General features: G+C 65.3%; 54 protein-coding genes (2 of these 54 cut by a window edge). 24 read left to right on the top strand and 30 right to left on the bottom strand.

Annotated elements, in window-relative coordinates:
• The 3 genes in view from ACQR0U_RS04345 to ACQR0U_RS04335 are tightly spaced (at most 3 nt apart) and all read left to right on the top strand, a layout consistent with a single transcriptional unit that may run on beyond the window.
• Positions 1 to 802, top strand: the 3' portion of a protein-coding gene (locus ACQR0U_RS04345; protein ID WP_315713765.1) for a branched-chain amino acid ABC transporter permease. 239 nt of this gene lie to the left of the window's left edge; 802 of the gene's 1041 nt are visible here — the last part of the coding sequence; its start codon lies beyond the left edge, outside the window; the stop codon is at positions 800 to 802.
• Positions 803 to 805: 3 nt separating this feature from the next.
• The gene (locus ACQR0U_RS04340) at positions 806 to 2575 is read left to right on the top strand and encodes a branched-chain amino acid ABC transporter ATP-binding protein/permease (RefSeq protein WP_315713764.1); all 1770 of its coding nucleotides are present in this window, start codon (positions 806 to 808) and stop codon (positions 2573 to 2575) included.
• The gene (locus tag ACQR0U_RS04335) at positions 2572 to 3297 is read left to right on the top strand and encodes an ABC transporter ATP-binding protein (RefSeq protein WP_315713763.1); all 726 of its coding nucleotides are present in this window, start codon (positions 2572 to 2574) and stop codon (positions 3295 to 3297) included. Before ACQR0U_RS04340 ends, ACQR0U_RS04335 begins: the two co-directional genes overlap by 4 nt.
• Before the next feature lie 29 nt (positions 3298 to 3326).
• On the opposite strand, the gene ACQR0U_RS04330 is transcribed toward ACQR0U_RS04335, so the two are convergent.
• The 6 genes from ACQR0U_RS04330 to ACQR0U_RS04305 all read right to left on the bottom strand — a co-directional run bounded on the left by ACQR0U_RS04330 (position 3327) and on the right by ACQR0U_RS04305 (position 9764).
• Entirely contained in the window at positions 3327 to 4133 is an 807-nt protein-coding gene (locus ACQR0U_RS04330; RefSeq protein WP_434842655.1) for a shikimate dehydrogenase family protein, read from the bottom strand.
• Positions 4134 to 4228: 95 nt separating this feature from the next.
• Complete coding sequence (locus ACQR0U_RS04325; protein ID WP_315713761.1) at positions 4229 to 5374, bottom strand: ABC transporter substrate-binding protein; 1146 nt, start codon at positions 5372 to 5374, stop codon at positions 4229 to 4231.
• A 214-nt stretch (positions 5375 to 5588) separates the two neighbouring features.
• On the bottom strand, positions 5589 to 6008 hold the full coding sequence (locus ACQR0U_RS04320; protein ID WP_315713760.1) for an acyl-CoA thioesterase: 420 nt from the start codon (positions 6006 to 6008) through the stop codon (positions 5589 to 5591).
• A gap of 258 nt (positions 6009 to 6266) precedes the next feature.
• Positions 6267 to 7031, bottom strand: coding sequence for an SDR family NAD(P)-dependent oxidoreductase (locus ACQR0U_RS04315; protein ID WP_315825944.1), 765 nt, complete (start codon positions 7029 to 7031; stop codon positions 6267 to 6269).
• Between the two features lie 26 nt (positions 7032 to 7057).
• The gene (locus ACQR0U_RS04310; protein ID WP_434842654.1) at positions 7058 to 8959 is read right to left on the bottom strand and encodes a feruloyl-CoA synthase; all 1902 of its coding nucleotides are present in this window, start codon (positions 8957 to 8959) and stop codon (positions 7058 to 7060) included.
• A 1-nt stretch (position 8960) separates the two neighbouring features.
• Positions 8961 to 9764: a crotonase/enoyl-CoA hydratase family protein gene (locus ACQR0U_RS04305; RefSeq protein ID WP_315714363.1), complete on the bottom strand. Its 804-nt coding sequence runs from the start codon at positions 9762 to 9764 to the stop codon at positions 8961 to 8963.
• A gap of 774 nt (positions 9765 to 10538) precedes the next feature.
• On the opposite strand from ACQR0U_RS04305, the gene ACQR0U_RS04300 reads away from it, so the two are divergent.
• Positions 10539 to 10877, top strand: a complete 339-nt coding sequence (locus ACQR0U_RS04300) for a hypothetical protein (protein WP_315713757.1) — start codon at positions 10539 to 10541, stop codon at positions 10875 to 10877.
• Between the two features lie 212 nt (positions 10878 to 11089).
• Here ACQR0U_RS04300 and ACQR0U_RS04295 read toward each other — a convergent pair whose 3' ends face one another.
• The 4 genes from ACQR0U_RS04295 to ACQR0U_RS04280 form a co-directional block, all read right to left on the bottom strand.
• Positions 11090 to 11569, bottom strand: a complete 480-nt coding sequence (locus ACQR0U_RS04295; RefSeq protein WP_434842653.1) for a DUF3237 domain-containing protein — start codon at positions 11567 to 11569, stop codon at positions 11090 to 11092.
• Positions 11569 to 12885, bottom strand: a complete 1317-nt coding sequence (locus tag ACQR0U_RS04290; protein ID WP_434842652.1) for a TRAP transporter large permease — start codon at positions 12883 to 12885, stop codon at positions 11569 to 11571. The genes ACQR0U_RS04295 and ACQR0U_RS04290 overlap by 1 nt, the downstream gene beginning before the upstream one ends.
• 6 nt (positions 12886 to 12891) lie before the next feature.
• Complete coding sequence (locus tag ACQR0U_RS04285; RefSeq protein WP_315713754.1) at positions 12892 to 13401, bottom strand: TRAP transporter small permease; 510 nt, start codon at positions 13399 to 13401, stop codon at positions 12892 to 12894.
• 231 nt (positions 13402 to 13632) lie between these two features.
• Positions 13633 to 14649 (bottom strand): TRAP transporter substrate-binding protein, encoded by a 1017-nt coding sequence (locus ACQR0U_RS04280; RefSeq protein ID WP_315713753.1) that lies wholly within the window; start codon positions 14647 to 14649, stop codon positions 13633 to 13635.
• A 411-nt stretch (positions 14650 to 15060) separates the two neighbouring features.
• On the opposite strand from ACQR0U_RS04280, the gene ACQR0U_RS04275 reads away from it, so the two are divergent.
• Positions 15061 to 15474 (top strand): PaaI family thioesterase, encoded by a 414-nt coding sequence (locus ACQR0U_RS04275; protein ID WP_315713752.1) that lies wholly within the window; start codon positions 15061 to 15063, stop codon positions 15472 to 15474.
• A 221-nt stretch (positions 15475 to 15695) separates the two neighbouring features.
• Here ACQR0U_RS04275 and ACQR0U_RS04270 read toward each other — a convergent pair whose 3' ends face one another.
• A complete protein-coding gene (locus ACQR0U_RS04270) occupies positions 15696 to 16580 on the bottom strand; it encodes a LysR family transcriptional regulator (protein ID WP_316183770.1) in 885 nt (294 codons plus the stop codon).
• A gap of 120 nt (positions 16581 to 16700) precedes the next feature.
• On the opposite strand from ACQR0U_RS04270, the gene ACQR0U_RS04265 reads away from it, so the two are divergent.
• Positions 16701 to 17333 (top strand): pyridoxamine 5'-phosphate oxidase family protein, encoded by a 633-nt coding sequence (locus ACQR0U_RS04265; protein ID WP_316174598.1) that lies wholly within the window; start codon positions 16701 to 16703, stop codon positions 17331 to 17333.
• Positions 17334 to 17453: 120 nt separating this feature from the next.
• On the opposite strand, the gene ACQR0U_RS04260 is transcribed toward ACQR0U_RS04265, so the two are convergent.
• Positions 17454 to 18182, bottom strand: a complete 729-nt coding sequence (locus ACQR0U_RS04260) for a glutathione S-transferase family protein (RefSeq protein ID WP_315713749.1) — start codon at positions 18180 to 18182, stop codon at positions 17454 to 17456.
• 218 nt (positions 18183 to 18400) lie between these two features.
• Here ACQR0U_RS04260 and ACQR0U_RS04255 point away from each other — a divergent pair, with 218 nt between their 5' ends.
• On the top strand, positions 18401 to 19099 hold the full coding sequence (locus ACQR0U_RS04255; protein ID WP_315713748.1) for a helix-turn-helix transcriptional regulator: 699 nt from the start codon (positions 18401 to 18403) through the stop codon (positions 19097 to 19099).
• A complete protein-coding gene (locus ACQR0U_RS04250; RefSeq protein WP_315713747.1) occupies positions 19092 to 19412 on the top strand; it encodes a YkgJ family cysteine cluster protein in 321 nt (106 codons plus the stop codon). The genes ACQR0U_RS04255 and ACQR0U_RS04250 overlap by 8 nt, the downstream gene beginning before the upstream one ends.
• Positions 19413 to 19435: 23 nt before the next feature.
• Here ACQR0U_RS04250 and ACQR0U_RS04245 read toward each other — a convergent pair whose 3' ends face one another.
• The 4 genes from ACQR0U_RS04245 to ACQR0U_RS04230 all read right to left on the bottom strand — a co-directional run bounded on the left by ACQR0U_RS04245 (position 19436) and on the right by ACQR0U_RS04230 (position 22197).
• On the bottom strand, positions 19436 to 19828 hold the full coding sequence (locus ACQR0U_RS04245) for a hypothetical protein (protein WP_315714362.1): 393 nt from the start codon (positions 19826 to 19828) through the stop codon (positions 19436 to 19438).
• Between the two features lie 141 nt (positions 19829 to 19969).
• Positions 19970 to 20320, bottom strand: coding sequence for a DUF3307 domain-containing protein (locus ACQR0U_RS04240; RefSeq protein ID WP_315714361.1), 351 nt, complete (start codon positions 20318 to 20320; stop codon positions 19970 to 19972).
• 306 nt (positions 20321 to 20626) lie between these two features.
• A complete protein-coding gene (locus tag ACQR0U_RS04235; protein ID WP_315713746.1) occupies positions 20627 to 21508 on the bottom strand; it encodes a DUF6537 domain-containing protein in 882 nt (293 codons plus the stop codon).
• Between the two features lie 20 nt (positions 21509 to 21528).
• Entirely contained in the window at positions 21529 to 22197 is a 669-nt protein-coding gene (locus ACQR0U_RS04230) for a Crp/Fnr family transcriptional regulator (RefSeq protein ID WP_315713745.1), read from the bottom strand.
• 294 nt (positions 22198 to 22491) lie between these two features.
• On the opposite strand from ACQR0U_RS04230, the gene ACQR0U_RS04225 reads away from it, so the two are divergent.
• From ACQR0U_RS04225 to ACQR0U_RS04210, 4 genes are all read left to right on the top strand, one after another.
• Positions 22492 to 23604 carry a cyclic nucleotide-gated ion channel gene (locus ACQR0U_RS04225; RefSeq protein WP_315825938.1) on the top strand — a complete coding sequence of 371 codons (1113 nt, stop codon included), beginning with the start codon at positions 22492 to 22494 and terminating at the stop codon, positions 23602 to 23604.
• Positions 23601 to 24395: an enoyl-CoA hydratase/isomerase family protein gene (locus tag ACQR0U_RS04220; RefSeq protein ID WP_316193496.1), complete on the top strand. Its 795-nt coding sequence runs from the start codon at positions 23601 to 23603 to the stop codon at positions 24393 to 24395. The genes ACQR0U_RS04225 and ACQR0U_RS04220 overlap by 4 nt, the downstream gene beginning before the upstream one ends.
• A 157-nt stretch (positions 24396 to 24552) precedes the next feature.
• The gene (locus tag ACQR0U_RS04215; RefSeq protein ID WP_315713742.1) at positions 24553 to 25287 is read left to right on the top strand and encodes a LuxR family transcriptional regulator; all 735 of its coding nucleotides are present in this window, start codon (positions 24553 to 24555) and stop codon (positions 25285 to 25287) included.
• Between the two features lie 82 nt (positions 25288 to 25369).
• Entirely contained in the window at positions 25370 to 26053 is a 684-nt protein-coding gene (locus ACQR0U_RS04210) for an acyl-homoserine-lactone synthase (protein WP_315713741.1), read from the top strand.
• 632 nt (positions 26054 to 26685) lie between these two features.
• On the opposite strand, the gene ACQR0U_RS04205 is transcribed toward ACQR0U_RS04210, so the two are convergent.
• From ACQR0U_RS04205 to ACQR0U_RS04170, 8 genes are all read right to left on the bottom strand, one after another.
• Complete coding sequence (locus ACQR0U_RS04205; RefSeq protein ID WP_316172756.1) at positions 26686 to 27333, bottom strand: nitroreductase; 648 nt, start codon at positions 27331 to 27333, stop codon at positions 26686 to 26688.
• Between the two features lie 179 nt (positions 27334 to 27512).
• Positions 27513 to 28760 carry an acyl-CoA dehydrogenase gene (locus tag ACQR0U_RS04200; protein WP_316167346.1) on the bottom strand — a complete coding sequence of 416 codons (1248 nt, stop codon included), beginning with the start codon at positions 28758 to 28760 and terminating at the stop codon, positions 27513 to 27515.
• 123 nt (positions 28761 to 28883) lie between these two features.
• Positions 28884 to 30128: an acyl-CoA dehydrogenase gene (locus tag ACQR0U_RS04195; RefSeq protein ID WP_316169558.1), complete on the bottom strand. Its 1245-nt coding sequence runs from the start codon at positions 30126 to 30128 to the stop codon at positions 28884 to 28886.
• Between the two features lie 156 nt (positions 30129 to 30284).
• On the bottom strand, positions 30285 to 31412 hold the full coding sequence (locus ACQR0U_RS04190; protein WP_315825934.1) for an acyl-CoA dehydrogenase family protein: 1128 nt from the start codon (positions 31410 to 31412) through the stop codon (positions 30285 to 30287).
• Between the two features lie 135 nt (positions 31413 to 31547).
• Positions 31548 to 33416 (bottom strand): AMP-binding protein, encoded by a 1869-nt coding sequence (locus tag ACQR0U_RS04185; protein WP_316169559.1) that lies wholly within the window; start codon positions 33414 to 33416, stop codon positions 31548 to 31550.
• 41 nt (positions 33417 to 33457) lie between these two features.
• The gene (locus tag ACQR0U_RS04180; RefSeq protein ID WP_316169560.1) at positions 33458 to 34264 is read right to left on the bottom strand and encodes an enoyl-CoA hydratase/isomerase family protein; all 807 of its coding nucleotides are present in this window, start codon (positions 34262 to 34264) and stop codon (positions 33458 to 33460) included.
• Positions 34265 to 34418: 154 nt separating this feature from the next.
• Positions 34419 to 35177 carry an SDR family NAD(P)-dependent oxidoreductase gene (locus ACQR0U_RS04175; RefSeq protein WP_315825931.1) on the bottom strand — a complete coding sequence of 253 codons (759 nt, stop codon included), beginning with the start codon at positions 35175 to 35177 and terminating at the stop codon, positions 34419 to 34421.
• A gap of 82 nt (positions 35178 to 35259) precedes the next feature.
• On the bottom strand, positions 35260 to 35919 hold the full coding sequence (locus ACQR0U_RS04170; protein ID WP_316167343.1) for a TetR family transcriptional regulator: 660 nt from the start codon (positions 35917 to 35919) through the stop codon (positions 35260 to 35262).
• A 138-nt stretch (positions 35920 to 36057) separates the two neighbouring features.
• Between ACQR0U_RS04170 and ACQR0U_RS04165 the strand changes: the two genes are divergently transcribed.
• From ACQR0U_RS04165 to ACQR0U_RS04150, 4 genes are all read left to right on the top strand, one after another.
• Positions 36058 to 37230, top strand: a complete 1173-nt coding sequence (locus ACQR0U_RS04165) for an acetyl-CoA C-acetyltransferase (protein WP_316167342.1) — start codon at positions 36058 to 36060, stop codon at positions 37228 to 37230.
• A 131-nt stretch (positions 37231 to 37361) separates the two neighbouring features.
• Entirely contained in the window at positions 37362 to 38900 is a 1539-nt protein-coding gene (locus ACQR0U_RS04160) for an acyl-CoA synthetase (protein WP_316167341.1), read from the top strand.
• Between the two features lie 252 nt (positions 38901 to 39152).
• Complete coding sequence (locus tag ACQR0U_RS04155) at positions 39153 to 40223, top strand: alpha/beta fold hydrolase (protein WP_315714359.1); 1071 nt, start codon at positions 39153 to 39155, stop codon at positions 40221 to 40223.
• Positions 40224 to 40318: 95 nt separating this feature from the next.
• Positions 40319 to 40705 carry a hypothetical protein gene (locus ACQR0U_RS04150; protein WP_315713731.1) on the top strand — a complete coding sequence of 129 codons (387 nt, stop codon included), beginning with the start codon at positions 40319 to 40321 and terminating at the stop codon, positions 40703 to 40705.
• Between the two features lie 73 nt (positions 40706 to 40778).
• On the opposite strand, the gene ACQR0U_RS04145 is transcribed toward ACQR0U_RS04150, so the two are convergent.
• Complete coding sequence (locus tag ACQR0U_RS04145; protein ID WP_315713730.1) at positions 40779 to 41501, bottom strand: hypothetical protein; 723 nt, start codon at positions 41499 to 41501, stop codon at positions 40779 to 40781.
• Between the two features lie 202 nt (positions 41502 to 41703).
• On the opposite strand from ACQR0U_RS04145, the gene mbfA reads away from it, so the two are divergent.
• From mbfA to ACQR0U_RS04130, 3 genes are all read left to right on the top strand, one after another.
• Complete coding sequence (mbfA, locus tag ACQR0U_RS04140) at positions 41704 to 42675, top strand: iron exporter MbfA (RefSeq protein ID WP_315713729.1); 972 nt, start codon at positions 41704 to 41706, stop codon at positions 42673 to 42675.
• A gap of 78 nt (positions 42676 to 42753) precedes the next feature.
• The gene (locus tag ACQR0U_RS04135) at positions 42754 to 43284 is read left to right on the top strand and encodes a cytochrome b (RefSeq protein WP_316167340.1); all 531 of its coding nucleotides are present in this window, start codon (positions 42754 to 42756) and stop codon (positions 43282 to 43284) included.
• 78 nt (positions 43285 to 43362) lie between these two features.
• Positions 43363 to 44832, top strand: coding sequence for an amidase (locus ACQR0U_RS04130; RefSeq protein ID WP_434842650.1), 1470 nt, complete (start codon positions 43363 to 43365; stop codon positions 44830 to 44832).
• A 188-nt stretch (positions 44833 to 45020) separates the two neighbouring features.
• On the opposite strand, the gene ACQR0U_RS04125 is transcribed toward ACQR0U_RS04130, so the two are convergent.
• Together ACQR0U_RS04125 and ACQR0U_RS04120 are read right to left on the bottom strand one after the other, a co-directional pair.
• Positions 45021 to 46109, bottom strand: a complete 1089-nt coding sequence (locus ACQR0U_RS04125; protein ID WP_434842649.1) for a Zn-dependent alcohol dehydrogenase — start codon at positions 46107 to 46109, stop codon at positions 45021 to 45023.
• 40 nt (positions 46110 to 46149) lie between these two features.
• Positions 46150 to 47934: an acyl-CoA dehydrogenase family protein gene (locus tag ACQR0U_RS04120; protein WP_315825925.1), complete on the bottom strand. Its 1785-nt coding sequence runs from the start codon at positions 47932 to 47934 to the stop codon at positions 46150 to 46152.
• A 110-nt stretch (positions 47935 to 48044) separates the two neighbouring features.
• Between ACQR0U_RS04120 and ACQR0U_RS04115 the strand changes: the two genes are divergently transcribed.
• Together ACQR0U_RS04115 and ACQR0U_RS04110 are read left to right on the top strand one after the other, a co-directional pair.
• A complete protein-coding gene (locus tag ACQR0U_RS04115) occupies positions 48045 to 49064 on the top strand; it encodes a glutathione S-transferase family protein (RefSeq protein ID WP_316194835.1) in 1020 nt (339 codons plus the stop codon).
• A gap of 95 nt (positions 49065 to 49159) precedes the next feature.
• Positions 49160 to 49861: an SDR family NAD(P)-dependent oxidoreductase gene (locus tag ACQR0U_RS04110; protein ID WP_315713724.1), complete on the top strand. Its 702-nt coding sequence runs from the start codon at positions 49160 to 49162 to the stop codon at positions 49859 to 49861.
• Positions 49862 to 50111: 250 nt separating this feature from the next.
• On the opposite strand, the gene ACQR0U_RS04105 is transcribed toward ACQR0U_RS04110, so the two are convergent.
• Both ACQR0U_RS04105 and ACQR0U_RS04100 read right to left on the bottom strand, forming a co-directional pair.
• A complete protein-coding gene (locus ACQR0U_RS04105; RefSeq protein ID WP_434842648.1) occupies positions 50112 to 50732 on the bottom strand; it encodes a GNAT family N-acetyltransferase in 621 nt (206 codons plus the stop codon).
• A gap of 77 nt (positions 50733 to 50809) precedes the next feature.
• Entirely contained in the window at positions 50810 to 51013 is a 204-nt protein-coding gene (locus ACQR0U_RS04100; RefSeq protein ID WP_315713722.1) for a DUF1127 domain-containing protein, read from the bottom strand.
• Between the two features lie 114 nt (positions 51014 to 51127).
• On the opposite strand from ACQR0U_RS04100, the gene ACQR0U_RS04095 reads away from it, so the two are divergent.
• The 3 genes from ACQR0U_RS04095 (at position 51128) to ACQR0U_RS04085 (ending at position 54071) form a co-directional block, all read left to right on the top strand.
• Complete coding sequence (locus ACQR0U_RS04095) at positions 51128 to 52048, top strand: transcriptional regulator GcvA (protein ID WP_315713721.1); 921 nt, start codon at positions 51128 to 51130, stop codon at positions 52046 to 52048.
• Positions 52049 to 52168: 120 nt separating this feature from the next.
• Entirely contained in the window at positions 52169 to 53479 is a 1311-nt protein-coding gene (locus tag ACQR0U_RS04090) for an MFS transporter (RefSeq protein WP_316167333.1), read from the top strand.
• Positions 53480 to 53588: 109 nt separating this feature from the next.
• Positions 53589 to 54071: a CinA family protein gene (locus ACQR0U_RS04085; protein WP_315713719.1), complete on the top strand. Its 483-nt coding sequence runs from the start codon at positions 53589 to 53591 to the stop codon at positions 54069 to 54071.
• 214 nt (positions 54072 to 54285) lie between these two features.
• Here ACQR0U_RS04085 and ACQR0U_RS04080 read toward each other — a convergent pair whose 3' ends face one another.
• Positions 54286 to 55420, bottom strand: the 3' portion of a protein-coding gene (locus ACQR0U_RS04080; protein ID WP_315713718.1) for an HlyD family type I secretion periplasmic adaptor subunit. 206 nt of this gene lie beyond the right edge of the window; only the last 1135 of its 1341 coding nucleotides appear in the window; the start codon falls outside the window, past its right edge — the gene reads right to left on this strand; the stop codon is at positions 54286 to 54288.

Genomic DNA, 55420 nt, shown 5'->3' with positions numbered 1-55420 from the left:
CGCCATGCGCAAGACGCTGCACGCGCCGAAGATCGCGCGCACCTTCGGCCTCAACGTCGCCCTCCCTGTCGTCATTCTGCTCGCCAGCATGTGGGCGGCGAACCAGCGCATGCCCGCCGGCGTCAGCCTGGTGCTGTCGCTGCTGATCGTGGCCAGCATCGGCCTGTCGCTCTACCGCATCGTGTTCCAGCCGCTCGCGCACACCTCGGTGCTGGTGCTGCTGATCGCCTCGGTCGGCGTTCACCTCGCACTGCAGGGCCTCGGCCTGCTGTTCTTCGGCGCCGAGGGTCAGCGTGGCCCGACCCTGCTCAATGCCACGGCGACGCTCGGCTCGCTGCGCTTCACCGGGCAGGGCATAGCGGTCTACGGCATCACCATCGCCTTCATCGTCGGCCTCTGGCTGTTCTTCGGCCTGACGCTCTACGGCAAGGCGCTGCGCGCCACCGCCGTCAACCGGCTCGGCGCCCGCCTCGTCGGCATCCGCACCACGCTGTCGGGCCAGATCGCGTTCCTGCTGGCCTCCACCATCGGCGCGCTCTCGGGTATCCTGATCGTCCCGATCACGACGCTCTATTACGACACCGGCTTCCTGATCGGCCTCAAAGGCTTCATCGCCGCGATCATCGGCGGCCTGATCAGCTATCCGCTGACTGCGGTCGCCGCGCTCGTCGTCGGCATCGTCGAGGCGTTCTCCTCGTTCTATGCCTCCAACTTCAAGGAGGTGATCGTCTTCACGCTGCTGATCCCGGTTCTGCTGCTGCGTTCGCTCGCCGCGCCCGCGGTCGAAGAAGAGAAGGATTGAGCCGTGCGCGAGCGTTGGCCTCTCATCGTCTTTGCCGTCATCGTCGCGGCGATCCCGTTCGTCCCGGGCATGCCGCCGTTCTGGATCGTGCTGCTCGACAATATCGGCCTGTCGGCGCTGGTCGCGATGGGGCTGGTGCTGCTGACCGGCGTCGGCGGTCTGACCTCGTTCGGCCAGGCCGCCTTTGTCGGCTTCGGCGCCTACACGACTGCGGTGCTGTCGGCCAATTACGGCGTATCGCCGTGGCTGACCCTGCCGCTGTCGCTGCTGGTGTCCGGCCTCGCCGCCGTTCTGCTCGGCCTCGTCACGGTCAGGCTGTCCGGCCACTATCTGCCGCTCGGCACGCTCGCCTGGGGCCTCGGCCTGTTCTATCTGTTCAGCAAGCTCGCCTTCCTCGGCCGCAACGACGGCATCTCCGGCATCCCGCCGCTGTCGATCGGCAGCCTCAAGATGCTCGATCCCGGCACGATCTATTTCGCGATCTGGGCCGCCGTTCTGATCTCCGCACTGTTGACGATGAACCTGCTGGACTCCCGCACCGGCCGCGCCATTCGCGCGCTGCGCCGCGGCCACATCGCCGCGGAAGCGTTCGGCGTCTATGCACCTCGCGCCAAGCTGCTGGTGTTCATCTATGCCGCCGTGCTCGCCGGCCTCTCGGGCTGGCTCTATGCGCACTTCACCCGCGCCGTGAACCCGACGCCGTTCGGCGCCCAGGCCGGCATCGAATATCTGTTCGTCGCCGTGGTCGGCGGCGCCGGCTATGTCTGGGGCGGCGTGCTCGGCGCGGCGATCGTCGTCGTGCTGAAAGAGGTGCTGCAAAGCTACCTCCCGCTGCTGCTGCATGGCGAGGGCCAGCTCGAGACCATCGTGTTCGGCATTCTCCTCGTCACGCTTCTCCAGCTCGCCCCGACCGGCCTGTGGCCGTGGCTGACGGCGCGGCTGCCTTTCAAGCCGGTTGCCAAGCAGCCGGACACGTCGGTCAAACTGCCCGCGCGGGAGCGATCTGCGACGACTCCAAACGTGCTGCTCCAGGTCGACAACGCGCGTAAGCAGTTCGGCGGCGTGGTCGCGGTCAACAACGTCTCGTTCGATGTCCAGTCCCGCGAGATCGTCGCGCTGATCGGCCCGAACGGCGCCGGCAAGAGCACGACCTTCAACCTGATCACCGGCGTGCTGCCGCCGACCTCCGGCAACATCTCGGTGCTCGGCAAGGCCGTCGGCAACGCCCCGCCGCAGGACGTCGTCAAGCTCGGCATTTCCCGTACCTTCCAGCACGTCAAGCTGGTGCCGGATATGACGGTGCTCGAGAACGTCGCGATCGGCGCGCATCTGCGCGGCCATTCCAACGCGCTCACGAGCATGTTCCGGCTCGATCGCGGCGACGAAGCCAAGCTGCTCGCGGAAGCCGCGCGGCAGATCGAGCGCGTCGGGCTCGGCGACCAGATGCACCAGCTTGCTGGCTCGTTGTCTCTTGGCCAGCAGCGCATCGTCGAGATCGCCCGCGCGCTGTGCGTGGATCCGATGCTGCTGCTGCTCGACGAGCCGGCCGCCGGCCTGCGCCACATGGAGAAGCAGCGCCTCGGCGCGCTGCTGCGCGACCTCCGCGCCGGCGGCATGTCGGTGCTGCTGGTCGAACACGACATGGGATTTGTCATGGACCTCGCCGACCGCATCGTGGTGCTCGATTTCGGCACCAAGATCGCCGAGGGCACACCTGCCGCGATCAAGACCAATCCGGAGGTCATCAAGGCGTATCTCGGAGCCACCGCATGAGCACGCTGCTGGAAGTCACCGACGCCCATGTCTCCTACGGCAAGGTCGAGGCGGTCCGCTCGGTCTCGCTCACCGTGGCCGAGAACGAGATCGTCACCATCATCGGCGCCAACGGCGCCGGCAAGACCACGCTGCTCAGTGCCATCATGGGCGTGTTTCCGCTGAAGGGTCGCGTCTCCTTCCTGGGCGAGGACATGGCCCGGCTGGAGATCGAGGACCGCGTCGCGCGCGGTCTCTGTCTGGTGCCGGAGCATCGCGAGCTGTTCGCCACCATGAACGTGGAGGATAATCTGCAGCTCGGCGCTTTCAGAATGTCGAAGGCCCACGCCGCACGCGGCTTCGAGCACGTCTACACGCTGTTTCCGAAGCTCAAGGAGCGGCGCAAGCAGCTCGCCGGCACGCTCTCCGGCGGCGAGCAGCAGATGCTGGCGATGGGGCGCGCGCTGATGGGCGCGCCAAAGATGCTGATGCTGGACGAGCCCAGCCTTGGCCTGGCGCCGATCATCGTCGCCGGCATCTTCGAAATCGTCGCCAAGCTGCGCCAGGAAGGCGTCTCGGTGCTGCTGGTCGAGCAGAACGCCAAGGCCGCGCTCAAGGTCGCCGACCGCGCCTATGTCATGGAGCTCGGCGAGTTCGTGCTTAACGGCAAGGCCAGCGAGATCGCCACCGACGAGCGCGTGGCGGCGAGCTATCTCGGCTTTGCCGAGGCGGCCGCGAGCTGAGCCCGATGTCGATGGGGTGAGGCGCTGCTTCAGGAGGGCGCCTCCTTCGACAGCAGGAAATCGACCATCACGCGCTCCAGCGCCCGGTACATGTCGGTGCCGGTCGCCGTCAGGCAGCCGCGCTGGCGCGCAGCGGCGATGAAGGGCGAGACCTCGGGCCGGGTGATGACACAGCCGCAATAGGCCGACGGGCTGACGGTCGTCATGTCGACCGGCAGAGGATCGCCGGGCTGCATGCCTGCCGGCGTGGCGTTGGCAACCATGTCGAAGCCTGTTGCGTTCATCGAGCCGACAACGGCGCGGCCTTTGCCCCGCTCGTTGAGGCGCGCGATCAGCACATCGCGGCGTCCGGCATCGCTGTCGTGAATGGCAAGCTCGCGCACGCCGGAATCGATCAGCGCCAAAGCGATTGCCGAGCCCGCACCGCCCGCGCCAATCTGTAGCGCGCGGCAGCCTGCAGCATCGAAGCTCGCCCCCTTCGCAGCGCCGATGAAGCCAAGGCCGTCGACCATGTCGCCATGCCAACGGCCGTCAGGACCACGCCGCATCAGATTCACGGCGCCGATGAAATGCGCGCGCTCCGTGGCCGTCGCACAGGCGCGGTAGCAGGCGAATTTGTGCGGGATGGTCGCGACGATGCCGTCGAGATTCTTCACCCGTGTCATCGTCGCCAGGAAGTCAGTCAGGTCGCGCGGCGCGACTTGGACCGCAACCAGGATCGCATCGCTGCCGCGCTCCGAGAACGCCTGGCTGACGCCGGCCGGCGCGCGCACCTGCGCGACGGGATCGCCGATGATGATGTGGAGCCGCGTGGCTCCGGTGGGGGCGGGAATCATGGTAGGCTCCCAAAACGACAAAGATCATCGTCCAAATGGCCGAAAGGCCGGCTCACCGAGCCGGCCTTCCTCACTCGAAGATATCGTCCGTCCAGTTACTTCGCCGGGACGTATTTGCCATCCTTCACCGTCAGGATGATGCGGGCGCGGTCGTCGAGGCCGGAGCGGTCCTTTTCGGTGAAGTTGTAGACGCCCTGCGAGGCCGCCAGATCCTTCTCGGTCAGCAGCGCCTGGCGGATGGCCTCGCGGAACTCCGGCGTGCCGGGCTTGGCAGTCTTCAGCGCCACCGGGATGATGCGCTTGAGGATCTCGAACGCGTCGAACGAATGGCCGGCGAACTGGCTGCGGCTGTTCGGGCCATACTTGCCCTCATACGCCTTGTTCAGCTCCATGCCCGGCTTCTTGGTCAGCGCGCTGTCGTCCTGCGTCTCCGGCGACATCACCGGACCGGACGCCATGATCACCCCCTCCGCCGCCTTGCCGGCGATACGGATGAAGTCCATGCTCGCGGCGCCATGGGTCTGATAGATCAGGCCGGTGTAGCCACGCTCGCGCAGCTCGGTCTGCGGCAACGCCGCGGCGGTGCCGGAGGCGCCGACCAGGATGGCGTCCGGATTGGCGGCGACCAGCTTCAGCACCTGGCCGGTGACCGAGGTGTCGGGACGCGCAAAGCGTTCCTCGTCGGCGATGGTGATGCCCATCGGCACAGCCTGATTCTTCAGATCGTTGAACCAGAGGTCGCCGTAGGAGTCGGAGTAGCCGATATAGCCGACGGTCTTGATGTTGTGCGCCTTCATGTGCTCGTACAGCACCTTGCCCATGATCGGCACCGGCTGCGGCATCACAACCGACCATTTCATCCGCTCCGGCGTGACCGGGAACGGCGCCAGGCCGAAATGCGGAATGCCGGCCTCGTTGGCGACGTTGGACACCGCGATGGTCGGCGGCGTCAGCGCCGAGCCCATGATGATATCGGCCTTCGATTCCGTCACGAAGCGACGGGCGTTGGTCGTGGCCGTGGTCGGATCGCCGCCGTCGTCGAGCACGATCACCTTGAGCGGCACGCCGCCGATCTCCTTCGGCACGAACTCGAGCGCATTGCGCTCGGGGATGCCGAGCGCCGCGCCCGGCCCCGTCGTCGTCGTGGTGATGCCGATGGTGATCTCGCTGGTCTGCGCCAGCGCCGGCGCTGATGCCAGCATCGCGATGACGCCAGCCGCCGCCAGATAGGCCTTCCTCATAAAATCCTCCCTCAATCTTTTCGGTTCAGCTCGTGATCCGCCGATCCTGTATGCAGTCCCGCCCCTGTCTGGGGCATCTTCCAACACGACCGGCCGATATGTGTCCAAACGTGATCATAGCATTGAACACGAGAAGATCACTCCTCACCAGTCGACCAAAGCACGACAGCTGAACATCCTTAAGACGGCCGCATGTCGCACCCATTTCCGCGCCTCATTCCCCGAGAAACTTGGCTCGCATCTCCTCCGGGAAAGGTGCCGATTTCAGCTTCTCCGGGTCGGCCGGATCGCGCCCGACCAGCACCCGGGTCTCGAACCCTTCGATGGCCAGCGCCTCACCCTTGAACACCTTGTGGGTGACGTCGAAGGACGAGCGCTTGATGCTCTCGATCCGGCTCTCGATCGTGATCCAGTCGCCATAGGTCGAGGGGATGTAGAACTTGGCGCGGGTGTCGACCATGGGGATGCCGACCAGGCCGTAGCGACGGACGATGTCCTGCTTGGAGAACCCGGCCGCCTCGAACATGACCGAGGTCGCATCGTCGAACATCGCGAAATAGCGCGGGTAGTAGACGATGTTGGCGGGATCGCAGTCGCCCCACTGGATCTGCACGTCGCGGCGGTGAACGAACATGTCTTGAAAGCCTCACACCATCGCCGATAGCGATCTGTAGAGTGGGCAACGGCGCGCAGCGCCGTGCCCACCATTTTCAGCGGCGGTGGGCACGCTACGCTTTGCCCACCCTCCGTTTCTCTACGTCGTCATTCCGGGGCGCGCGGAGCGCGAGCCCGGAATCCATCTCTCAGCAGTGCTAGACGCCGAATGCATTCCGGGCCCGACGCTGGCGCGTCGTCCCGGAATGACAACCACGTGGACGTCGGCGCGCGGCACTTACTTCGGCGCCATGCGCAGCGAGCCGTCGAGGCGGACGACTTCGCCGTTGAGGTAGGCGTTCTCGACCATGTGCAGCGCCAGCGCGGCGAACTCATCGGCGTGACCGAGGCGGCGAGGGAACGGGATCGCGGCGGCGAGCGAGTCCTGGGCCTCCTGCGGCAGGTTGGCGAGCAGCGGCGTCAGGAACAGGCCGGGCGCAATGGTCAGCACGCGGATGCCGAACTGCGCGAGCTCGCGCGCGATCGGCAGGGTCATGCCGACGATGCCGCCCTTGGAGGCGGAATAGGCCGACTGTCCGATCTGGCCGTCATAGGCGGCGACCGACGCGGTGTTGATGACGACGCCGCGCTCACCGGTCGCCTGCGGCTCCAGCTTGGTCATGCCGTTGGTGACCAGACGCAGCATGTTGAACGAGCCGATCAGGTTGACCTTGATGACCTTCTCGAAATCGGCCAGCGGCATCGGGCCGTCACGTCCGACGACGCGCTTGGCGACGCCGATGCCGGCGCAGTTCACCAGCACGCGCGGCTGCTGGCCGAGCGCCTCGACGGCCTTGGCAACGGCCGCTTCCGCGCCGGCGGCGTCCGAGACGTCGCAGACCACCGGCACGCCCTTGATCTCGGCCGCGACCTCCTCCGCCAGCTTGGCGTTGAGATCGAACACCGCGACCTTGGCGCCCTGCGCAGCGAGCTTGCGGGCGGTGGCGGCCCCGAGGCCGGAAGCGCCGCCGGTGACGATGGCGGCCTGGTCCTTCAACAACATTGTCGTTTCTCCCTTGGATGCGTCGATCAGCCGGCGATGATGATGTCGTCGTCCGGCGTCGCGGCGTAGATGCGTTCGATCAGATCCTTGCGGTTCTCCAGCACGGCGCGCTGGTTGATCGATCCCTTGTCGGTGACCTCGCCCTTGTCGATCGACAGCGGCACGCCGAGCAGGACGGCGCGCGTGATGCGCGTCGACGAGCCGGTCGCGGTCTGCAGGAATTTTGCGAAGCGCTGACGGAAGGCCTCGATGATCAGCGGATCGGCCGCCGTGGCGGCGAGGTCGTCGAACGGCAAGGTCGCGTTGATCAGGCGGCAACCATCGAGATCGAGCACGACGATTGCTGCGATCTCGTCGCGGTTGATGCCGGCGATGATCACGTCGCGCGCCAGCGGCGCGCACGCAGCCACGAAGCGGGCCCGCAACGGGCCGACGGAAACCCAGGTGCCGCTCGCCAGCTTGAAGTCCTCGGCAACACGGCCGTCAAAATCGAAGCCGGCATTGAAGTCGTCGGGATCGACGGGCTTCAGCGCGTCGCCCATCTTGTAGTAGCCTTCGTCATCAAAGGCCGCGGCCGAGACCTCCGGCAGGCGCCAATAGCCCGGCGTCACGTTCGGCCCCTTGGCGCGCACTTCCATCTTGCCGTTGTTGGGAACGAGCTTGGCCTCGTTGCCGGAGACGGGCAGGCCGACATGGCCGGAGCGGCTGGTGCGCGGATTGACCGACATGAAGAACGGTGCGGTCTCGGTGGAGCCGAGGCCCGTCAGCATCGGCACGCGAGTGCCCGTCTCGGCCACCGAGAGCTCGTCGAGCTCGTTCCAGACATGCGGCGCCAGTGCGGCGCCGGAGAAGAACATCGCGTGCAGCCGCTGGAAGAAGGACTTCCGCAGCGCCGGGTCCTCGCGGAAATAGGGCAGCAGCGACTCGTAGCCCTTGGGGACGTTGAAATAGACCGTCGGCGAGATCTCGCGCAGGTTTCGCACGGTCTCCTCGATGCCGCCGGGCACCGGCTTGCCCTGGTCGAGATACATCGAGCCGCCGTTGAACAGGGTCAGGCCGATGTTGTGGTTGCCGCCGAATGTGTGATTCCAGGGCAGCCAGTCGATGATCACGGGCGGCTCGTCCTTGAGGAAGGCGAGCGTCTCGCGGATCATCACCTGGTTGGCACAGATCATCCGCTGGGTGTTGATCACGGCCTTCGGATTGCCGGTCGAGCCCGAGGTCAGCAGGAATTTCGCGATCGTGTCCGGGCCGATCTTGTCATGGGCGGCGTCGAGGCCAGGAAACAGCGGCGATGCGATCAGATCGGCGAGCATCGTGATCTTGCGGCCCGGCACCGAGCCGAACGACGCCACGATCTCGGTGCCTTCGGGTACGTTGGCGATGAGCGCATCGGCGAACTTGTCGGCGTCGTCGACGAAGACGAGGCCCGGCGTCAGCAGCTTCATCAGGTAGGCGAGCTTGCCGTAGTCGCGCGACACCAGCGAATAGGCCGGCGACACCGGACAGAACGGCACGCCGGCATAGAGCGCGCCGAACGCGACCAGCGCATGGTCGATCGAATTGCCCGACAGGATCATGACCGGCCGGTCCGGCGACAGCCCGCGCGCGAGCAGCCCCGACGCGATGTGCCGGCTCGCCGCCAGCAGCGTGGCATAGGTCAGCTCGCGCCAGCCCTCCGGGCCAACGCGCTCGGCCATGAACACGCGCTCAGGCGTGGCTTTGGCGAAGTGATGCAGCCGGTCGGTGATCCGCGGCGGATAGTCGCCGAGCGGCTGCTTCGGACGGAGATAGATGGTGCCGTCGTCTCGGCGGTCGACCGTGACGGCCGGGTCATTGAACGAGATCGCGCGCAACGGATGAACACTGGCGCTGCGCGCCGTGTCGTCCGTTCCTCCCTGTGTGCTTGTTATTGTTTGTGCGGTCATGTCACGTCGGCTTCACTTTGGCGGTCTTGTGATCGAGGAAGGCGCGGATGCGATTCTTGGCCTCCTTGTCGCTCTGCGCGACGGTGGCCATCAGCGATTCCATCAGCAGGCCGGTCTGCGGATTGGCCTCGGCGATCATCGGCAGCGCCTGCAGCACCGCGAAATTCGTCAGCGGCGCGTTGTTCGCGATCTTCGCCGCCAGCTCCATCGCCTTGGTCATCGAGGCGCCGGCCTCGACGAGATATTGCGCGAAGCCGTAGGACGAGCCTTCGGTCGCCGAATAGACCCGGCCGGTCAGCATCATGTCCATCATGCGGGCGACGCCGATCAGGCGCGGCAGCCGCACCGAGCCGCCGCCGCCGACGAAGATGCCGCGCTGGCCCTCGGGCAGCGCGAAGTAAGCCGACGGCTCGGCAACACGGATATGCGCGGCGCAGGCGAGCTCGAGACCGCCGCCGATGACGGCCCCCTTCAATGCGGCGATCACCGGCACGCGGCAATACTGGATGCGGTCGAACACGCGATGCCACATCTGCGAGTGCACCAGGCCTTCGGTGGCGTCACGTTCGCGCAGCTCGGAGAGATCGAGGCCGGAGGAGAAATTGTCGCCGATCCCGTGGATCACGATGCAGCGGACGTCGTCAGGCAGGCTGGTGAAGCACTCGCCGATGGCGAGGATGATGCCGTCATTCAGCGCGTTGCGCTTGGCCGGGCGGTTGAGCCCGATCGTCAGGACGGCGCCCTGCTGTTCGATCTGCAGCAGAGACGAATCCCCCGCAGGCGTGGCGGTGTCGGCGTTTCCCATGGGCTCTATTGTGTCCTGTTCAGAATAGTTATGTTTTATAACGATCTTCGCGGGAGTCAACAAGCGGCGCCCGACATCATGTTGTGCAATGCAAAAGAACAAGCCGCCGAGGGGCTCGGTCGCGCAGCATCGTAAGGCCCGCCTGCGCGCAAAGGCAAATGACATGATCCGGCATTCCCGCGGCGGAATCACGCCCGGGGCTTGCTGATATTCTTCACCCTCCGGTGCGGAGGGCGCAGGGAAGGCCAGGCGCCGGCTGACGCCTGCGGCCCGCCTGCGAGAAAAATGCAGGCGGCAGGTACCACAGGTGCAGCCGAGAACGCCCGGCCTTCCCTGCGCGATGGTCTTCACGCTTATACGCAGTCTCCCTGGTGCACCGGCTTGTTGGCCACCATGATCCGCGCGGCGCGTTGGCGCCATCGCGAACGTAACACCGGCAACGGGGTGTCAGGACGCTGCGACTTCACGTCCGCGTCACATCGTTCGTCCGCGCGCCCGAAGACACGCTGCGACATGATCGCGGCCACCGCTCCCCGCCCCGCGTGTCGTGACGATCGCGCGCTACGCCCCTCGGCTTGGGACGGGATGGCGAGAGAAGATCACGTTTTCCGATAACACGCAAGATATTTATTTTTATCAGAATATGCTGGGAGGATGCCGGTTAGGCCGGAGCCCCGGGGCGACTTCCGAGATGAACGGCCAACAACATTGCATTCAGGGTGGCTTCAAAGCCCGCGATGTAGAACGTCCCTACACTTCCCAATGGAGGGGACCATGGTTTCGCTGAAGACATCTCTCGCAGGCGGCATCGCCGCGCTCGCCGTCACCGCCACCCTGCTCGCCGGCGCGGCGCCGGCTCAGGCTCACGACGGGCGCAACGCGGCGCTGTTCGGCGGCCTGGTGGCCGGAGCTCTCATCGGGGGCGCGCTGGCGGCAGCGTCGGAAGCGCAGGCGTATGAGCCTGCGCCGGTCTACCGGTCCCACTATCGCGACGCGGCGTATGGCGGCTACGGCTACGGCTACGAGCGCTACCGCTATGTGCCGGCTCGCCACTATCGCAATTGCGACCACGACGGCTACGGCCGGGCTTCGGGCTGGGACGACGAGGATTAGTCGCAGGTCTACCGAATACGAAGTCGTCGCGACGAACAGCCGCTTTCGACCAGTTACTCCGTCATGCCCGGGCTTGTCCCGGGCATCCACGTCGTTCGGAGCATGCAGAACCACGTGGATGGCCGGGACAAGCCCGGCCATGACGATGTGGAGACAGGCAAGCCCTAAATTCCCGACCGCTTTATGCGATCGCCCTTCAAGGAGAGCGCAGCCTACAGCACCACATGCACGTCGATGATGACGCGATCCACGTGGCGGGCCGCCGAGCCGACGAAGACGTGCTCCATCAGCCAGCGATATTTCTCGTGGCCGGTCTCGAAGCGCGGGTGGGTGCGGAAGTAGATCAGCTTGGGGTCGACCGGCTCGCCGCGCTTGAGCTTCTGCAGCAGGTCGACCGGCCCGAAGCGGATGCCGCGGTTCTCGACATAGATGGTGGCGCCGTCGTCGGTCTCGAAGCCGTATTTGGCTTCGAGGTCGATCAGCTCGTTCGGACGGATCACCTGGAAGTCGGCGCCGAAATTGCAGATCCGGCCGCTGACGCCCTCGCCGTTCAGGCCCGGGCCCTTCACCTCGCCGCCATGGATCGGGATGATGCGGCGGACGCCGATGCCGGTCTCGCCAGCCGAGGTGACGGCGCCGATCATCACGGTGAGGGTGAAGACGTAGCGGGTCTCGAGAACGGGGGACGTCATCAGCGGGCCATCTGTTGCGGAAGCCATGTGGCGAGCAGCGGGAACGCGATCAGGATCACCAGACGAATCAGGTCGGTCGCGACGAAGGGCAGCACGCCCTTGAAGATGGTCGAGAACGACACGTCCTTCACGACGCTCTTGATCACGAACACGTTCATGCCGACCGGCGGATGGATCAGGCCGAGCTCGACGGTCATCACGATGATGACGCCGAACCAGATCGGATCGAAGCCGAGATGGGAGATCACCGGGAAGATGATCGGCACGGTCAGGATGATCATCGCCATCGCGTCCATCAGGCAGCCTAGGACGAGGTACATCACCATGATCAGCGCCAGCACCCCGTAGGGCCCGAGGCCGAGACCGGTGAGGAACTCCGTCACCTTCTGCGGCGTCTGCGTCACCGTCAGGAAGTAGCCGAAGATCAAGGCGCCGATCAGCACCGTGAACACGGCTGCGGCGGTACGCGTGGCCTGCAGCAGCGAGGCCAGGATCTTGTCCTTGTCGAGCCGGCCGGTGAACACGCCGATCAGGAACGCGCCGGTGGCGCCGACGCCGCCGGCTTCCGTCGGCGTGAAGCGCGGCAGGAACGGAAGACCGTAGAGGCCGCCGATCACGAACAGGAACAGCAGCACCGGCGCCCAGATGCCCTTCAGGCCCGCGATGCGCTCGCGCCACGGCGGCGCCTCGCCCCTGGGCAGGAAATCCGGCCTGACACGGCCGATCACCGTGATGGTGATCATGTACATGGTCATCGCCAAGAGGCCGGGGATGATGCCGGCGATGAACAGCTTGCCGATGTCCTGCTCGGTGATGATGCCGTAGACGGCGAGCACGGTCGACGGCGGCAGCATCGCGCCCAAGGTGCCGCCGGCGGCGATGACGCCGGTGGCGAAGGACTGCGGATAGCCGAAGCGGCGCATCTCCGGATAGGCCACGGCCGAGAAGGTCGCGGCGGTCGCCACCGACGAGCCGCAGATCGCGGCGAAGCCGCCGCAGGCCGCCACCGTGGCGATGCCGAGCCCGCCGCGCAGATGGCCGACGAAGCCGTTGGCGGCGCGGAACAGCTCGCGGCTCATGCCCGAGTTGGACACGAACGTTCCCATGAGCAGGAACATCGGGATCACGCCGAACGTGTAGTCCGTGACCGTGCGCATCGAGGTCTGGCCAACCAGCTTCAGCGCCGCCGTACCGTTGACGAGATAGGCGAAGCCGGACACGCCGACGAGTCCCATCGCCATGCCCACCGGCACGCGCAGCAGCATCAGCGCAAACAGCGCAACGAAGCCGATGACGGCAACCGCATCCGTGCTCATGCGGCACTACTCCGTGGGCTTGACTTGAGGGTCATGAATCTCCTCGGGGTGGAAGATCAGGCGATAGGTCCGGATGGCGATCAGGAGCACCGCCGAAACGTCGCCGATCCAGGCGACGGCGAAGAACGGCCAGGTCGGCATGTGCAGATCGAAGGTGAGGACGTTGTCCTCATAGGTGCCGCGCACCTTGTCGAACAGGGTCCAGGTCTGCACCGTGACGACGAACAGCAGTACCAGCGTTGCGAAGATGTCGATCCAGCGCTGATAGCGCGGGCCAACATTGCCCCAGATGAGATCCACGGTGATGTGGGTGCCGCGGTATGACGTCGCAGCGATGCCCCAGAAGATCAGGATGCCGAGCAGCATGCGCCCGATGTCGAAGGAATCGGGGATCGAATAGTTCAGCGTGTTGCGGAGCAGCACCGACAGGAAGATGTCGAGCGCGACGATGCCGACGAAGAACGCGGCGATCCACTCGATCCCGTCGATGATCCGGTCCATGAAGGCGCGCTGCATGGCGTCCCCGTGTCAGAAAGCTTGGTGGTTATGCTGGATGCGAAGCGAGCTGCTGCGTAGCAGTCGGTGGGCCCCCTCGCCCCGCTTGCGGAGAGAGGGTTGGGGCGAAGAAGTACAAGTCTAACGGACGACACCACCCGTGCGTCTGCCCTCACCCCGGCCCTCTCCCCGTAAGAAACGGGGAGAGGGAGCGCACCGTCCGCCGCGCAAGAGCTTGGGTATGAAAAGAAGCTACTGTGCCAGCGCCTTGTACTTGGCGAGCGAGGCCTTCAGCTCGGTCATGGCGGCCTCGGCATCGACGCCGGTCTTCTTGACGCCATCGGCCCAGGTCTTGAACAGCGGCTCGGAGGCCTTTTTCCACAACGCGGTCTGCTCCGGCGTCAGCTTGTAGACCTCCTGGCCGGACTCGGCCTTGATCTTGTCGACGCCGGCATCCTCGAACTTGCCCCAGGGCTCGCCGACCTTGCCGGCGGCCTCCGTGTTGCAATTGTCGTCGATCGCCTTCTTCTGCATCGCCGACATCTGGTTGTACTTGTCCTTGTTCATGACGAACACGAAGGTCGTCACGTAGAACGGCGCATCCATGTGGTACTTCGTGACCTTGTCGACTCCGAACAGCACCAGCGAGCCCGCCGGAAAGGTGACGCCGTCGGCGACGCCGCGCTCGATGATGTCGCGCACTTCCGGCGCCGACGACTGCACGTTGGTGCCGCCGAGCAGGGTGACGAAATTGGCGATCGTCGCATCGGCAGGACGGATCTTCATGCCCTTGACGTCCTCGGGCACGACGACCTTCTTGGTGCGGGTGTGGAAAGCCGACGGCGTGTGGACGAAGGCGAGGCAATACTTGACGTCCTTCATCTCCTTCTCGGCATATTTGCGATACCACGCGTCCAAACCTTCCGAGCCGCCCTTGGCGTCGGAAATCAGGAACGGCAGCTCGCCGGCGCCGATGATCGGGAAACGGCCAGGCTGATAGCCGGGATTCACATAAGTGACATCGGCGATGCCGTCGCGCGCCATGTCATAATGGTCGAACGCCTTGCCGAGCTGCTGGGCCGGGAACACCTTGCCCTTGATGGTGCCGCCCGAGGCCTTTTCGACCGACGCGGCCCAATCCTCCAGCGCCTTCTGCAGCGGATGGCTCGCCGGCACCCAGTGCGAGATCTTCAATTCGAATGTCTTGTCCTGCGCGAGCGCGGGGGTCACACCGGCGGCCAGAGCCAACGCCAGAAGCGTCTTCCTCATCGGGATCGTCTCCTCCATCAGTGGGCCTTCGAGGGCCCTTTGCTTCATTGTTATAGCATATAAGCATCATTGCAAGCGCGGCGGCAGGTTGGCCACCAGTGCACGCGCCAAGCGGAGCCTAGCGCGCCCGCCAGCGCAAGTCTGGCAGACGAAAGTTGCAGGCCCATGGCCATTTCATTAACACGTTAAGGATCTCGCCTGCACCCGAAATTGCACGGCGGGAGCATCGCACCACGAAATTGCCGCAGGGCCGCACCGGACGCCCGGCGACATCGCGCGCGACCCATCCCGTGCATCCGACGCGCAACGTGTCAAACGCCCGCGCAAAAGACGTTTGAAACTTTGTAGGCGGTGCAAAATCCGCGCTGATGTCGTTGACTGCGGACATCGTCAGCAACGATCGAGACACGCATGAGCAGCGTCCCCGCCGGATTCGAACCGCATTTCCGCAAGAGCCCGTTCACCGATCCCTGGGAGCCGCTCTACGCCAAGAAAACCGACAAGGCCGTCATCCTCGGCCTGCGGCTCGCCACGCCGCACACCAATTCGCGCGGGCTGATCCATGGCGGGCTGATCGCATCGCTGGCCGACAATGCGATGGGCTATAGCTGCGCCCAGGCGCTTGGCTGGAAGGCGTCGCTGGTGACGATCAACCTCGCGGTGGACTACATCGGCAGCGCCGGGACCGGACAGTGGCTCAGCGTCGAGAGCGACGTCATCAAGAGCGGACGCACCGTCTGCTTCGTCCAGAGCCTGGTGCTGGCCGACGACGCCGTGATCGCGCGCGCGAACGCGACCTTCCGGGTGGTGCCGAAGAAGGGGTGATCGAAACCGCCGATCTTTCGCATCAAGACCAGTGTCGCACCAAGGTCGGCGCAATCGCATCCACTCGTCATTCCGGGGCAATCGGCAACGCGCATCTGCGCGTTGTCGATTGTCCCGGAATCTCGAGATGATGTAGAACAGAGGCAAGACAACATCGGGATTCCGGGTTCAAGGCCTTCGGCCTTGCCCCGGAATGACGGGGTGTGGCGTTGTAGTCGCTTTCAGTCGAAACGCCAGTCGCAGGTTGCGGTGATCAGGTCGATGAAGGCACGCACTTTGGCGGAGAGCAGGCGGGAGCTCGGAAACACGATGTGGATCGGGAGCGGCGGAGGCTCGTATTTCGCCAGCACCCGCTTGAGACGGCCGCCGCGCAGCATGTCCGCCGCCTGATAGGCCATCACCCGCGTCACGCCGCCGCCCGCCTCGGCATACTGGATCGCGGCGTCGGCATTGTTGGTGACGAGCCGCGGGCTGACCGCCATCCGCAGTTCCCTGCCGTCCTTGACGAAGCGCCATTCGTCGGACGGGCCGAACTGGATGGTCTGGTGCTTCGTCAGCGCCTCGGGCGTCCGCGGCTCACCATGAACCTTGAAGTAGGCGGGAGCTCCGACCACGATCCGGCGCATGCTGCCGACCTGGCGGGCCACGAGCGACGAATCGCCGAGATGGCCGATACGAACGGCACAATCGACGCCGTCCTCCACCAGATTGATCTGGCGGTCCTCGAGGCGCAGCTCGGCCGCGACCTCGGCATAGCGGCTCAGATACGCGGCCATGACCGGACCGACATGGAGCCGGCCGAAGCCGACGGGCGCCGAGACCACCAGCCGCCCCACCGGCTGCAGGCGCTCGCTCTCCGCGGCGCGCTCCGCCTCCGCCAGATCGGCCAGGATGCGGCTGGCGCGGTCGAGATAGCGTCGTCCGGAATCGGTCAGCGTCACCGAGCGCGTCGTCCGCTGCAGCAGGCGGACGCCAAGATGCGATTCGAGCGCGGCGACCAAACGGGTGACCGCCGATGGCGACAGCTTGAGCCGGCGCGCCGCCGGTGCGAAGCCGTTCAGCTCGGCGACGGTGACGAAAGCCTGCATGGCATCGATGCGGTCCATGGGATTATTGCAGCATCTGCAACGATCCAATGTCAACTGGCCAGATTATTTCCGAAGGGGATTGGGACCATATTGGCTCCACGGCGGCAGTCACTGCCGCAGCGACAAGGAGTCATTGCGATGACCCAGACAACCATCCAGGCACCCGGCGACGTCATGTTCTCACCCGCCGTCAAGGCGATCCAGGCGCGCAAGGGGTCGCGCGAGAGCTACGCGCATGTGGAGCAGAGCCGCGGCTTTCGCCACGAGGTCGACGCCGATCTCGCCGGCCGCCTCGCCGAGGCCACGAGCTTCTATCTCGCGACCGCCTCGGCCGACGGCCAGCCCTATATCCAGCACCGCGGCGGACCGAAGGGCTTTCTCAAGGTGCTCGACAGCCACACGCTGGCCTTCGCCGACTTCAGCGGCAACCGGCAATATATCACCCAGGGCAATCTGTCGGAGAACCCGCACGCCTACATCTTCATCATGGACTACGCGCATCGCCGCCGGGTGAAGATCTGGGGGACGGCGCGGGTGGTGGAGGATGATGCCGCGCTGACGGCCTCGCTGATGCCGAGAGGCTACAAGGCGCGGCCCGAGCACGTGATCCTGTTCACGATCAGCGCGTGGGACACCAACTGCCCGCAGCACATCCCGCAGAAGTTCGACGCGGCCGACGTCGCGGAAGCGCTGGCCGTTCGCGATGCTCGCATCGCGGAGCTCGAGACCGAACTGGCGCGGTTGAAGGGCGAGAGCAAGCCCTCCGCCTAGGTCCTGCGCGCTGCGGGCCGCGCCTTTGGCTTGTTAGTCATTCCGGGGCAGTCGTCAGTGCGCAGCGGTGCACTGGCGATTGAACCCGGAATGACGGTGAGTGGGACTCGACTGATCAGCTCAGGCGGCCTCGGCCGCCCTGCCCCATTCGAACTCCGGAAAATATTGCGCCATCATGCGCTCGGCATAGGCGACCAGATTGCCGAAGCTTTCGGTGCGGCGGCGCAGCTCGGACTCGAAGAACGGCGTGAGGATGCCGGCGACGACGGCGAACGCCGTCGCATCGGTGCCGCAAGGACGATCGCCCATCAGATAGGGCCGGTCGCCGAGCTGCACCGACAGCGCGCGCAGCGAGCGTGCGGCGAGATCGACGTCCTCGTCCGGCGCGTGGCGGCCGAGCCCGGAGATCAGATAGTTCTCGGCGACGCGAAACTGCGCGTCCTCGCGCAGCTTCTCGCGCTTGTCGGCCGGCACGCCGTCGAAGAAGTGCGCCGGCCCCTTGGCGAAGTTGACCGGATCGACCCAGCGCGCCCCGACCAGCGCGAAATACAGGTGATGCTCGATCATGCGCTCGAACCCCCAGGCCTGCGCCCGCGCGCGCACGTCGAGCCCATGATCGAAGTCGAAGCCATATTTGCGCTCGACATGGGCGCGGATGAAGGTCGAATCGGCGATCAGCTCGCCGCTGTCGTCGATGAAGGGCAGTTGCCCCTTCGGCGACGCCGGCGGCATCGCCCGCTGCTTCCGAAAAGCGAGGCCCGCCATCTTCAATTGCACCTCCGTCTTGGTGACGAAGGGGCTGATCTCCGGCAGGCCGAAGCCCGCGCCCAAACCGAACAATGTGATCATGACAGCACTCCCGACTTCCTGAGCAGACGCCGGACGCTACGAGCATGCTGCTGCCACCATGGTGTCAGCAGCGGCAGTAGCGTGGTGGCAAGGCCAAGGCCATAAAACATCATCATCGATATCACCCCTTCAATCTCGTTGTTGGCCCGGTATAAGGACAGGCTGCTGCCAGCATCCTGTCAGCATCGGCGGGGGTGCTCGCCCATGCAGGACACACCATGAGACGCGCCGACCGGCTATTCCAGATCATCCAGGTGCTGAGACGCACCCGCCGCCCGTTGACGGCGGATGCGATCGCGGCCGAGCTCGAGACCTCGAAGCGTACGATCTATCGCGACATCGCCACCCTGATCGGCCAGCGCGTGCCGATCCGCGGCGAGGCCGGCATGGGCTACATCCTGGAGAAAGGTTTCGACCTGCCGCCCTTGATGCTGACGCCGGACGAGATCGAGGCGGCGGTGCTTGGCGCGCAATGGGTCGCGGTCAACGCCGACCCGGTGCTGGCGCGCGCGGCGGAGGACCTGATGGCCAAGATCGCCGACACCGTGCCGGAGCGGCTGCGGCCATTCGTGCTGGAACCGGCGAGCCGCGCGCCGCGGCCGTGGATGCGCGAGCCGGACCGCATCGACATGTCGCGCACGCGCTCGCAGATCCACGAGGGACGCAAGATCAGGCTGCGCTATCGCGACGAGCAGGGCCGCGACAGCGAGCGCGTGATCTGGCCGATCGCGATCGGCTATCATGACGCGGTGCGCATCCTCGCCGCCTGGTGCGAGCTGCGCCGCGACTTCCGCAGCTTCAGGACCGACCGTGTCGTCGAGGCGGATTATCTCGACGATAAATATCCCGAAAGGCGCGAGGCGCTGCGCGCCAAATGGCGGCGCAGCCTGGTGTGGGAGGTTCCCAAGGATGTCTGAACCGATGTCTGGCGAAACTGACAGCAGCCCCTGTCAGAGCTGCGGCGCGTGCTGCGCCTATTCGTCGAACTGGCCGCGCTTCACGATCGAGGAGGATGCCGCGCTCGACCTGATCCCGGCCGAGCTGGTCAACGAGCGGCTGTCGGGCATGCGCTGCGACGGCAACCGCTGCTGTGCGCTCGATGGCGAGATCGCGCGCGCCGTGGCGTGCCGGATCTACGCGATCCGTCCCGAGGTGTGCCGCATTTGCATGCCGGGTGACGCCGAATGCGCGATGGCCCGGCGCAAGTTCGGGCTGCCCGTGCTCGCCTGAGCAAAGGCAAGGAAGACGGGGAGTCAGGCCGTGACCGGCTCGGGGCTGTCGTCGAGATCGTCCTCGAACGGCTTCATCACCGAGAGTGGCTTGGTCGACAGCGAGATCGGCTTGCGGCTCGAGGTCGCGCCGGCCGGACCCGCCCGACCGCCGCGGGACTGCGCATACAGCGCCGATCCGACCCGGCCGCCGAACTGCGACAGGACCTGCTCGCTGCAGGTGGATGCAATCGCAAGCGCCAGCGGGTGAAGATGCGTGCGCCGGTAACAGAACAGCGCCAGCATGGCCCTCACATCGGCGGAGACGCTCTCGACCAGCGCGGGCAGCCCGTTGGCGTCGGCACGGTAGAGCTCACCGAGAAGCTCGTCGCCGACCGGGCACGAATCGCTGTCGAACGCATCGCGGCTTTGAAGCATCGGTTTGATTGCCATGACGCGACGATGCAGCGCGAATCGCTAATGACCGGTTAACCAAACCGAACGGTCGTCCCACCCCCGGCTTGACACGGGACTGCCGCGGTCGGTGCGGCTTCGCCGCGACGCACCGTCGCCGGACGCTCAGCCGTTTGCGGCCATGAAGATCGAGAGCCCGAATCCGGTGAGGTGATGCAGCGCCTGGTCGACGCCGATCAGGGTCCAGAACCAGGGGTGCTCGGTATTCATGCCGAACCGCGACGAGCAGATGCCCTTGATGCGATCGATCGTGATGTGAATGGCGAAGTCGATCACGGCGACGAACCAGAATCTCGGCGCGACGATCAAGATCAGGACCATGGCGACGGCGAGATGGATCAGGCAGTGCACCAACAGCGGCAGCGCCCAGCCCTTCCGCTGGTCCTTGCCATAGGCCATCCAGGCGTTCTGCAGCACGAAGTCGCCAATGATGTGCTTGAAGGTCAGCAGCAGCATCCAGCCGACCAGCGCACCAACCGGAACCTGCGACGACAAAGAGGGAAAAGACAAAGCTGACGCTCTCGCTACGACTAACCCTTGGAACCAACCCTTGGACGCACGGGGAACTGGAGGCGTTCAGCGCAATCTGATGAGAATACCCGGCCAATTCGACGCGTATGCGACGCTTATGACATCTCCGGTAGCGAATTGCACGCGAAAGGGAACTTCAAATCGCACCTTGCTACCCTTCGCGGCAATCCCGCCGGGGGTAAGGTTACCCACGCCGCGGCGCATCCGGCGGCAACCGTCGCTGCGGCGGCGTCATTCCGCGGCGTTGGTTTTCGGCACTGAGAGCGCCCTCGCCCGGATCTGCGCGATGGTCCGCTTCAGCGCCCCCTGTCCCGGCTCTGCCAGCGCAACGGCGCGCGCCTCGGCGATGGCGGAGGCGAGATCCGAGATCGGCAGGACGCCATCGAAGGTGGGCTTGGCCAGGCCATCGATGATGGCATGCCAATCAGCGAGACCCTGCCGGTAGCCGTCGCCCTGCCCCTGGATCATGGTCGCCGTCGCGATCACGGCGGGCGCCGCCGCAGGCTGCTTGTCCAGCGCGCGCGCGATCATGTGCAGCCATCGCTCGGCCCAGGCGCGCTCCTCGCCATAGCGCACCGACTGCAGCCGCCAGCGCCGCAGGCCGGCCATCAGCTTGAGGCGGCGAATGGCCAACCGCGATCGGACCGAAAAGCGGACCTTGACCCGGCGCCGACCTAACCAGCCGATCTGCTCGAAGGCTGCCAGCAACGATTCCGCCACGGCTTGCGGCAGCGCACCGATCAGCTCGTCGAGGCGGAACCTCCTGACGTCGTCGCTCTCGCGTCCCTCCGGGCGCTTCCCCATGTCGAGGCTGATCAATCTGAGCTGGGCGATCCGGATCGGATCCTCGTAGGCCATGCGGGCGGCCAGCAGCTGCGCGATCTGAGACAGCATGCCGGCATCGACGTTCGATCTGCGCACGAACCGCTTGATGCGATCGACATAGAGCTGCGCGTAGCTCGCGCCCTGATACTCCATCAGCAGATGGATGCCATCGCTCACCGCCGGCACGGCGGCGTCAGGAAGGCCCTGAGGCAGAAAAGGCGGCTCGCCATCGTCGACGCCGATGACGTCGGCGAACAGATATCGCAGCGAGGACCGGACGCTTTCCACTGGGCTTCAGGCTCCCCGGATCACGCCGGCTTGGCGACGGGCGCCGGCGCGGTGGTCTGTTGCGCCAGCCGCCGCTCGAGCGTTTCGATGTTCTGGAACAGCCGGGCGCTGGCGAGGCGCAGGAAGTAGAAGGCGAAGGCGGGGTTCTGGACGTAGAGCTGCTCGACCTGGTCGTAGGAGACCGACAGGATCAGACCGCCCTCGACGCATTCCAGCGTCTGCGTGCGCGTATTGGACGGCGAGATCATGCCGAACTCGCCGACGATCGCACCGACCGGCAGCTCGATACCGGATTCGACCAGGCGGAAGCGACCGCTGACGATGTAGTACATGCTGTCGGCCTTCTCGTCCTTGTAGAACAGCACCTCGCCTGGACCGCATTTGCGCTCGGTCATGAACGGCTTCAGCCATTCCATGGAGAGGTCGCTGTTGACCGACTGCTTCACGTCGCGGACCAGCTGCAGCATCTGGTGGAGCCGGTAGCTGTTGAGCGGCAGCAGCACCCCGTGCAGGATCAGGACCGGGTAGTTGTGCATCGGCACCGCGGTCGCGATCAGGACGATATTGGTGAGGATGGCGAATACCCGCAGCGGAATCATCGTCCGCATCGACAGCGTGGCGACCACGAAGATCGAGGCGAAGAGGCTGCCGGCGGCGCCCGCATGTTCGACCAGGTGTGAGGTATCCATCGGGATCAACCAGACTCTTGGGACGCAGGAGGGCGGACGCTCGGTTCCGAGCCTCCTTTTGCCTAATTTAGCGTGTCCATGCCGACCTCTGATATACGGCGAACAGACGACGTTTGAACCGGTATTTGAGCCGGTACGGAAAAATTCCCCGCTCGACGTAGAACGGCTGGACCTGCCGGATGACGCTGCAAAACCGATCCACCCGCATCGTTGACGGGATTCCCCCGATCGGGGCACCTTGACGCCGCCGCGATCTCCTGCGGCTCTGAGATCAGCGACTGACGCCCGCCCGCAATGACCAAACCGCAGCACCCTGCCCTGGCGGCATTCGTCACCGCGCTGACCGGACGCAACATGACCAGAGCGGCCTATGTGGCCGTGGCGCTCGGCATGAGCGCCATGGTGTTGTTGACGATGGACCCCGCCTACGAGGCCGGGGGGCGCTGGATCATCGCCCTGCTGTGGGGATGCCTTGTCTTTTTCGTCGTCGAATGGGCCGCTCGGGTTCAGCAGGCGGTGCGGGCGCATCGCGCCGCCGCCTACCTGATGTCGGGCCGGGGACTGCTGGACACGCTCTCCGCCCTCGCCGTGCCGGTTGCGCTGGTCTCGGGCATGGAGTCACGCACCGCGTGGCTGCTGGCGGTCATCTGGGTGCTCAAGGTGATCCCCGGCGTGCCTGGCCTGCGCCAGCTCCGCCGGGTGCTCGTGGTCGAAGCACGCCCGCTGCTGTCGGTGCTGGTGCTGTTCCTGCTGGTGCTGTTTCTCGGATCGGTCGCCGAATACGCGCTCGAACACGACGAGCAGCCGGCCACCTTCGGCACCATCCCCTCCGCGCTATGGTGGGCCGTCGTGACCCTCACCACCACGGGCTATGGCGACGTGGTGCCGATCACGCCGCTCGGGCGGGTGGTCGCCGCCACGGTGATGATCTCCGGCCTCGGCGTGTTCGGCCTATGGACCGGCATCCTGGCGACCGGCTTCGCCGCGGAAACCCGGCGCGACAACTTTCTGAAGACCTGGGAATCGGTCAGCAGGGTACCGTTCTTCGCCAGCCTCGGGCCCGCCACGATCGCCGACGTCGCGCAGATGCTGCGCACCATCGACCTGCCGCCGCGCGCCACCGTGATCCGCAAGGGCGAGCCGGGGGACTGCATGTATTTCATCGCCGCCGGCGAGGTCGAGGTCGACCTTCCCGGCAAGAAGGTCCGGCTCGGCGAGGGCGCGTTCTTCGGCGAGATGGCGCTGCTCGGGAACAACCTGCGTTCGGCCGACATCAGCACGACCGGACTGTCGAAGCTGCTGGTCCTCGACCTCGTCGATTTCCGCGTGCTGATGGCACGCCACCCCGATCTGGCGCAGAGCATCGATGCCGAGGCCAGGCGCCGAACCATGGAGAACAGGACATGACGACAGGACGGACCACCCAGGCCGATGACGCGCCGAGCATGCCGCTCCTGACCATCGACGGCGCACGCGCCACCATTCGGCTCAATCGTCCGCAGCATCTCAACCGGCTCCAGCCGGAGGATCTCGGCGAGCTGCTGGCGCTGTTCGACCGGGTCGAGGCCAACGCCGCCTTGCGCGTGCTGGTCCTGACCGGCACCGGGCGGGCGTTCAGCGCCGGCTTCGACCTTGGCGCCATCGGCGCAACGCCGGCGGATACGGCCGAGGCTTCCAGCCCGGCATTCGAGGAGGTCGTCGACCGGCTGGAGGACCTCGCGCTGCCGACGATCTGCCGGCTCAACGGCGGGGTCTATGGCGGCTCGACCGATCTGGCGCTGGCCTGCGATTTCCGGATCGGGGTCGATACCAGCGAGATGTTCATGCCGGCAGCGCGGCTCGGGCTGCACTACTACCCGAATGGCATCAAGCGCTACGTGTCCCGCCTTGGTATCGACAATGCCAAGCGTCTGTTCCTGACGGCGGAGAAGATCGACGCGGCCGAGATGCTGCGCATCGGCTATCTCACCGGCGTGGCGACGGCCGATGCGCTCGACGCGGAGGTCGACCGGCTGGCGGCCATTCTGGCCGGCAACGCCCCGCAGGCCATGCGCGGCATGAAGCGCGCCATCAACGAGTTTGCACGCGGAGCCCTCGACGATGCGGCGGCTCGTCGCAGGCATCGGGACAGCATGAGCGGCGCCGAAATCCAGGAAGGCATGAAATCGTTTGCAGAGAAGAGAACGCCGAAATTCTGAGCGCAGCCGCGCCCCGAACTGATAAATTTTGCATGCAAACGTCTGTATCCAGCCGGTGTTCTGACACACGCTCAACGAACTATCGACCTGAATCTCCAATTTGCGGTTGACAGCCTTTTGTCCGTGGCTAGCTTGAACCACGGGCGGAGACTTTCACATGCAAGTGATGGACGCGTATTGGGGACGACGAGCTCTGGAGTACGTCGATGCGATCGAAGCGTCGAAGACCAGCGCGAGCGTGCTCTCCCAGTTCGAGAAGATGATCAGCAACCTGGGCTTTCACGCCTACATCATGGCCGGCGTGCCGACCTCGGGCCAATCGCTGCAGCAAACCATTCTCGCCAACGGCTGGCCGCGGGAATGGTTCGACATGTATGCGCGCGAGCAGTTTCACCGCTGCGATCCGATTCCGCGGCACTGCATCTCGACATTGAATCCATTTGCGTGGTCGGAGGCTCCCTATGACCGCGAGGACGAGCCCGGCGCGCACGAGGTGATGACGCGCGCGAAGGACTTCCGATTGAACGAAGGCTTCTGCGTTCCCATCCACTACGACGATGCCGTGGGCGCCGTCAGCATTGCAGGCGAAAATCCGAATCTCGCTCCCGATGCGCGGGGCGCGCTGCACCTGATCAGCATCTTCACGCACAGCAGGCTTCGCGCACTGGCGCGCTCCGCCGCGAGCAACCAGAGCCGACGCCTGTCGCGAATCGAGGCCGAGGTGCTGGGCTGGGCGGCGCGCGGCAAGACCGCGTGGGAGACGGCGCGCATCCTCGGTGTCTCCGAACGCAACGTCCGGTGGCATCTGGAAGAAGCACAGCGCAAGCTAGCAACCAAGAACAAGACGGCGACGGTTGCGACCGCTCTTGTCAACGGCGAGATCTCGATCTGATCTGTCGTTTCTCCCACTGGATCAATTCGAGCGCATCGGCAATCTGCAAACCCCAATTTGATTCAGACGACCGGGGGTTTCGATGCCTGAGATTCATGTCGTTCGAAAAGATAATCGCGCTCTGTACGAGAAATATTTCGATCCGTATTACCGGCTGCGCCACGAGATCTACGTCAAGCAACGCAAGTGGATGGCACTCGATCGTCCCGACGGGCGCGAGATCGATCAGTTCGACACCGAGGATTCGGTCTATCTGTTCTGCATCGACAACGGCCAGTTGATCGGCTCGATGCGCGCGGTGCCGACGCAGTTGCCGACGCTGATGAGCGACATCTTCCCGTATCTGAATCTGCGCGGCCCGATCCAGCGCCCCGACGTCTACGAACTGTCGCGCATCTTCGTGATCCCGGAGCGCCGCGGCGAGCATGCCGGCCCGCGGATCGACATGCTGCTGCTCACCGCAATCATGGAGTACGGCATCTCGATCGGGTTGACCGGCTTTTCGATCGTGCTCGAAACCTGGTGGCTGCCGCGGTTCGAGAAGTGCGGCTGGAAGGCGCGGCCGCTCGGCGTACCTCACATGATGGACGGGATGTCGGTGATGGCCGTGCTCGTCGACTGCGACGAAACGACATGGAAGTCACTCTGCGAGCAGATCGGCCTGACGCGGCCAACCCTCACGTGGCAGGGGCTCGAAGACGTCAGCCGCCAGGCCCTGCCGGATATCTTTCTTCATCTTCCACCAGCCGCTCAGCCAGCGCAATGATCTGTTCCCTGTGCCGCTTCAGCCTGAGCTTATGGAAAGCCTTCAAGAGGCGGTGACCAAGGAGCGTCGCCTCGTCCACCTCGAGGGCATAAAGGTTGGACGGCGTGTTCATGGAATCCATCGCTGACACTTCAGGTTTTGAGCCGTGACTGAACCTTCAATCGAGAAGATCATCGAGCGTCTGCAATTTTGCATCGTTGACGCTCGGGCGATGCAACTCAAAATGTTAGAGAGAATTTTGTCAATATCATTGCTTGAAGCCCACGAGCTGAAGGAAAAGTGCGCGCCCAATTCGACCAACAGCAGCCATTAGCGCTCCTGCACCGACTCTCGCAACACGTCCGGTCCTGCAGCGGCGCGTCTCGACTGGTGCATCGCAGACACAAACTGTTGATTTCAGGGCGGCTTTCGATGTGAAGGTCGGACAGGAGAGCACGAGCATCGTTGCCGAAACGCGCTCGCCGAACGTGGACGACACCTCGGCAAAATCATGGCGCCGCCGCCGGAGCTGCTCCCTGTTCAGCAAACTCGGTTTACAAAAATGGACTCGTGGGGCGTCTCGCCCCTCCGGAGTCCCGGATAACGGAACTCCGCCGGCAACAAATACGCGCGTGCGACCTACGGACGGGAAGTCATTCGTCGTGAAAGCGGACCGTTTCGGCGACCGTGGCGCGGCTGGTGCGGTAGGAGTTGGCCTTGTCACCGAGATCGGGACAACCGAACGAGATGCCGCAGACCACCTTGCGGTCGGCGCCAAGCCCGAAGTGCTGCCGCACCACGTCGGAGTGAAACGCGAGCGCCGCCTGCGGCACGGTGGCAATGCCGAGCGCCTGCGCCGCCAGCATGAAGCTCGTGACGTAGCCGCCGCAATCGATCGCGCCATAGGTGCCGAGCGCCTCGTCGCTGTGGATGACCGCCACATGCGGCGCGCCGAAGAAATTGTAGTTCTCCAGCGCCTGCCGGGCATAACCCGCCTTGTCGCCGCGCGGGATGTCGAGCGCGTTGTAGAGCTGGAAACCGCTCTCGCGCCGCCGTTCCAGATAAACGCCGGTGTATTCGCGCGGGAAAGGAAAGTCGCCCGACGCCGCCTTGCCGCTGGAGGCCGCCGCATACATCACCTTCCGGAAAGCCTCGGTCGCCGCACCAGAGGTGATCTCGACACGCCACGGCTGGCTGTTGCACCAGGACGCAGTTTTTTGCGCCGCCGTCAGGATGCGCTCGATGGTCGCGCGCGGCACGGGCTCGGGCCGGAACCTGCGGCAGGAGAAGCGCGCGGCCATCAGCTCTTCGAGAATGGTGATGGGATCCTGCTCTGACTTTGGCGCCGCAGATGACATGACAACCTTCCGTACAGTTCGACCGGCGACGCTCGCTTTGTGCTCGCCCTCCACCCCCCGTCTTTCCGGACCGGTCGCCACAGCGACCGCCCCCGGAAGACGGCCGTCGTGATGCCGTCGGATCAGCTGCGCCCCTTGGTCGGCACCTTGTTGAACGGCACGTCCTTGTCGACCCGGATGTCACCGGGCAGACCGAGCACGCGCTCGGCGATGATGTTGCGCAAGATCTCGTCGGTGCCGCCGGCGATGCGCATCGAGGGCGAGGTCAGCAGCATCTGCTGAAACTGGCCCTGCGTCACCGTCTCGTCCGCGCCGGTCAGCACGCCAGCGCCGCCTTCGAGATCCATCGCGTAGGTTGCGATATCCTGCAGCATGACGCCGGCGACCAGCTTGCCGATGGAATTCTCAGGTCCGGGCCGCTCGCCCTTGGACAGCGCCGAGATCGCGCGGTAGCTCGTGTATTTCAGCCCGCTGGCCTTGACCGCCCACGACGCCAGTTTCGAGCGCGTGGCGCGATCGTCGATGGCGAGTCCGCTCTCGGTCATCAGATTGGCGCAGAACTCGAACATCTCCGGGAAGCCGGTGGCGAGCCGCGCGCCGATCGACATGCGCTCGTTCATCAAGGTGGTCAGCGACACGTTCCAGCCGTCGCCGACCGCGCCAAGGCGCTGCGAGTCCGGGATCACGACGTCGGTGAAATAGACCTCGTTGAACTCCTGCATACCGTTGGCCTGCTTGATCGGGCGGACCTCGACGCCCGGGCTCTTCATGTCCAGGAAGAACATCGTCAGGCCCTTGTGCTTGGGCACATTGGGATCGGTGCGCGTGATCAGCAGGCCGTAATCCGAGTAGTGCGCCCCCGACGTCCAGATCTTCTGGCCGTTGATGAGCCAGTCGTCGCCGCGCTTCTCGGCGCGGGTGCGCAGGCCAGCGACATCGGAGCCGCCGGCGGGCTCGGAGAACAGCTGGCACCAGATCTCCTCGCCGGAAGCGAGCTTCGGCAGATAGCGCCGCTTGTGCTCTTCGCTGCCATAGGCCATCACGGTCGGGCCGCACATGCCCTCGCCGATCTGGAACGGCTGCGTCAGCTTGCCATAGACGCCCTCCTCCTGCTGCCAGATCACCCGCTCGATCGGCGTCGCGCCGCGGCCGCCATACTCCTTCGGCCAGTGCAGGCAGGCCCAGCCGGCATCGGATTTCTTCTTCTGCCAGGCCTTGCCGACCTCGACGATGTCGGCGTGCTTGAGCCGGATGCGGCCGAGCGAGGAGCTCGCGAGCTCCTCCTCCAGCTCCCTCGGCGCGTTGGCCGCGATCCAAGCGCGCGCGGTGTCGCGAAAAGCGGCTTCCTGCGGGGTGTCGTCAAAGTTCATGCCTGACCCTCACTTGATATGCGTAGGGCGGGGGTTGGCCGAAGGCGTAACCCGCCACTTGATCAGCGTTGTACGAGCTAGCGGCGGGTTACGCTGCGCTAACCCGCCCTACGACTGCACTTGTTAGCTTCGTCCCTTGGTCGGAACCTGGTTGAACGGAAGGTCCTTGTCGACGCGGATGTCGCCAGGAAGACCCAGCACGCGCTCCGCGATGATGTTGCGCATGATCTCGTCGGTGCCGCCTTCGACGCGGGTGCCGGGCGCGCGCAGCAGCATCGCCTGGAATTTTCCGGCGAGCTCGGCCTCGGGACCGCTGAGCACGCCGGCGGCGCCCTGCAGGTCGAGCGCGTAGGTCGCGACGTCCTGGATCATCGGTCCTGCGACCAGTTTACCGATCGAGTTCTCAGGTCCCGGCCGCTCGCCCTTCGACAGCGCCGAGATGGCGCGGATGCTGGTGTATTTCAGCCCGCTCGCCTTCACCGCCCAACTCGCGAGCTTCGAGCGCACATTGCGGTCCTCGATCGCGGGACGATCGTCCAGCATCAGGTTGGAGCAGAAGTCGAACAGCTCCGGGAAGCCGGTGGCGACGCCGGCGCCGATCGACATGCGTTCGTTCATCAAGGTGGTCAGCGCGACGTTCCAGCCGTCATTGACCGCGCCGAGACGCTGCGAGTCCGGGATCACGACGTCGGTGAAATAGACCTCGTTGAAATCCGAGTGCCCGCTCGCCTGCTTGATCGGCCGGACCTCGACACCCGGGCTCTTCATGTCCAGGAAGAACATGGTGAGACCCTTATGCTTGGGCACTGTTGGATCCGTGCGCGTCAGCAGGATGCCGTAGTCGGAGTAGTGCGCGCCCGAGGTCCAGATCTTCTGGCCGTTGATCACCCAGTCGTCGCCGCGCTTCTCGGCGCGGGTGCGCAGGCCGGCGACGTCGGAGCCGCCGGCCGGCTCGGAGAACAGCTGGCACCAGACCTTCTCGCCCGAGGCCAGCGGCGGCAGATACTGCCGCTTATGCGCCTCCGAGGCGTAGGCCATCATGGTCGGCCCGCACATGCCATGACCGATGATGAACATGCCGGACAGCTTGCCGTAGGGCCCCTCCTCCTGCTGCCAGATCACGCGCTCGATGGGTGAGGACCCGCGACCGCCATATTCCTTTGGCCAGTGCAAGCAGGCCCAGCCGGCCTCGGCCTTCTTCTTCTGCCAGGCCTTGGCGACGTCGAGAATGCTGGCGTTCTTCAGCGCGGTGCGGCCAAGCGAGGACGCGCGCAGTTCGTCCTCGTACTGCTTCGGCGCATTGGCGGCGATCCACGCGCGCGCCTCGGCGCGAAACGCGGCCTCCTGCGGAGTGTCATCGAAGTTCATGAGAATTCCTTTCAGATCGTCATTCCGGACGACCCGCAACGCGGGTCGATCCGGAATCCAGAGGTGAGTCATCTCGAGATTCCGGGTTCGCTCACTCCGCGCAAAATGGCATGGTCATTTTGTCGCGCGCGAGCGCCCCGGAATGACGGGCTTGGGTCACGCCGCATTGCGCTTGCGCATGCGGTCGATCAGTTGGTCTTCCCAGTAAGAGAGGCTGCCGAGGCCGAGCGCGAGCGCGTTGGCGCGTCGGTAGTACATGTGACAGTCGAACTCCCAGGTGAAGCCCATGCCGCCATGGACCTGGATGTTGTTCTTGGCGCAGTGTTGAAAGGCTTGCGTCGCGCTGATGCGCGCTGAGGCCGCGGCCTCCGGCAATTCCGGCGCATTAGTCGAGAGCGCCCAGGCGCCATAATAGGAGTTGGAGCGCGCCAAGGTCGCCGAGACGTACATGTCGGCCAGCATGTGCTTGACCGCCTGGAACGAGCCGATCGGACGGCCAAAGGCGATCCGGTCGAGCGCGTAGTCGCGGCCCATCTCCAGCGCGCGGTCGGAGCCGCCAACCTGCTCGAACGCCGTCAGCACCGCGGCGCGATCGAGCACCTGGGTGATGATGCTCCAACCCTCGCCGGCGGCGCCGAGCGGCTCCGCCTTGCAGTTCTTGAAGGTGAGCTCGGCCTGGCCGCGCGTCGGATCGAGATTGGTCAGCGCCTTGGCTTCGACGCCGCCCGCCTTGGGGTCGACCAGGAACAGCGAGATGTCGCCGTCGCGGCCGGTCGAGCCGGTACGCGCGGCAACGATGATGAGATCGGCGATGGCGCCGTCGGCGACCGGCTTCTTGGTGCCGTTGAGCACGCCGTTGGCGGCCTCACACTTGATCGCTTTGGGCGACGGATTGCCGGTGCCCTCGAACAACGCCAAGGTGCCGATCGCCTCGCCATTGGCGATCTTCGGCAGCCAGGCCTGCTTCTGCGCATCGCTGCCGGCCAGCATCAGGGCCTCCGCGGCAAGATACACGGTCGACGAGAACGGCACCGGCGCCAGCGCGCGGCCGACCTCTTCGGCGATCACGCAGAGCTCGAGATGACCGGCGCCCGCGCCGCCGTACTCCTCAGGAATGGCGACGCCGAGGAAGCCCATCTCGGCGAAGCCTTTCCACAGCGCTCGGTCATACGGCTCCTTGCCATCGAGCACGACACGCACCGCCTTGGGCGGACACTTCTCGGCGAGGAATTTCCGCGCCTGGTCCCGCAACTGCTTCTGGTCGTCGGAGAAATCGAAGTTCATGGCCTCACCTGCTTCCTGATCGTCATTCCGGGGCGATGCGCAGCATCGAACCCGGAATCTCGATCTGATTTATCTCTGGATTCCGGGTTCACTCGCTTCGCGAGTGCCCCGGAATGACGGTTTCAAAATGCGTCGTCACAGCACGATCACGTCGCTGTCGGGCTCGGCCGCGTAGAGCCGCTCGACCAGCGCGGCGCGGCGTTCGAGACCGGCGCGCTGGTTGATGTAGCCCTTGTCGGTCAGCTCATGACCGTCGATCGAGGGCGGCTCGACCATCAGCATGGCGCGGCCGATGCGCCGGCTGGTCGCGCCCTCGCACTCTTTATTATGGGCTTCGAGACCACGACGGACGCAGTCGATGACGGCCGGATGCTTCACCACGTCCTCGAACGTCGCGTTGGGATCGCCGACCAACTGGCGGCAGGCGTGCAGATTGGGCCAGGCCAGGAGACCGACATATTCGCGGTCCTGCCCGGTCACCAGTGCATCGTGGATCGCCGGCGTTGCGGCTGCGATCGCATCGGTGCGAAGCGAGCCGACATGGACGAAGGTGCCTGTCGTGAGCTTGAAATCCTCGACCACGCGGCCGGCGAAGATGATGCCCTGCGCCGGATCGGCGGGATCGACGAACACGCCGGCATCGCCGATGCAGTAGAAGCCTTCCTCGTCGAACGCCTTCTTCGTCAGCTCGGGCTGGCCGAAATAGCCGGGCATCACGTTGATGCCGCGCAGGCGCAGCTCGTATTTGTCGCCGGTCGGCACCATCTTCAGCTCGACGCCGGGGAACGGCAGGCCGATGAGCCCGACCCGCTCCGTGTTCCAATAGGTGCCGGTCGAGGTCGGCGCGGTCTCGGTCGAGCCCCATCCGGTGTAGAACACGATGCGCTCGCCGGTGGTCTTGACCGCCAGCGCCTGCATGCGCTCGTACAGATCGTCCGGCAGCCGCGCGCCGCCATAGGCCATGATGCCCAGATCCTTGAAGAAGGAGCGGCACAGCGCATCGTCCTTCTCCATCGCCGCCGCCAGCGCCGCATAGCCGGCGGGCACATTGGCGTAATAGGTCGGCGACACCTCGCGCAGGTTCCGGATGGTTTCGTCGAACATGCCGGGCATCGGCCGGCCGTCGTCGATGTAGAGCGTGCCGCCCTCGATCAAGAGCGGATTGAACAGCGCATTGCCGCCCATGGTGTGATTCCATGGCATCCAGTCGAGCACCGTCGAGATCGGCGCATCAGGCCCGCGCGGCCGCGTCTGCATCATCATCGCCGCATTGGCGCACATCATGCGCTGGGTGTTGATGACCGCCTTGGGCATGCCGGTCGAGCCGGAGGTGAACAGCAGCTTGCCGACCGTGTCCGGTGTGATCTGCGCAATCGACGCGTCGACCGCGCCGGTGACCGGCGTCGCGGCGAGATCAGCGAAGCTGATGCTCGCAATGCCCTCGCACGGACGCGCGACATGAACGACGGTGACGCCGTCGAGATCGAGCGCCTTCAGCGCCTTCTCGAAGGTCGGGCCGTCCTGCACCATGACCACGCCCGGCTTCACGAGGCCGAACAGATATTTCAACTTGAGATGATCGTGGCTCATCAGTGAATAGGCGGGCGACACCGGAGCGGCCGGCGAACGGGCCTGCATCGCGGCCATGGTGATGAGCGCATGCTCGATCGAATTGCCGGAGAGGATGGCGACGGGGCGGCCGTCCAGCTTCAAATCGAGCAGGCCCTGCGTCAGCCCATCGACGGTGCGCTTGGCCTCGGCATAGGACAGCTTGCGCCATTGCCGCTCGGCTCCGCTGCGTTGCGCGAGCCAGGTCCGCGTCGGCGCCTCCTTAGCCCAGCGGGCGAGCGGCGCCGCCAAATGCGGCTCATAGGCCTGCAGCGGAATGCGCGATTTGATGACGATGACGCCGTCACCGCGTCTCTCGATATCGATGTCGCGCGCCAGCCAGTTGACCTTGCGGAATGCCGGCTTCTCCAACACCTTCGCTGCCGTCCCGTCCATTTTGCGTCTCCCGAAATATCGTCCTTTGCGGATCTTGATATCTAGCGGTTGGTATAGACCGGCTTGCGCTTCTCGAGGAAGGCTTGAATGCCCTCCTTGAAATCCTCCGAGCGGCTGCACAGCACCTGGTTGCGATCTTCCATCGCGATGACGGCTTCGATCGACGACGCATCGACGCTCATGTTGAGACATTCCTTTGAGAGTCGAAGTCCGACCGGCGAGGCCGTCATCATCGCATCGACGAAGGGCGCAGCCGCGCCCTCGAGCATATCGTCCTCGACGATTTCCGACACCAGCCCGACCATGAGCGCGCGCTCGGCTCCGATGAAGCGGCCGGTGAGGATCAGCTCCGATGCGACGGAGACGCCGACGAGGCGCGGCAGGAAATAGCTGGTGCCGATGTCGCAGCCCCCTAAGCCAAGCTTGATGAAGGCACAGTTCATCCGCGCCGAGCGGCTGGCGATGCGGATATCGGCCGCGAGCGCCAACGCAAAGCCGCCGCCGGCGGCTGCGCCCTGCACCAGCGCAATGATCGGCTGCGGGCAACGCCGCATCAGCATCACGATGTCGGCGATGCGGCGCTGCGAGTCCAGCGACTCGGTCACGCTGGGCGGCTCATTGACGCCGCCGCGCCGCTGCATCGCGGCCTTCAGATCGAGCCCCGCGCAGAAGTTCTTGCCGGCACCCTTGAGCACGACGACTCGCGTGGTGCGATTGCGCTGCAGGCTTTCGAAATAAGCGTTGAGCGCGTCGATTAGCGCCGGGTCGAGCGCGTTCAGGCTCTCGGGGCGATTGAGCGTCACACGGTCGACGCCATTGTCGTGTTCGATCAGCAGCGGTTGGGACATGGCGCGCGCTCCACCCTCAGTGTCATCCCGGCGAACGCCGGGATCCATAGCCACCGGCTTGATTGGTAAGAGTGCGGCGTCTGCCAGTCTGCCTATCACAGACGCCGCGGAGTATGGGTCCCCGCATTCGCGGGGACGACGGCAGAGTTTGCCGTCAGCGCGGGGCCATGCGGATGGCGCCGTCGAGGCGGATGGTTTCGCCGTTCAGCATCGGGTTCTCGACGATGTGGACGGCGAGGTTACCGTACTCGGAGGCGTCGCCGAGCCGGGCCGGATGCGGCACCTGGGCGCCCAGGCTCTTGCGCGCTTCTTCGTTCAGTCCCATCAGCAGCGGTGTCAGGAACAGGCCGGGCGCGATGGTGTTGACGCGGATTTTCTGGCTGGCGAGATCGCGCGCAGCGGGCAGGGTCAGGCCGACGACGCCGCCCTTCGAGGCCGAATAGGCGATCTGGCCGATCTGGCCTTCATAGGCCGCGACGCTGGCGGTGTTGATGATGACGCCACGCTCCTCGCCGACCGGCTCGGCGGTGACGAGGCGCTCGGCAAACAGCCGCAGCACGTTGAAGGTGCCGATCAGGTTGACGTTGATGATGCGCGCGAACTTGGCGAGCGGATAGACGCCGTCCTTGCCGACGATGCGCTGCGAGCCGCCAATGCCGGCGCAGTTCACCAGCACGCGGGCGATGCCGTGGGCCGCCTCGGCCTTGGCGAGGCCGGCCTTGACCTGATCCTCATTGGTGACGTCGGCATGCAGCGCGACGCCCTTGATCTCGGCGGCGATCTTCTCGGCGTTTTCCAGGCTCTGATCGAGCACGGCCACCTTGGCCCCCTTGGCCGCCATGGCGCGCGCCGTAGCTGCGCCGAGACCCGAGCCACCGCCGGTGATGAGAACGGCAACGTTGTTCAACTGCATGTCAGGTTTCCTCCCTAGACGTTTTTGCTTGCGAATAGCGAATAGGGAGTAGCGAATAGAGGCTTCCCCCATTCGCTACTCCCTATTCGCCACTCGCCCGTTTCAATATTCCACCGCAGATCAGCGCCTCCATATGGGCGATGTACTGACGGCAGACATCATCGGTGACCGGGCCGACGCCGATCGCGCGCGACATCGCGTGGCGGCCGAAGAACAGGTGATCGCAGGCGCCGATCAGGCTGGTGTAGAACAGCACCGGATCGACGGCGCGAAACTCGTCCCTGGCGACGCCCTCCTCGATGAGCCGGCGATGGAAATCGAGCAGCGGCGCCACGAAGAACTTCGACACTTCGTCGGCCGCCTCCGCGCTGCTCTCATGCAGCAGATAATGGATCAGCCGGTTCATGTAGGGAAACCGGTGATAGGCGCGGATGATGCCGCTGATGTGCAGCTTCAGCTTCGCCGTCGGCGGCAGCGGCTGCGCCAGGAGATATTCGAGATTGGCCACCTCGGTCGCCGCGTCGCGGGCGAGCAGCGCCAGCAGCAGGCCGTCCTTGTTGCCGAAATGATATTTCACCAGCGCTGCATTAGAGCCGGACTTCTGCGCGATGTCGCTGAGCGAGATTTCGATCGAGGACCTCGCGATCATCAGCTCGCTGGCGGCGTCCAGCAGCTTCTCCGCCGTCGCATTCCGCCCCGCGGGAAGTTTCTCTGGCACGCTGTTGTGAAGCTGAGGTCCCAAGACATGTCTCGCGCTTGATCGAGGCAGATAAGCCGAAGCCGGAGTTGATCTCAAGAGTTAATTGATCGATTGACTAACGCTCGATCGGGCATTTAAATCGCGGCCAATCACGAACACCAAGTCTAGGGAGGATACGTCATGGCGGAAGCCTACATCGTCGCGGCCGCACGCACGGCCGGCGGCCGCAAGGGAGGACGGCTGGCTGGCTGGCATCCGGCCGACCTCGCGGCGAAGGTGCTGGACGCGCTGGTCGATCGCTCCGGCGCCGCGCCGGACCAGGTCGAGGACGTGATCATGGGCTGCGTGATGCAGACCGGCGAGCAATCGAACAACATCGCGCGCAATGCGGTGATGGCCTCGAAGCTGCCGGAGAGCGTGCCGGGCACCTCAATCGACCGGCAGTGCGGCTCGTCGCAGCAGGCGCTGCATTTCGCCGCGCAGGCAGTGATGTCGGGCGCGATGGATGTCGTGATCGCCGCCGGCGTGGAGTCGATGACCCGGGTGCCGATGGGTCTCTCCTCCACGCTTCCGGCGAAGAACGGCTTCGGGCACTACAAGAGCCCTGGCATCGAGAGCCGCTATCCGAACATCCAGTTCAGCCAGTTCACCGGCGCGGAAATGATGGCGGAGAAGTACGGTCTCTCCAAGGATGAACTCGACGAATATGCCTATAACAGCCATCAGCGCGCGATTGCCGCCACGCAGGCAGGCCACTTCAAGGACGAGATCATCCCGCTCGCGATCACCCGTGCCGACGGCTCGACCGACACCCACCACATCGACGAGGGCATCCGCTTCGACGTCAGCCTCGACGGCATCAAGAGCGTCAAGCTGATCGCCGAAAACGGCAAGCTGACGGCGGCCACGGCCAGCCAGATCTGCGACGGCGCGTCCGGCGTCATGGTCGTCAACGAGCGCGGCCTGAAGTCGCTCGGCGTCAAGCCGCTGGCCCGCGTCCATCACATGACCATGATGGGCGGCGACCCCGTCATCATGCTGGAGGCGCCGCTCCCGGCGACGCAGCGCGCGCTGCAGAAGGCCGGCATGTCGATCGACGAGATCGATCTCTATGAGGTCAACGAGGCGTTCGCTTCCGTGCCGACCGCGTGGCTGAAGACCATCGGCGCCGATCCGAACCGCCTCAACGTCAATGGCGGCGCGATCGCGCTCGGCCATCCGCTCGGCGGCTCCGGCACCAAGCTGATGACCACGCTGCTGCATGCGCTGAAGGCCCGCAACAAGCGCTATGGGTTACAGACGATGTGCGAAGGCGGCGGCATGGCCAACGTGACGATCGTGGAAAGGCTGTAGGAGGCGAATAACGAATGGCGAGTGGCGAATAGGGAGAGCGATCCGCTCCGCTCGCCCAGACGCTCCGCTATTCGCCATTCCCTATTCGCTACTCGCCATTCGTTACTCGCGCCTCCCCGCCGGAGTCTTTCATGACCCACCCTTCCATTCACGCCCGCAGCCATCCCGACAAGATCGCCTATCAGATGGCCGGCACCGGCAAGGCCATCACCTATCGCGAGCTCGACGAGCTCTCGAACCAGGGCGCTCATCTATTCCGTGCGCTGGGGCTCAAGGCCGGCGACCATATCGCCTTCCTGATGGAGAATCGGCTGGCGTTCATGGAAATCGTCTGGGCGGCGCAGCGCTCCGGCCTGTACTACACCGCGATCAGCCGCTATCTCACCAAGGACGAGATCGCCTACATCATCAGGGATTGCGGCGCCAAGGTCTTCATTACCTCGCCGAAATGCGCCGAGCAGGTGCGCGATCTCGTGAGCGCCACGGACGGCCCGCTGTTCTTCATGGTCGACGAGCCCGAGCCCGGTTTCCGCTCCTGGGACAAGGAGGCCGGCGCCCAGCCCAAGACGCCGATTGCCGACCAGGTCGCCGGCTACGACATGCTGTATTCGTCGGGCACCACCGGACGGCCGAAGGGCATCAAGAAGGATTTCGAAGGCAATCCGATCGATCAGCCGAACCAGTTCCTGCGCGTGCTGTGCGCCGACATGTGCGGCATGAATGCCGAGAGCACCTATCTGTCGCCGGCGCCGCTCTATCATGCAGCTCCCTTGCGCTTCAACATGATGGTCTCAGTGCTCGGCGGCACCTCTATCATCATGGAGCATTTCGACGCCGAAGACTTCCTGAAGCTGGTCGAAAAGTACAAGGTCACGCAGTCGCAGCTTGTGCCGACCATGTTCGTGCGCATGCTGAAACTGCCGGAGGACGTGCGCAAGCGCTACGACGTGTCGACCCTGAAGGGCGCGATCCATGCCGCTGCGCCCTGCCCGGTCGACGTCAAGGCCAGGATGATCGAGTGGTGGGGTCCGATCCTGATCGAGTATTATGCCGGCTCCGAAGGCAACGGCGTCACCGTCTGCACCTCGAAGCAGTGGCTGGAGCATCGTGGCAGCGTCGGACGCGCCGTTGTCGGCAAGATCAAGATCCTCGGCGAGAATGACGAGGAGCTGCCGACCGGCGAGATCGGCACGGTGTATTTCGCCGACGCGCCGGTGTTCTCCTATCACAACGATCCGGAGAAGACGAAGCGGGCCTACAACGACAAGGGCTGGTCGACGCTCGGCGACGTCGGCTATCTCGACGCCGACGGCTTCCTCTATCTGACCGACCGCAAGTCCTACATGATCATCTCCGGCGGCGTGAACATCTACCCGCAGGAGACCGAGGACGTCCTCATCACGCATCCCGACGTCGCCGATGTCGCCGTGTTCGGGGTGCCGAACGAGGAGATGGGCGAGGAGGTCAAGGCGGTGGTGCAGCCGCACGACATGGCGCGCGCCGGCAAGGCGTTTGAGGAGCAATTGATCCTGTTCTGCCGCCAGCATCTGTCGCCGATCAAGTGCCCACGCTCGATCGATTTCGAGCCGGAGCTTCCGCGTACGCCGACCGGCAAGCTGGTCAAGCGCCACCTGCGCGAACGCTACTGGCCGAAGAAGGGCGCGGCCTAGCTCCAATAACGGTAGCTGTCGTCCCGGCCTTGCGCCGGGACCCATAGCCACCGCAGCCGATGATGCGAAGGGTATAAGCTCCAGCTTGGCGCCACATGAGCGCCTGTGGTTATGGATCCCGGCTCGCGCTCGCTTCGCTCGCTTGGCCGGGACGACGCGAGGAGAGTGCACGCCATGTCCCAGTCCTTTCCCCCGCTTCCCCTCCCACCCACGATCCGGTCCCGCTTCGTCGACGGCATCAACGGCCTGCGCATGCACGTGCTCGAAGCTGGCTTCGAGACGCCCGGCCGTCCCTGTGTGCTGCTGCTACACGGCTTTCCCGAGCTGGCCTATAGCTGGCGCAAGGTGATGCCGGCGCTGGCCGCCGCCGGCTACCACGTGCTGGCGCCGGACCAGCGCGGCTATGGCCGCACCACAGGGTGGAGCGCCGACTATGACGGTGATCTCGCGCCGTTTCGCTTCACCAATCTGGTGCGCGATGCGCTCGGCGTGGTCTATGCATTCGGCCATCGCCATGTCGCGTCTGTCGTCGGCCACGACTTCGGCAGCCCCGTCGCGGCGTGGTGCGCGGTGATCCGCCCCGATGTCTTTCGATCGGTCGTGATGATGAGCGCACCGTTCCCGGGGCCACCCGCAGCACCGTTCGACATCGCCAGCCATCCCCTCGCGGCGCAGGAGGATCCCGTGCATCGCGAACTGGCTGCGCTGCCGCGTCCGCGCAAGCACTATCAATGGTACTACGCGACGCGGCAGGCCAATGCGGACATGCATCATCCCCCGCAGGGGCTGCATGAATTCCTGCGCGCCTATTACCATCACAAGAGCGCAGACTGGGCGGCCAACGCCCCTTCTCCTCTGCAGGCCTGGGACGCGGCCGAACTCGCCAAGCTACCGACCTACTACGTCATGGACCTCGACAAGACGATGGCCGAGACCGTCGCCGAGGAGATGCCGGATGCGGCGGCGATCGCGGCGAATCGCTGGCTGCCGGACCATGAGCTCGCGGTCTATACCGCCGAATATGAACGAAACGGCTTCCAGGGCGGGCTGCAATGGTACCGCTGCGGCACGTCTGGTCTATTCGACGCTGAATTGCAGACCTGGTCGGATCTCACGATCGACGTTCCGTCCGCATTCATCTCCGGCCTGCAAGACTGGGGCATCTACCAACGGCCCGGTGTGTTCGAAGCGATGCAGTCCCGAGTGTGCACCAACATGATCCTGTGCGAGCTGATCGATCGCGCCGGACATTGGGTGCAGCAGGAGCAACATGAACGAGTCAATGAGCTCCTGTTCACGTTCCTGAACAAATCGACAGCCTGATTTCGGACGCCGTTCCGACGTATTAGGCGAATCGAGGAACGAACATTCGGGGTTGACGTTTTTGCATCCGGGCAATGCGCATCAGGAGAAGATTTATGGATAAGAAGATCGCAGGCTTGTTGGGCGCGGTCGCCGCTGTCGGCGCGCTCGGCACGGCGCAGGCGTCAGCGGCTCCGGCCCCGAGCGACGTGCTGAAGGCCAACTCCTACGCCGATCTGCTCGAGCCGATCCCGAATGCGGCCAAGGTGCTGCAGGCGCTCGACGAGCAGGCGCCGCCGGAGGCCGAACCGAAGGTGCAGCTGGCGCAGTGGTACCATCACCACCACCATCATCACCACCATCACCATGGCTACTGGCGCGGCTATGGCTACGGTCCTGGCTATGGGTACGGCTACGGCCCCCGGGTCTATGTGGTGCCGCGCCGGTACTACCATCACCACCACCATCATCACCATCACCACTGGTACTACGATCGCTACTGATCGTTGAGAGGTGAAAGCTCAGGGGGCGCCGACCGTGAGGTCGGCGCTCTTTCGTTTGAGGAAGACGGAAGCGTCAGGACTTGCGCGCCTTGTCCTTCGCCGCGCGATGCAGGTGGCGGTAGGTGCCGTCGAACACCGTGTCGGTGCTCGACACCCATTCGGTCTCCTTGGCGAGCACCGGACGGCTGGCGTGGATGCGGCGCGACTGCAACTCGCGCTCGGCCGCCTCGTCCGGAGTCATGGGCTCGACCGTGAAGTTTGCCTCCTCCGGAATCACGATCACCTGAGCGAACGGCTCGCCCGGACGGAAGATATGCGTCCGCCCTTCCGCGGGCGCCTTGAACACGCAGAAGAACAGCATCGGCCAGAAATTGCGCACCAACGCCGGCACCGCGATCGGGCAGGTATCGCTGCGGTCGGTATAGAAGCGCGGATGCGGCTCGGTCCGGATCGCGAAGCCGTTGGGCACCTTGAGATCGAGCAGGATCTGGTAGGTGTAGAAGGCATCGCCAAAATTGCGGAACGGCGGCCATTGCAGGCTCGGGCTCGGCGGCTCGCCCCAGTCGCCGGAGAGCTCCAGCTTGCCGTCGCGCGTGGTGACGTGCAGCTCGAAGTCGTACGGATAAAATAGCTCGATGCCATATTGCGCACCTTCCGAGAATGGTACGCAATGCCAGACCTGCTCATGCGAGCCATTCGCTCGTGGCTGGCGTTCGCCTGCCCAGCCCGGGATATCCATCCGGGTGCGGCGCGGCGCCAACCCTGGATCGTTGAGCCGATATTTGACGCTATCCATGAGAACTCCTTAGGTGGCTGAGCGGAACGCGAACGACGGACTATCCTCGCAGTTCCATGACTGGAGCTTGAATGCGCTGTCACCAAAGGGTTTCGCGACCAATCAGCGGCCGGAGTTTGACCGCGGTGCGGCAAATCCATATAGACTTTAGAAACGTTCTAAACACTCGAATGTTGAGAGCGAGAGATCCGGGGACCTTGGAATGAAGAACTTCGCCGACCTCACCGAGCGCGAGATCCTGGCAATCGCGATCTCGGCCGAAGAGGAAGACGGCCGTATCTATATGAGCTTCGCGGAGGATCTGGCGGAACGTTATCCGGATTCAGCCAAGCTGTTCGAGCAGATGGCCGAGGAGGAGAAGGGCCACCGCCACATGCTGCTCGAACTCTATGAGGAGCGCTTCGGCAAGAACCTGCCGCCGATCCGGCGCGAGAACGTCAAGGGCTTCATGCAGCGCCGGCCGATCTGGCTGACCAAGAACCTGTCGCTCGACGCCATCCGCCGCGAGGTCGGCACGATGGAGTTCGAGGCCGAGCGCTTCTACGCCAAGGCGGCCGAGCAGGCCAAGGACGTCGGCGTGCGCCGGCTGCTCGGCGATCTCGCCGAGGCCGAGAAGGGCCACGAGAAGGTTGCGGCGAAACTGACCGACAAGATCCTCAGTCCGGATGTCCGGCACAAGGAGGACGAGACGCGGCGGCGCGTGTTCGTGCTGCAATATGTCCAGCCCGGTCTCGCCGGCCTGATGGACGGCTCGGTCTCGACGCTGGCGCCGCTGTTCGCCGCCGCCTTCGCCACGCATCAGAACTTCCAGACCTTCCTGGTGGGCCTTGCCGCCTCGATCGGCGCCGGCATCAGCATGGGCTTTGCCGAGGCGCTGTCCGACGACGGCTCGCTGACGGGCCGCGGCTCGCCGTGGCTGCGCGGCGCCGTCTGCGGCGCGATGACGACGCTCGGCGGACTGGGGCACACGATGCCCTATCTCGTCCCGGACTCCTGGACCAACGCGTTCTGGATCGCGACCGCGATCGCGAGCCTCGTCGTGTTCTTCGAGCTGTGGGCGATCGCCTATATCCGCGCGCGCTACATGGATACGCCGTTCCTGCAGGCGGTGTTCCAGATCGTGCTCGGCGGCATCATCGTGCTCGGCGTCGGAATATTGATAGGAGCGGCCTAGCATCCGCACCCCCGCGTCTTGCCAAACGCTCAGCCGCGAGGCTGATGGCGCCGGACCGATCACAACGGAAAACTCGTCATGACGCCACGCCTGCATTACGGCACGCCCGCGAAGATCCTGCACTGGCTGGTGGTGGCGCTGCTCGCCATCCAGTATCCGATCGGCTGGCTGATGCCGGACCTGCATGCCAATACACCCCCCGGCGCGCCGATGATCCTGCACATTTCATTCGGCCTCACCATTCTGGCATTGATCGCCGTGCGCTTCGTCTGGCGGCTCACCCATCCGGTCGCACCGGAGAGCTCGCTGCCGCCCTGGCAGCGGCTGAGCTCGGAGGTCGTGCACTGGATGCTCTATGTGATGGTGCTGGCGAGCACCATCACCGGGTGGCTGTTCGCCTCCTTCCGCGGCTGGAGCGTGTCGTTCTTCTACCTGTTTCCATTGCCGATGCTGGCGGCGCGCAACCCGGCCGGTAACCGCGCCATCGACGGGCTGCACCAGGCCTCGGAATGGCTGCTGCTGATCCTGATCGTCGTTCACGTCGCCGCCGCACTCGCGCACGTCTTCATCTATCGCGACCGCGTCATGCAGCGGATGCTGCCGGGCTAGAATCCGCAATTTTGGTCAAGCGATCGCCATCCGCATTGGTTAAGACTCCCGGCAAACATCGCACCGGGAGGATCGACCTTGGCCGCACCGCAATGGACGTTCGCAACCGCCGTCGACACGGCGAGGGCGTTGGCAGATCGCGAGATCTCGTCGGTCGAGCTGACCAAACTCGCCATCGACCGCATCGAACGTCATGACCCCGAGATCAACGCCGTCTGCGTGCGCGATTTCGAGCGCGCGCTCGCTGCCGCCGACGCCGCCGACGCCGCGCTGGCGCGCGGCGAACGGCGGCCCCTGCTCGGCCTTCCGCTCACGGTGAAGGAATCCTACAACGTCGCCGGCCTGCCGACGACCTGGGGTTTTCCGCAGCACAGGGATTTCATCGCGGCCGAGGATGCGCTGACGGTGACTCGCGTGAAGGACGCCGGTGGCATCGTGCTCGGCAAGACCAACGTGCCGCTCGGGCTCGGCGACTGGCAGAGCTACAACGACATCTACGGCACCACCAACAATCCCTACGATCTCGGCCGCACGCCGGGCGGTTCGTCAGGCGGATCGGCCGCCGCCCTGGCGGCCGGCTACGGCTCGCTGTCGCTCGGCTCCGATATCGGCGGCTCGCTCCGGGTGCCGGCGTTTCATTGCGGCGTCACCGCGCACAAGCCGAGCTACGGCCTGGTGGCCTCGCGCGGCCATACGCCGCCGCCGTTTCAGCCGCTGCCGGGCGAGGCCGACCTCGCCGTCGTCGGCCCGATGGCGCGCTCGGCCGCCGATCTGTCGCTGCTGCTCGATGTGATCGCAGGCCCCGACCCGCTCGAGGCCGGCAAGGCATATCGCCTCGACCTGCCGCCGCCGCGCCACGGTCGCCTGCCGGATTTCCGCGTGCTGGTGGTCGCGAGCGATCCGCTGCTGCCGACCGACAGCGCCGTGCGCGGCGCGATCGAGCGGCTGACGGCCGACCTCGCACGGGCCGGCGTGAGCGTCACGACGGACAGCCCGCTGCTGCCGGACTTCGCCGCAGCGAGCCGGCTCTACATGCGCATGCTGCTCGGCTTCATCGGCGCCACCATGCCGGCGGAGGTCCACGCCGGCGCCAGTCACGCGGCCACGCAATTGCCGAAGGAGGCAGCGAGCCTCGCGGCCGAGCGGCTGCGCGGCATCGCGCTCAGCCATCGCGACTGGGTGCAGGCCGGCGGGGCGCGGGCGCGGCTGCGCGCGCAATGGCGAACGCTGTTCGAGCAGTTCGATGCCGTGATCTGCCCGATCATGCCAACGCCGGCCTATCCGCACGACCATTCGCCCGACCAGGAGCAGCGCCGCATCAGCATCGACGGCGTCGAGCATTGCTACACCGATCAGCTCGCCTGGCCGGGCATCGCCACCTTGCCCGGACTGCCCGCCACCGCGATTCCGCTTGGACTCGCCGACGGCCTGCCGGTCGGGGTGCAGATCGTCGGCCCGTTCCTCGAGGACCGCACGCCGCTCAAGCTCGCCGACCTGATCGAGCGCGAATTCGGCGGCTTCGTCCCGCCGCCGCGGTTCGCGAACTAGTTCGCGATCGGGCTTATTCAACAACGCCTCGCCAAATTCCGCCGTCGTCCTACATCGTCATGGCCGGGCTTGACCCGGCCATCCATCTTGCAGAGAGGCTGGATGCCCGGGTCAGGCCCGGGCATGACGGGTAACTAATAGGCAGACCCGCCGAACCTCATCACCTGCCTCACACCCGACCACCCACCTCACGCATCGAACATGATCACGCTGCGCAGCGTCTTGCCTGCCTTCATGTTGGCAAAGCCCTCGTTGATCTCCGACAGCTTCAGCTTGGCGGAGATCAAGTCCTCCAGATGCAGCTTGCCGCGCAGATAGAACTCGACGAGGCGGGGCATGTCGACGCGAAAGTGGTTCGAGCCCATCGACGAGCCCTGGATGCGGCGCTCGCGCAGGAAGTCGAAGCCGTGCAGCTCGATCTTCTGGCCGAACGGGATCATGCCGACGATGGTCGCGGTGCCGCCCGGCGCCAGCATCGCGAACGCCTGCTCGGCGGTCTCCTTGCGCCCGAGCACCTCGAAGGCGTGGTGCACGCCGCCCTTGGTGAGCTCGCGCACCTGGGCCACGACGTCGCCCTCAGTGGGATTGATGATGTCAGTCGCGCCCAGTTTCGTCGCAAGCTGCAGCTTGGCCGGATTGGTGTCGATGGCGATGATGCGGCCCGCGCCCGCGATCTCGGCGCCGTTGATCGCAGCCATGCCGACGCCGCCGCAGCCGATCACGGCCACCGTCTCGCCGGCCTGCACCCGCGCCGTGTTGACGACCGCGCCATAGCCGGTGATGACGCCGCAGCCGATCAGCGCTGCGAGATCGAGCGGCATGTCCGGGCGGATCTTCACAATCGCGTTCTCGTGCACCAGCATCTGCTCGGCGAAGGACGAGAGGTTGAGGAACTGGTGCAGCTTCTCGCTTCGTCCCCATGACAGCCGGTTGGAGGCGCCGGGCGGCATCTTCACCGTCGTATCGGTGCACAACACCGGGCGGCCCGTGGTGCAGTTGTCGCAGGTGCCGCAGAACACGGACAAGCACGTGACGACGTGATCGCCCGGCTTCACATAGGTCACGTCGGCGCCGACCTGCTCGACGATCCCAGCCGATTCATGGCCGAGCACGGCGGGCAGCGGATGCGGGTACAGGCCTTCGATGAAGTGCAGGTCGGAATGGCAGAGACCGGCAACCGCCGTGCGGATCAGCACTTCCCGCGGCCCCGGCTTGGGCACACTGATGTCCTCGATCACCAGCGGCTTGTTGACCTCCATCAGCACGGCGGCTTTCATTGGCGTTCTCCCGATCTTGTTTGTTGTTGGTCGCGGCAAGCTACGCCGCTGACAGCAGTTCGCCAACCTCCTCCATGTCAGCGGTACGTTCGCCGAGCAGCAGTGTCGCGATGGCATCATCCATCCTATTTTCCGCGAGCCGGAACGGATCGGACGGCGTCAGCCGGTGCGCGACGATGAGCTTTGCCAGCAGCAGCCTGCGCGCGTCGCCGCGCATCGCGTGGATGCGCCCGCTTTCCCAAGTCGTCGAGACGGCGCTCGCCACGTGATACAGCAGGCTGGTGGCGCGGCGCGCTTCGGACTCATTGTCGGCGCGTCCCGCGACCTCGCGCGCAAAGCCCACGGCACGATCCACCAGTCGATGCAGCTGATCGCGCCAGGCCTGCGGCACGGCGGCGCTGTCGTCGAGCCGCGCATGCAGGTCGGCTGCCAGCGCGGCCTCCGCACCGTGCCGGCCCACGGCGCGCTTCAGCGCATCGAGCGCGACGATGTTGCCGGTGCCTTCCCAGATCGAGCCGAGATGGGCGTCGCGCAGCAGCCGCGCGGTGACGAACTCCTCGACATAGCCGATCCCGCCGCGCATCTCCAACGCATCGCCGCAGACCTTGCGCGCGTCGCGCGTGGCGCGGAATTTCAATGTCGGCGTCAGAATGCGCAGCAGCGCCGCGGCATCCTGGCTGCCGGCCTCGGCACGGTCGAGCGCGTCGGCGGTGAGGAAGCTCAGCGACAGCGCCTGCTCGGTCGCGAGCAGGATCTTCAGCAGTTGCCGCCGCCCGAGCGGCAGGTCGACGATGCGTTTTCCGAACACCACGCGGTTGCGCGCGACCGTAATTGCGTCGTGCCAGGCCCGCCGCATCAGCGCCGTCGACTTGACGCCGTTGGAGAGACGCGACGAGTTGACCATCTCGGCCATCTGCACGAAGCCGCGATCGAGCCTCCCGACCGCATAGGCGACGGCGCCCTCCAGCTTGATCTCGCCCGAGGCCATCGAGCGCGTTCCGAGCTTGTCCTTCAGGCGCACGATCCGATAGTGGTTCTGGCTGCCGTCATCGAGGAAGCGCGGCATCAGGAACAGGCCGACGCCGCGCGTTCCCGCTTCGGCACCTTGCGGCCGCGCCAACAGCATCACGACTTTCGCATCGGCATTGGAGCAGAACCATTTCTCGCCATGCAGGCGCCAATGGTCGCCCTCCGGGACGGCGACCGTCGTCAACGTGCCGACATCGGAGCCGCCCTCCTTCTCGGTCATGAACTGGCCGCCCTGGGTCAGCTTTCTCATGTCGGTCTGCGTCAGGCCATCGAGGTACTTGGCCTTGAGCCCGTCGCTGCCGAAGCTCGCCAGCAGCTTGGCGCATCCGTCGGTGACGTTGATCGGACAGCCCAGCCCGAACTCCGCCTGGTTGAACAGGAAGGTGAAGGCGTGCTTGGCCGTGACCGGATACTTGGTCGGCCAGCCGAGAATGCCCTTCCGGATCGACATCGCGTGAATGCCGAACTCGCCAAAGGCGGCGCGCTCGAGCTCGCGATAGGCCGGATGGTACTCGACCCACTGCACGTCGCGGCCGAAGCGGTCGCGCTGGTGCAGCACAGGGCCATGGCGGTCAGCCAAGCGGGCGCATTCGTCGAGATAGGAGCCGGCGAGCTCGCCGAGACGGTCGAGATGCGGCACGAGGTGCCGAAACAGCGCCTCGGGCAGATGGATGCGCAGGAGATCGGCGAGCGCGGGGTCGGCGCGATAGAAGTTCAGCCCGGTGGTATCGGGCGCCAACAGCTCCGGCCTTGCGCCGCCGGTCATCACGTCATCGCGCCTCAGGAACTGATGCATGATCGTTAAGCCCTCGTTCGTTTCCGCAAGTCTCTGATGGACTCTTCGACAGGTTGCGCCTGATCGGATACACAACAGGCAGCGGCGTGCGCCGAACCGGGAGCAGATCCATGACCAATCAGCCGACGGAGGTTTATCGCATCTTCGGGGCGGAGATGTCGCCCTATTCGGTCAAGGTGCGATCGTATCTGCGTTACAAGGGCATCCCGCATCACTGGATATTGCGCAATGCGGAAAGCGAGGCGGAGTTCGCGCGGCACGCCAAGCTGCCGATCATTCCGCTGGTGGTCGCCCCCGACGAGGTGCCGATGCAGGACTCGACGCCGATCATCGACGCACTGGAGCTCGACTTTCCGCAACCCACGATTCATCCCGGCGACGCGCTGACGAGCTTCATCTCGGCCTTGATCGAGGAGTTCGGCGACGAGTGGGGCAACAAGTGGATGTTCCATTATCGCTGGGCGCGCGATCTCGACCAGCGCGCCTCGGCCGGACGCATCGCCCGCATCCGCGCCCCCAGGGCGGACGAGGCCGAGTTGGGCGAGCTGGCCGAGAAGATCCGCGCGCGCATGGTCGAGCGGCTGTGGTATGTCGGCTCCAACGAGATCAACGCGCCGCAGATCGAGCAGGGCTTTGCCGAAATGCTCGACCTGCTCGAACGGCATCTCTCGGTCAGGCCATATCTGTTCGGCCACCGTCCGGCCTACGGCGATTTCGGACTGTGGGGCCAGCTCTACGAGCTGTGGACCGATCCGACGGCCGGCGCCCTGATCGAAGGCCGCGCGCCGCATGTGCTGGCCTGGATCCACCGCATGCTATGGCCGCGCGCCGAAGGCGAGTTCGAGCTGTGGCCGGAACTATCACTGACCTTGATGCCGATCCTGACCCGCCAGGTCGGCGCGCTGTTCATGCCATGGACGCTCGCCAACGAGCAGGCACTGGCCGAGAACCGCAGCGTCTTCCGCGTCCATTTCGGCGACTTCACATGGATGCAGAAGCCGCAGAAGTATCACGCACGCTCGCTGGCGATGCTCCGCGGCAAATACGCCTTCCTGCACGATCGCAGCCGGCTCGATGTCGTGCTTGAGGAGATCGGCTGCCTCGCCGGATTGCAGCCGCGTCCCACCTGAGGACGCGCGGCAAAAATGTGGGGACGAGCCGTAGGAAGTCGGCCGCCGGTGCACTAGCTTGATGTCTGCGGACGCTTTGGCCCAAGGACATGCCCATGGACATCCCTGCCTACAAGATCGCCCTCATCGTCGGTGCCGGCGAGGGGCTCTCGGCCTCGTTGGCGAGGCTGTTCGCGCGCGAGAAGATCCGCGTGGCGCTTGCCGCCCGCAAGATCGAGAAGCTCGGCGCGCTCTGCAACGAAACCGGCGCCCGCGCCTACCCCTGCGATGCGACCAATCCGGAGGAAGTCGAGCGGCTGTTCGGCATCGTCGAGCGCGAGATCGGCGCGCCTGATCTCGTGGTCTACAATGCCAGCGCGCGGGCGCGCGGAGCGCTCACCGATCTCGTGCCGGCCGACGTGCAGCAGTCGATTGCCGTCAGCGCCTTCGGCGGCTTCCTGGTGGCGCAGCAGGCGGCACAGCGCATGCTGCCGAACAAGCACGGCGCCATCCTGTTCACCGGCGCCTCCGCCAGCGTGAAGGGCTACGCCCAGTCGGCGCCGTTCGCGATGGGCAAGTTCGCGCTGCGCGGCCTCGCCCAGAGCATGGCGCGCGAACTGTCGCCGCAGGGCATCCACGTCGCGCATTTCGTCATCGACGGCGCGATCAAGAGCGCAGAGCGTCAGGAAGCCGCGGAGCGCCCGAATTCGATGCTCGATCCGGATGCCATCGCCGCAAGTTATTGGAGCGTGCTGCAGCAGCCACGGAGTGCCTGGAGCTGGGAGATGGAGCTGCGGCCGTGGGTGGAGACGTTTTGAGAAGTTGATGTTCCGTATGACGTGGGCAAAGACGCACCACGATCACCGTCATTGCGAGCGAAGCGAAGAATCCAGGGCGGAGCAAGGACTCTGGATTGCTTCGCTTGCGCTCGCAATGACGCGGATCGGTGGTCGCCTCATAGCAACTGTGATCGCCCGGCTCGACCGGGCGATCCAGTACACGCAACCGACAGCTGGTGACACGGTGAGGCCGCGGCGTACGGGATGCCCCGCCTTCGCAGGCATGACGTCATTTGATCTCGGACGTGGCGACTTGCGGCGCGCGACCGACCACGCGCAAATCTGGCCCCACTGAATGAGCCACCACTCCGCTTAGACCCTTCTCGAACCGCACCAGGGTCCAATCGTCCGCATGCGGCTTGATCGTGAAACCGGCCTTGCGGGCCACTGCAATCATCACGTCGTTGGTACGCAGCGCATCGCCGGACAGGATCACGCCACCCAACGCGAGCGCGCGTCCTTCCAGATTCGCGATGAGCGCCGGACCGATGCCGTGGCCTTGCCAGCGGTCATGGACCGACAGGCCAAACTCGACACGACCGACGCCGCGATCGAATGCGTAGCGCGCCTCGGCCACGATGGCTTCGACACCTTCATGGTCCATCGTCGCGATCAGGCTGTAGCGGTCGTTGCGGCCGAGCGCGACGAAATCCTCGAGCACCGCCTTTGGCAGCTCGTTGAGTGCGCCGAGGAAACGCTTGTGGCGCGAGCGTTGGCTCAAGGACCGGACATAGCTCTGCAGCGCCTCGGCGTCGTCAGATGTGACGAAGCGCAGGCGCACCTCCTCGCCACGCCGCGTGTGAATGATGTTGGAGCCGGCAGCGAGATCGGCAATGGCGGGCGTCGGCATGCGCGGCTCCAACCGGGAAGCTTGCCGGCGCCCTCCTTTGCGGAGCGGCACCGGCGCGGCGGGATGAGTAAGGGGGATCAACCCCGCCAGAACGGCTTGTCGATCTCGGCGGCGATATCGCTGCGGGACAGACCGAGGTCGTGCAGGTCGCGCTCCGACCATTGCGCCAGCTCGTGCCGCGTGCGGTAGCGGAAGCGCCAGGCGGCGAGCAGCTCCACGACGCCGGACCAGAACCCCGGGCCATGATGTTTCGTCATTGACGAGGAGACGTAGATGGACATGAAGGCCTCCTGAAAATTCCTTGAGGCTGCAATATCGAGCGCTTGCGCTTCATCCACAAACGACATTTACTACCGTTTCGGATGAAATAACGTCATGAACCGGGGAGGCCGTGAATGGCCCGACTGCCGTCGCTGAATGGATTGCGGGCGTTCGAGGCTGCGGCGCGGCATCTGAGCTTCACCCGCGCGGCCTCCGAGCTGAACGTGACGCAGACCGCAATCAGCCATCAGATCAAGCGCTTGGAGGACGAGCTCGGGCTGCGCCTCTTCGTCCGCCAGAACCGTAGCCTGGCGCTGACGCCGCAGGCCCGCGACTATCTCCCGCTGGTGCGCGCCGCGTTCGACGATCTCCGGCTGGCAACGGAACGGCTGGTCCGCAAGGACAACGCCAAGGTGCTGACGGTCTCCACCATCGCCTCGCTGGCCGCCAAATGGCTGCTGCCGCGGCTGACGGCCTTTCAGGAGGCCCATCCCGGCATCGACGTGCGGATCACGACGTCGACCGGCCTGGTCGATTTTCGCAAGGACGACGTCGACGCCGCGATCCGCTATGGCCGTGGCCATTGGCCGGGCGTGCGGGCGGAGTGGCTGATGGCCGACGAGCTGTTTCCGGTGTGCAGCCCGGCGCTGCTGCAGGGCGACAAGCCACTACGCTGTCCGGAGGACCTCGCACATCACACGCTGCTGCAGGTCAGCGGCGGCTATGACGACGACTGGCGGCTATGGCTGACCGCGGCGGGTCTGCCGGTGGAGATGTCGAGGCAGGGTCGGCTGAGCTTCGACCTGTCGCTGATGACCGTTCAGGCCGCGATCGACGGGCTCGGCGTCGCGATCGGGCGTACGGCCTACGTCCAGGACGACATCGCCAAGGGCCGGCTGGTGGTACCGTTCAAGATGACGCTGCCGAGCGATGCCGGGTTCTATCTGGTGACGCCGGAGGGCCGGACCGATCCGCCGAAGCTGAAGGCGTTCCGGCAATGGCTGAAGGGTGCAATGCAGCAGAAGTCGGCCGCCGCCAATTCTGTTCAGGCCTAGGGCGCCTTGAGCGCAAAGCTATTGGCCGCCAGGGCTTGGCGTGGCAGATTGTCGCACCTTTCCCCTCGGCCGGCGTAGAAATCCTCCGCACGAGCCTCTCGACGGTAGGAGTTTCCCCGCGTGTCCTCAACGTCAATCCCGCAGCCGGCTACGATCCATTCGCGCATCGGCGCGATCCTGCGCGCCACCAGCGGCAATTTCCTCGAGCAGTTCGACTTCTTCCTGTTCGGCTTCTACGCCCCGATCATCGCCAAGGCGTTCTTCCCATCGGAGAACGAGACTGCATCTCTGCTCAATGCCTATGGCGTGTTCTGGCTCGGCGCCCTGATGCGACCGGTCGGCGCCATCGTGCTCGGCGCCTATGTCGACAAGATCGGCCGGCGCCAGGGCCTGATCGTGACGCTCGGCATCATGGCGATCGGCACGATCGTCATCGCATTCTGCCCGACCTATGCGACGATCGGCATCGCGGCCCCGATCATCGTGCTGCTCGGCCGGCTGTTGCAGGGCTTCTCGGCCGGTGTCGAGCTCGGCGGCGTGTCGGTCTATCTGTCCGAGATCTCCACGCCCGGCAATCGCGGCCTCTACACCTCGTTCCAGTCGTCCAGCCAGCAGGTCGCGATCTTCGTCGCGTCGGTCATCGGCTACGTGCTCAACCAGGCCATGCCGGCGGACATGGTGGCCGCCTGGGGCTGGCGCATTCCCTTCTTCATCGGCTGCCTGATCATTCCGCTGATCTTCTTCCTGCGCCGCACGCTGGAGGAGACGCCAGCCTTCCTCGCGATGAAGAAGCACCCGACCGCGCGCGAAGTATTCGCCTCGGCGCTGGAGAACTGGCGCATCGTGATCCTCGGCATGATGATCGCGGTGCTGACCACGACGACGTTCTACTTCATCACCGTCTACGGTCCCGGCTTCGGCAAGCAGCTGAAGCTGTCGGCGGCGGATTCACTGCTCGTCACTTTGCTGGTCGCCGTGACCAACTTTCTCTGGAATCCGGTCGGCGGCGCGGTGTCGGATCGGATCGGACGCAAGCCGGTGCTTGTGACCATCGCGACGCTGGCGTTCCTCACCGCCTACCCGGCGTTGCACTGGCTCGCGGCGGCGCCGAGCTTCGGCAAGCTGCTCACTGTCGAAATGCTGTTCTCGTTCTATTTCGGCGTCTATAGCGGCACCATGCTGGGCTGCCTGGTCGAGATCGTGCCTGCGCATGTCCGCACCACCTGCTTCTCGATCGCCTTTGCGCTGGCGGCTGGGCTGTTCGGCACCGCGACTCCGGCGGTCTCGACCTGGCTCATCAACAAGACCGACGACAAGGCCTCGCCCGGCTACTGGCTGATGTGCGCCGCCGTGCTCGGTATCATCGCAGCGATGACCGTCTATCGCGGCGGCCGCCAGGCCGTCGCGGCGCGCGAGCCGATCATTGCGTGATCGCTGCGAGGGGCAGCGCCTTCCTCGACGTGCGCTTTCGGCGCATGATGGTGGGGAATGAACAGCAGCCGGCAGCGGCGGGTGTCGACGCTGCCGAAGGACGACCGCCATGCAGCACCTCATCGCTGTCGCCGAGAAGGTCGCGGCACGGCTGATCGCCAAAAAGCAGACCATTGCCGTTGCGGAATCCTCCGCCGGCGGCCTGATCGCGGCGGCGCTGCTCGCGGTGCCCGGCGCCTCCGCCTATTTCCTCGGCGGCGCCGTGGTCTATACGCGCGACGCCCGCCGCGTGCTGATGGACATTCCGGACGAGGCGATGAAGGGCATCCGCTCGGCGTCGGAGCCTTATGCGGAGCTGCTGGCGCGGCAGATCAGGACGCGCTTTGCGACTGATTGGGGAGTGTCGGAGACCGGTGCCGCGGGTCCTGCCGGCAATCGCTATGGCGACGCGGCGGGACATGCGTGCTTCGCGGTTGCGGGGCCCGCGACCGCAGTCGTCACTCTGGAGAGCGGCCACAGCGACCGTTTTGCCAACATGCAGCTGTTCGCGAAGAGCGCGCTGGAGCTGTTACTCAAGAAACTCGACGAATAAGCCGCTGTCCTCCCGGGCAAGCCCGATGACGCGCAGCGTCGGCGGGCGCCAACCCGGGACCCATACTCCGCAGCAGAAATGGGGCGCGACGCGAGACGTCACGAGCATCTCGCGCCACGACTGCTCCCTGTGGTTATGGATCCCCGCGTTCGCGGGGATGACAGCGAGATTGGAGCGCTGCCCGCCGTCTCTGCAGGGACGGCAGCCGGGCCCCTCACTTCTCCCGGAACGCACGCATCAGCTGGTCGTGCAGCGGCTTCATCAGGTAGGAAATGACAGTGCGGTCGCCGGTCTGCACGAATGCCTCGACCGGCATGCCCGGGATCAGCTTGACGTCGCCGAGCCTTGCGATCTCCTCGGGCGGCATCGAGACGCGGATGGTGTAATAGCTCTGGCCGGTGCGCTGGTCGGTGGTGACGTCGGGCGAGACGCGGCTGACGACGCCGTTCAGCTCCGGCGTGGTGCGCTGGTTGAAGGCGGACAGCCGCAGCAACGTCTTCTGGCCGACCTGCAGCTTGTCGATGTCCTGCGGATTGACCTTGGCCTCGACCTGGAGATCGTCGCTCTGCGGCACGATCAGCATGATGGTGTCGCCGGCGGTGATGACGCCGCCGACGGTATGGACGCTCGACTGCAGCACCATGCCGTCCTGCGGCGCGCGGATGTCGACGCGGCGAAGCTGGTCCTCGGCGGTGACCTTGCGCTCGACGAACTCGCCGATCTTGTCGGTGGTCTCGCGCAGATCCTTGGACACCTCGCTGACCATGTCCTTGTCGACCTGGATGATCTGCAGCTCGGTCTCGCTGATCTTGCCCTTGGCCTGGGCACGCGCGGCGATGAATTGCGCGCGCTCGCCGTTGAGGCGGGCAGCGTCGCGCTCCAAGGTGGTCAGGCGCGACAGCTGCACCAGATGCTGCTCATAGAGCTGGCGCACGCCGTCGAGCTCCTTCTGGACCAGCGCGATCTCCTGGTCCTTGGCGCTGACCTGCGCGGAGAGTCCCTCGATCTCCTCGTTCAGCTGGGTGACGCGCTCGCGCAGCTGCGCCTTCTGACCAATGCGGCCGTTGACGCGGACCTCGAACAGCTTGGTCTCGCTCGCCGTCAGGCTCTTGACCTCGGGATCGCTCATGCGCTGCAGCAACTGCGGCGGAAACAGGATCTTGGCCCAGCCGCGCTGCTCGGCCTCCAGCCGGGCGGCGCGCGCCTGCAGCGCATCGAGGTTCTTGGTGACGATGGCGAGACTTGCCTTGGTCACGGTGTCGTCGAGCCGCACCACGATGTCGCCGGACTTGACGACGTCGCCGTCGCGCGCCCGAAGCTCGCCGACCACGCCGCCGGTCGGATGCTGC

It is taken from the genome of Bradyrhizobium sp. HKCCYLRH3097 (assembly GCF_051167875.1).
In the GTDB taxonomy this organism is placed as follows: Bacteria; Pseudomonadota; Alphaproteobacteria; order Rhizobiales; family Xanthobacteraceae; genus Bradyrhizobium.
Note: the sequence above shows the minus strand (reverse complement) of the source record. Positions and strands in the feature narration are given on the sequence as shown.

Excerpts from the sequence above, each read along its gene's own strand:
- ACQR0U_RS04135 (WP_316167340.1), top strand. The coding sequence starts at position 42,754 with ATGACGCCACGCCTGCATTACGGCACGCCCGCGAAGATCCTGCACTGG.
- ACQR0U_RS04295 (WP_434842653.1), bottom strand. The coding sequence starts at position 11,569 with ATGACGTCCCCCGTTCTCGAGACCCGCTACGTCTTCACCCTCACCGTG.
- ACQR0U_RS04335 (WP_315713763.1), top strand. The coding sequence starts at position 2,572 with ATGAGCACGCTGCTGGAAGTCACCGACGCCCATGTCTCCTACGGCAAG.
- ACQR0U_RS04250 (WP_315713747.1), top strand. The coding sequence starts at position 19,092 with ATGTCTGAACCGATGTCTGGCGAAACTGACAGCAGCCCCTGTCAGAGC.
- ACQR0U_RS04320 (WP_315713760.1), bottom strand. The coding sequence starts at position 6,008 with ATGTTCGTTCACCGCCGCGACGTGCAGATCCAGTGGGGCGACTGCGAT.
- ACQR0U_RS04120 (WP_315825925.1), bottom strand. The coding sequence starts at position 47,934 with ATGCATCAGTTCCTGAGGCGCGATGACGTGATGACCGGCGGCGCAAGG.
- ACQR0U_RS04155 (WP_315714359.1), top strand. The coding sequence starts at position 39,153 with ATGCACGTGCTCGAAGCTGGCTTCGAGACGCCCGGCCGTCCCTGTGTG.
- mbfA (WP_315713729.1), top strand. The coding sequence starts at position 41,704 with ATGAAGAACTTCGCCGACCTCACCGAGCGCGAGATCCTGGCAATCGCG.
- ACQR0U_RS04305 (WP_315714363.1), bottom strand. The coding sequence starts at position 9,764 with ATGGGAAACGCCGACACCGCCACGCCTGCGGGGGATTCGTCTCTGCTG.
- ACQR0U_RS04085 (WP_315713719.1), top strand. The coding sequence starts at position 53,589 with ATGCAGCACCTCATCGCTGTCGCCGAGAAGGTCGCGGCACGGCTGATC.
- ACQR0U_RS04125 (WP_434842649.1), bottom strand. The coding sequence starts at position 46,109 with ATGAAAGCCGCCGTGCTGATGGAGGTCAACAAGCCGCTGGTGATCGAG.
- ACQR0U_RS04095 (WP_315713721.1), top strand. The coding sequence starts at position 51,128 with ATGGCCCGACTGCCGTCGCTGAATGGATTGCGGGCGTTCGAGGCTGCG.
- ACQR0U_RS04240 (WP_315714361.1), bottom strand. The coding sequence starts at position 20,320 with ATGCTGCTGCTGACCTTCAAGCACATCATTGGCGACTTCGTGCTGCAG.
- ACQR0U_RS04310 (WP_434842654.1), bottom strand. The coding sequence starts at position 8,959 with ATGACCGCACAAACAATAACAAGCACACAGGGAGGAACGGACGACACG.
- ACQR0U_RS04150 (WP_315713731.1), top strand. The coding sequence starts at position 40,319 with ATGGATAAGAAGATCGCAGGCTTGTTGGGCGCGGTCGCCGCTGTCGGC.
- ACQR0U_RS04255 (WP_315713748.1), top strand. The coding sequence starts at position 18,401 with ATGAGACGCGCCGACCGGCTATTCCAGATCATCCAGGTGCTGAGACGC.
- ACQR0U_RS04215 (WP_315713742.1), top strand. The coding sequence starts at position 24,553 with ATGCAAGTGATGGACGCGTATTGGGGACGACGAGCTCTGGAGTACGTC.
- ACQR0U_RS04175 (WP_315825931.1), bottom strand. The coding sequence starts at position 35,177 with ATGCAGTTGAACAACGTTGCCGTTCTCATCACCGGCGGTGGCTCGGGT.
- ACQR0U_RS04230 (WP_315713745.1), bottom strand. The coding sequence starts at position 22,197 with ATGGATACCTCACACCTGGTCGAACATGCGGGCGCCGCCGGCAGCCTC.
- ACQR0U_RS04270 (WP_316183770.1), bottom strand. The coding sequence starts at position 16,580 with ATGGACCGCATCGATGCCATGCAGGCTTTCGTCACCGTCGCCGAGCTG.
- ACQR0U_RS04200 (WP_316167346.1), bottom strand. The coding sequence starts at position 28,760 with ATGAACTTTGACGACACCCCGCAGGAAGCCGCTTTTCGCGACACCGCG.
- ACQR0U_RS04180 (WP_316169560.1), bottom strand. The coding sequence starts at position 34,264 with ATGTCCCAACCGCTGCTGATCGAACACGACAATGGCGTCGACCGTGTG.
- ACQR0U_RS04105 (WP_434842648.1), bottom strand. The coding sequence starts at position 50,732 with ATGCCGACGCCCGCCATTGCCGATCTCGCTGCCGGCTCCAACATCATT.
- ACQR0U_RS04245 (WP_315714362.1), bottom strand. The coding sequence starts at position 19,828 with ATGCTTCAAAGCCGCGATGCGTTCGACAGCGATTCGTGCCCGGTCGGC.
- ACQR0U_RS04315 (WP_315825944.1), bottom strand. The coding sequence starts at position 7,031 with ATGTTGTTGAAGGACCAGGCCGCCATCGTCACCGGCGGCGCTTCCGGC.
- ACQR0U_RS04100 (WP_315713722.1), bottom strand. The coding sequence starts at position 51,013 with ATGTCCATCTACGTCTCCTCGTCAATGACGAAACATCATGGCCCGGGG.
- ACQR0U_RS04290 (WP_434842652.1), bottom strand. The coding sequence starts at position 12,885 with ATGAGCACGGATGCGGTTGCCGTCATCGGCTTCGTTGCGCTGTTTGCG.
- ACQR0U_RS04185 (WP_316169559.1), bottom strand. The coding sequence starts at position 33,416 with ATGGACGGGACGGCAGCGAAGGTGTTGGAGAAGCCGGCATTCCGCAAG.
- ACQR0U_RS04225 (WP_315825938.1), top strand. The coding sequence starts at position 22,492 with ATGACCAAACCGCAGCACCCTGCCCTGGCGGCATTCGTCACCGCGCTG.
- ACQR0U_RS04205 (WP_316172756.1), bottom strand. The coding sequence starts at position 27,333 with ATGGCCGCGCGCTTCTCCTGCCGCAGGTTCCGGCCCGAGCCCGTGCCG.
- ACQR0U_RS04300 (WP_315713757.1), top strand. The coding sequence starts at position 10,539 with ATGGTTTCGCTGAAGACATCTCTCGCAGGCGGCATCGCCGCGCTCGCC.
- ACQR0U_RS04285 (WP_315713754.1), bottom strand. The coding sequence starts at position 13,401 with ATGCAGCGCGCCTTCATGGACCGGATCATCGACGGGATCGAGTGGATC.
- ACQR0U_RS04210 (WP_315713741.1), top strand. The coding sequence starts at position 25,370 with ATGCCTGAGATTCATGTCGTTCGAAAAGATAATCGCGCTCTGTACGAG.
- ACQR0U_RS04260 (WP_315713749.1), bottom strand. The coding sequence starts at position 18,182 with ATGATCACATTGTTCGGTTTGGGCGCGGGCTTCGGCCTGCCGGAGATC.
- ACQR0U_RS04220 (WP_316193496.1), top strand. The coding sequence starts at position 23,601 with ATGACGACAGGACGGACCACCCAGGCCGATGACGCGCCGAGCATGCCG.
- ACQR0U_RS04165 (WP_316167342.1), top strand. The coding sequence starts at position 36,058 with ATGGCGGAAGCCTACATCGTCGCGGCCGCACGCACGGCCGGCGGCCGC.
- ACQR0U_RS04325 (WP_315713761.1), bottom strand. The coding sequence starts at position 5,374 with ATGAGGAAGGCCTATCTGGCGGCGGCTGGCGTCATCGCGATGCTGGCA.
- ACQR0U_RS04280 (WP_315713753.1), bottom strand. The coding sequence starts at position 14,649 with ATGAGGAAGACGCTTCTGGCGTTGGCTCTGGCCGCCGGTGTGACCCCC.
- ACQR0U_RS04330 (WP_434842655.1), bottom strand. The coding sequence starts at position 4,133 with ATGATTCCCGCCCCCACCGGAGCCACGCGGCTCCACATCATCATCGGC.
- ACQR0U_RS04145 (WP_315713730.1), bottom strand. The coding sequence starts at position 41,501 with ATGGATAGCGTCAAATATCGGCTCAACGATCCAGGGTTGGCGCCGCGC.
- ACQR0U_RS04265 (WP_316174598.1), top strand. The coding sequence starts at position 16,701 with ATGACCCAGACAACCATCCAGGCACCCGGCGACGTCATGTTCTCACCC.
- ACQR0U_RS04195 (WP_316169558.1), bottom strand. The coding sequence starts at position 30,128 with ATGAACTTCGATGACACTCCGCAGGAGGCCGCGTTTCGCGCCGAGGCG.
- ACQR0U_RS04160 (WP_316167341.1), top strand. The coding sequence starts at position 37,362 with ATGACCCACCCTTCCATTCACGCCCGCAGCCATCCCGACAAGATCGCC.
- ACQR0U_RS04110 (WP_315713724.1), top strand. The coding sequence starts at position 49,160 with ATGGACATCCCTGCCTACAAGATCGCCCTCATCGTCGGTGCCGGCGAG.
- ACQR0U_RS04115 (WP_316194835.1), top strand. The coding sequence starts at position 48,045 with ATGACCAATCAGCCGACGGAGGTTTATCGCATCTTCGGGGCGGAGATG.
- ACQR0U_RS04275 (WP_315713752.1), top strand. The coding sequence starts at position 15,061 with ATGAGCAGCGTCCCCGCCGGATTCGAACCGCATTTCCGCAAGAGCCCG.
- ACQR0U_RS04190 (WP_315825934.1), bottom strand. The coding sequence starts at position 31,412 with ATGAACTTCGATTTCTCCGACGACCAGAAGCAGTTGCGGGACCAGGCG.